This window comes from Bartonella sp. SD1336NMGDW, assembly GCF_042193565.1.
In the GTDB taxonomy this organism is placed as follows: domain Bacteria; phylum Pseudomonadota; class Alphaproteobacteria; order Rhizobiales; family Rhizobiaceae; genus Bartonella; species Bartonella grahamii.
In genome coordinates this window covers 1-57,671 of the sequence record NZ_JBHILW010000010.1, presented here as the reverse complement: position 1 = coordinate 57,671, position 57,671 = coordinate 1, and the positions used below count along the sequence as shown (strand labels likewise).

The 57,671-nt window shown below is 36.3% G+C and carries 46 protein-coding genes and 2 tRNA genes (1 of these 48 running past the window's edge); 9 read left to right on the top strand and 39 right to left on the bottom strand.

Features of this window, described 5'->3' with window-relative positions:
• Positions 1–182: the 5' end (the start) of an enoyl-CoA hydratase/isomerase family protein gene (locus ACFIKH_RS06770; RefSeq protein WP_375651952.1), read on the bottom strand. It extends 865 nt beyond the left edge of the window; 182 of the gene's 1,047 nt are visible here — the first part of the coding sequence; it begins with the start codon at positions 180–182; the stop codon falls past the left edge of the window.
• Positions 183–203: 21 nt separating this feature from the next.
• Complete coding sequence (gene pcsA, locus ACFIKH_RS06765; protein WP_375651951.1) at positions 204–1,022, bottom strand: phosphatidylcholine synthase; 819 nt, start codon at positions 1,020–1,022, stop codon at positions 204–206.
• A 183-nt stretch (positions 1,023–1,205) separates the two neighbouring features.
• Here pcsA and ACFIKH_RS06760 point away from each other — a divergent pair, with 183 nt between their 5' ends.
• The 4 genes from ACFIKH_RS06760 (at position 1,206) to sodC (ending at position 4,412) form a co-directional block, all read left to right on the top strand.
• A complete protein-coding gene (locus tag ACFIKH_RS06760) occupies positions 1,206–2,432 on the top strand; it encodes a UbiH/UbiF family hydroxylase (protein ID WP_375671267.1) in 1,227 nt (408 codons plus the stop codon).
• Positions 2,433–2,823: 391 nt separating this feature from the next.
• Positions 2,824–3,168, top strand: coding sequence for a hypothetical protein (locus ACFIKH_RS06755; protein WP_375625856.1), 345 nt, complete (start codon positions 2,824–2,826; stop codon positions 3,166–3,168).
• On the top strand, positions 3,146–3,502 hold the full coding sequence (locus ACFIKH_RS06750) for a hypothetical protein (protein WP_375671265.1): 357 nt from the start codon (positions 3,146–3,148) through the stop codon (positions 3,500–3,502). The genes ACFIKH_RS06755 and ACFIKH_RS06750 overlap by 23 nt, the downstream gene beginning before the upstream one ends.
• Before the next feature lie 382 nt (positions 3,503–3,884).
• On the top strand, positions 3,885–4,412 hold the full coding sequence (gene sodC, locus ACFIKH_RS06745) for a superoxide dismutase [Cu-Zn] SodC (RefSeq protein ID WP_375671263.1): 528 nt from the start codon (positions 3,885–3,887) through the stop codon (positions 4,410–4,412).
• Between the two features lie 643 nt (positions 4,413–5,055).
• Here the strand turns inward: sodC and ACFIKH_RS06740 are convergent.
• From ACFIKH_RS06740 to ACFIKH_RS06700, 9 genes are all read right to left on the bottom strand, one after another.
• Positions 5,056–5,991 (bottom strand): COG2958 family protein, encoded by a 936-nt coding sequence (locus ACFIKH_RS06740; RefSeq protein WP_375651950.1) that lies wholly within the window; start codon positions 5,989–5,991, stop codon positions 5,056–5,058.
• A gap of 359 nt (positions 5,992–6,350) precedes the next feature.
• The gene (locus tag ACFIKH_RS06735) at positions 6,351–9,101 is read right to left on the bottom strand and encodes a DEAD/DEAH box helicase (RefSeq protein ID WP_375671261.1); all 2,751 of its coding nucleotides are present in this window, start codon (positions 9,099–9,101) and stop codon (positions 6,351–6,353) included.
• A gap of 22 nt (positions 9,102–9,123) precedes the next feature.
• The gene (locus ACFIKH_RS06730; protein WP_375671259.1) at positions 9,124–10,764 is read right to left on the bottom strand and encodes a site-specific DNA-methyltransferase; all 1,641 of its coding nucleotides are present in this window, start codon (positions 10,762–10,764) and stop codon (positions 9,124–9,126) included.
• An 83-nt stretch (positions 10,765–10,847) separates the two neighbouring features.
• On the bottom strand, positions 10,848–11,249 hold the full coding sequence (locus ACFIKH_RS06725) for an SUF system Fe-S cluster assembly protein (RefSeq protein WP_273787976.1): 402 nt from the start codon (positions 11,247–11,249) through the stop codon (positions 10,848–10,850).
• Positions 11,242–12,486, bottom strand: coding sequence for a cysteine desulfurase (locus ACFIKH_RS06720; RefSeq protein WP_375625868.1), 1,245 nt, complete (start codon positions 12,484–12,486; stop codon positions 11,242–11,244). The genes ACFIKH_RS06725 and ACFIKH_RS06720 overlap by 8 nt, the downstream gene beginning before the upstream one ends.
• A 10-nt stretch (positions 12,487–12,496) precedes the next feature.
• On the bottom strand, positions 12,497–13,759 hold the full coding sequence (gene sufD / locus ACFIKH_RS06715) for a Fe-S cluster assembly protein SufD (RefSeq protein ID WP_375625870.1): 1,263 nt from the start codon (positions 13,757–13,759) through the stop codon (positions 12,497–12,499).
• Positions 13,760–13,770: 11 nt separating this feature from the next.
• The gene (gene sufC, locus ACFIKH_RS06710; protein WP_375627291.1) at positions 13,771–14,526 is read right to left on the bottom strand and encodes a Fe-S cluster assembly ATPase SufC; all 756 of its coding nucleotides are present in this window, start codon (positions 14,524–14,526) and stop codon (positions 13,771–13,773) included.
• Positions 14,527–14,684: 158 nt separating this feature from the next.
• Positions 14,685–16,196, bottom strand: a complete 1,512-nt coding sequence (gene sufB, locus ACFIKH_RS06705) for a Fe-S cluster assembly protein SufB (RefSeq protein WP_375625872.1) — start codon at positions 16,194–16,196, stop codon at positions 14,685–14,687.
• A gap of 170 nt (positions 16,197–16,366) precedes the next feature.
• Positions 16,367–17,512 carry a cysteine desulfurase family protein gene (locus tag ACFIKH_RS06700; protein ID WP_375648274.1) on the bottom strand — a complete coding sequence of 382 codons (1,146 nt, stop codon included), beginning with the start codon at positions 17,510–17,512 and terminating at the stop codon, positions 16,367–16,369.
• 161 nt (positions 17,513–17,673) lie between these two features.
• Between ACFIKH_RS06700 and ACFIKH_RS06695 the strand changes: the two genes are divergently transcribed.
• The 3 genes from ACFIKH_RS06695 to ACFIKH_RS06685 all read left to right on the top strand — a co-directional run bounded on the left by ACFIKH_RS06695 (position 17,674) and on the right by ACFIKH_RS06685 (position 20,594).
• A complete protein-coding gene (locus tag ACFIKH_RS06695) occupies positions 17,674–18,354 on the top strand; it encodes an alpha/beta hydrolase (protein WP_375625875.1) in 681 nt (226 codons plus the stop codon).
• A gap of 314 nt (positions 18,355–18,668) precedes the next feature.
• Positions 18,669–19,922, top strand: coding sequence for a tyrosine--tRNA ligase (gene tyrS / locus ACFIKH_RS06690; RefSeq protein WP_375627293.1), 1,254 nt, complete (start codon positions 18,669–18,671; stop codon positions 19,920–19,922).
• Between the two features lie 186 nt (positions 19,923–20,108).
• Complete coding sequence (locus ACFIKH_RS06685) at positions 20,109–20,594, top strand: peroxiredoxin (RefSeq protein WP_375625879.1); 486 nt, start codon at positions 20,109–20,111, stop codon at positions 20,592–20,594.
• A gap of 335 nt (positions 20,595–20,929) precedes the next feature.
• On the opposite strand, the gene prfB is transcribed toward ACFIKH_RS06685, so the two are convergent.
• The 3 genes from prfB to ACFIKH_RS06670 form a co-directional block, all read right to left on the bottom strand.
• A protein-coding gene (prfB, locus tag ACFIKH_RS06680; protein WP_375627294.1) for a peptide chain release factor 2 occupies positions 20,930–22,058 on the bottom strand; the annotation gives its coding sequence in 2 pieces (ribosomal slippage) (positions 20,930–21,988 and positions 21,990–22,058; 1,128 coding nt in all).
• Between the two features lie 167 nt (positions 22,059–22,225).
• Positions 22,226–24,691 (bottom strand): penicillin-binding protein 1A, encoded by a 2,466-nt coding sequence (locus ACFIKH_RS06675; RefSeq protein ID WP_375627295.1) that lies wholly within the window; start codon positions 24,689–24,691, stop codon positions 22,226–22,228.
• Positions 24,692–24,859: 168 nt separating this feature from the next.
• A complete protein-coding gene (locus tag ACFIKH_RS06670) occupies positions 24,860–26,089 on the bottom strand; it encodes an N-acetylmuramoyl-L-alanine amidase (RefSeq protein WP_375627296.1) in 1,230 nt (409 codons plus the stop codon).
• A gap of 588 nt (positions 26,090–26,677) precedes the next feature.
• Between ACFIKH_RS06670 and ACFIKH_RS06665 the strand changes: the two genes are divergently transcribed.
• A complete protein-coding gene (locus ACFIKH_RS06665; RefSeq protein ID WP_375648273.1) occupies positions 26,678–29,299 on the top strand; it encodes an Rne/Rng family ribonuclease in 2,622 nt (873 codons plus the stop codon).
• Between the two features lie 89 nt (positions 29,300–29,388).
• Here ACFIKH_RS06665 and ACFIKH_RS06660 read toward each other — a convergent pair whose 3' ends face one another.
• From ACFIKH_RS06660 to ACFIKH_RS06550, 23 genes are all read right to left on the bottom strand, one after another.
• The gene (locus tag ACFIKH_RS06660) at positions 29,389–30,000 is read right to left on the bottom strand and encodes an invasion associated locus B family protein (protein ID WP_375627298.1); all 612 of its coding nucleotides are present in this window, start codon (positions 29,998–30,000) and stop codon (positions 29,389–29,391) included.
• A 1,660-nt stretch (positions 30,001–31,660) separates the two neighbouring features.
• Positions 31,661–35,161: a transcription-repair coupling factor gene (gene mfd / locus ACFIKH_RS06655; RefSeq protein ID WP_375671256.1), complete on the bottom strand. Its 3,501-nt coding sequence runs from the start codon at positions 35,159–35,161 to the stop codon at positions 31,661–31,663.
• 5 nt (positions 35,162–35,166) lie between these two features.
• Positions 35,167–35,454 carry a succinate dehydrogenase assembly factor 2 gene (locus tag ACFIKH_RS06650; protein ID WP_375627300.1) on the bottom strand — a complete coding sequence of 96 codons (288 nt, stop codon included), beginning with the start codon at positions 35,452–35,454 and terminating at the stop codon, positions 35,167–35,169.
• 66 nt (positions 35,455–35,520) lie between these two features.
• Entirely contained in the window at positions 35,521–36,201 is a 681-nt protein-coding gene (locus ACFIKH_RS06645; RefSeq protein ID WP_375627301.1) for an ABC transporter ATP-binding protein, read from the bottom strand.
• A complete protein-coding gene (locus ACFIKH_RS06640; protein ID WP_375671254.1) occupies positions 36,201–37,469 on the bottom strand; it encodes a lipoprotein-releasing ABC transporter permease subunit in 1,269 nt (422 codons plus the stop codon). The genes ACFIKH_RS06645 and ACFIKH_RS06640 overlap by 1 nt, the downstream gene beginning before the upstream one ends.
• 11 nt (positions 37,470–37,480) lie before the next feature.
• Positions 37,481–38,806 (bottom strand): proline--tRNA ligase, encoded by a 1,326-nt coding sequence (gene proS, locus ACFIKH_RS06635; protein ID WP_375648396.1) that lies wholly within the window; start codon positions 38,804–38,806, stop codon positions 37,481–37,483.
• Positions 38,807–39,009: 203 nt separating this feature from the next.
• Positions 39,010–40,686 carry a ribonuclease J gene (locus ACFIKH_RS06630; protein WP_375627303.1) on the bottom strand — a complete coding sequence of 559 codons (1,677 nt, stop codon included), beginning with the start codon at positions 40,684–40,686 and terminating at the stop codon, positions 39,010–39,012.
• 46 nt (positions 40,687–40,732) lie between these two features.
• A complete protein-coding gene (locus ACFIKH_RS06625) occupies positions 40,733–41,542 on the bottom strand; it encodes a biotin--[acetyl-CoA-carboxylase] ligase (protein WP_375648395.1) in 810 nt (269 codons plus the stop codon).
• Positions 41,542–42,996: an NADH-quinone oxidoreductase subunit NuoN gene (gene nuoN, locus ACFIKH_RS06620; RefSeq protein WP_375627305.1), complete on the bottom strand. Its 1,455-nt coding sequence runs from the start codon at positions 42,994–42,996 to the stop codon at positions 41,542–41,544. The genes ACFIKH_RS06625 and nuoN overlap by 1 nt, the downstream gene beginning before the upstream one ends.
• Before the next feature lie 17 nt (positions 42,997–43,013).
• The gene (locus ACFIKH_RS06615; protein WP_375625906.1) at positions 43,014–44,483 is read right to left on the bottom strand and encodes an NADH-quinone oxidoreductase subunit M; all 1,470 of its coding nucleotides are present in this window, start codon (positions 44,481–44,483) and stop codon (positions 43,014–43,016) included.
• Positions 44,483–46,447 (bottom strand): NADH-quinone oxidoreductase subunit L, encoded by a 1,965-nt coding sequence (nuoL, locus tag ACFIKH_RS06610; RefSeq protein WP_375653700.1) that lies wholly within the window; start codon positions 46,445–46,447, stop codon positions 44,483–44,485. Before nuoL ends, ACFIKH_RS06615 begins: the two co-directional genes overlap by 1 nt.
• A gap of 6 nt (positions 46,448–46,453) precedes the next feature.
• A complete protein-coding gene (nuoK, locus tag ACFIKH_RS06605; protein ID WP_015856359.1) occupies positions 46,454–46,762 on the bottom strand; it encodes an NADH-quinone oxidoreductase subunit NuoK in 309 nt (102 codons plus the stop codon).
• Positions 46,763–46,776: 14 nt separating this feature from the next.
• Complete coding sequence (locus ACFIKH_RS06600; RefSeq protein WP_273723185.1) at positions 46,777–47,397, bottom strand: NADH-quinone oxidoreductase subunit J; 621 nt, start codon at positions 47,395–47,397, stop codon at positions 46,777–46,779.
• A gap of 93 nt (positions 47,398–47,490) precedes the next feature.
• Positions 47,491–47,982 carry an NADH-quinone oxidoreductase subunit NuoI gene (gene nuoI, locus ACFIKH_RS06595; protein WP_273723184.1) on the bottom strand — a complete coding sequence of 164 codons (492 nt, stop codon included), beginning with the start codon at positions 47,980–47,982 and terminating at the stop codon, positions 47,491–47,493.
• Positions 47,983–47,996: 14 nt separating this feature from the next.
• Positions 47,997–49,043, bottom strand: a complete 1,047-nt coding sequence (gene nuoH / locus ACFIKH_RS06590) for an NADH-quinone oxidoreductase subunit NuoH (RefSeq protein WP_375625919.1) — start codon at positions 49,041–49,043, stop codon at positions 47,997–47,999.
• A 21-nt stretch (positions 49,044–49,064) separates the two neighbouring features.
• On the bottom strand, positions 49,065–51,134 hold the full coding sequence (gene nuoG / locus ACFIKH_RS06585) for an NADH-quinone oxidoreductase subunit NuoG (RefSeq protein WP_375651944.1): 2,070 nt from the start codon (positions 51,132–51,134) through the stop codon (positions 49,065–49,067).
• A 63-nt stretch (positions 51,135–51,197) separates the two neighbouring features.
• Complete coding sequence (gene nuoF / locus ACFIKH_RS06580) at positions 51,198–52,505, bottom strand: NADH-quinone oxidoreductase subunit NuoF (RefSeq protein ID WP_375627308.1); 1,308 nt, start codon at positions 52,503–52,505, stop codon at positions 51,198–51,200.
• A gap of 186 nt (positions 52,506–52,691) precedes the next feature.
• A complete protein-coding gene (gene nuoE / locus ACFIKH_RS06575; RefSeq protein WP_375671251.1) occupies positions 52,692–53,324 on the bottom strand; it encodes an NADH-quinone oxidoreductase subunit NuoE in 633 nt (210 codons plus the stop codon).
• Complete coding sequence (locus ACFIKH_RS06570) at positions 53,324–54,514, bottom strand: NADH-quinone oxidoreductase subunit D (RefSeq protein ID WP_375671249.1); 1,191 nt, start codon at positions 54,512–54,514, stop codon at positions 53,324–53,326. Before ACFIKH_RS06570 ends, nuoE begins: the two co-directional genes overlap by 1 nt.
• Before the next feature lie 121 nt (positions 54,515–54,635).
• Entirely contained in the window at positions 54,636–55,247 is a 612-nt protein-coding gene (locus tag ACFIKH_RS06565) for an NADH-quinone oxidoreductase subunit C (protein ID WP_375627309.1), read from the bottom strand.
• Between the two features lie 14 nt (positions 55,248–55,261).
• The gene (locus ACFIKH_RS06560) at positions 55,262–55,843 is read right to left on the bottom strand and encodes a NuoB/complex I 20 kDa subunit family protein (protein WP_375648392.1); all 582 of its coding nucleotides are present in this window, start codon (positions 55,841–55,843) and stop codon (positions 55,262–55,264) included.
• Positions 55,834–56,199 carry an NADH-quinone oxidoreductase subunit A gene (locus tag ACFIKH_RS06555; RefSeq protein ID WP_005773599.1) on the bottom strand — a complete coding sequence of 122 codons (366 nt, stop codon included), beginning with the start codon at positions 56,197–56,199 and terminating at the stop codon, positions 55,834–55,836. The genes ACFIKH_RS06560 and ACFIKH_RS06555 overlap by 10 nt, the downstream gene beginning before the upstream one ends.
• A 297-nt stretch (positions 56,200–56,496) precedes the next feature.
• A tRNA-Asp gene (locus tag ACFIKH_RS06550) sits at positions 56,497–56,573 on the bottom strand.
• Between the two features lie 172 nt (positions 56,574–56,745).
• Here ACFIKH_RS06550 and ACFIKH_RS06545 point away from each other — a divergent pair.
• Positions 56,746–56,821: transfer RNA gene (locus tag ACFIKH_RS06545), tRNA-Val, on the top strand.
• Between the two features lie 89 nt (positions 56,822–56,910).
• Here ACFIKH_RS06545 and ACFIKH_RS06540 read toward each other — a convergent pair.
• Together ACFIKH_RS06540 and ACFIKH_RS06535 are read right to left on the bottom strand one after the other, a co-directional pair.
• Positions 56,911–57,285 carry a helix-turn-helix domain-containing protein gene (locus ACFIKH_RS06540; protein WP_375648391.1) on the bottom strand — a complete coding sequence of 125 codons (375 nt, stop codon included), beginning with the start codon at positions 57,283–57,285 and terminating at the stop codon, positions 56,911–56,913.
• A 65-nt stretch (positions 57,286–57,350) separates the two neighbouring features.
• Positions 57,351–57,671 (bottom strand): DNA adenine methylase (locus ACFIKH_RS06535; protein WP_375671247.1); only part of this gene is annotated, 321 nt, incomplete at its 5' end.

Here is a 57,671-nt window from a genome sequence, read left to right as displayed (position 1 = left end):
CCTTCAATTAAGACACAAGAGATATTATCATCTGTTTCCCATGTCCTGAGAGCTTTTTTTAAAGCTGAAACCATTCGTTGATTAAGAGCGTTTAATGCTGAAGGGCGTGTGAGCTTTATAATACCAGCACGCCCATCTTTCGTAAAAGAAATATCATCATCTGCTCCAAAATCAATTTTCATCTTATACCCTTCTTAAAACAACTATTTTATTGTCTTTTTTATATTTTTTGCCCCAAGTTGAGGAAATATTTGCATGATTGCGCCGATACAATATATGTAAATTCCTGTTACCGAAATTCCTATTTTAACCCAATAGGGAGCCTCTAGTTGATAAAAGAATGCAGAAACACCAAAAAAACACCATAAGAGAAAAATTGGAAAATTAATCCTACGTAAACGAAGAACTCTTACTGGATGAATAAAATAAATTGGCAAAAAAGATATAATCGCCGATAAAACAATAATGATAAAAGTAATCCACTCTTCGGGTCTGACGACAAAAAGCGTAAAAATCATCATATTCCAAACAACAGGAAATCCTTTAAAAAAGTTTTCTTTGGTTTTCATACTAGTATCTGCATAATAAATAGCAGATGAAATAACAATAATTGCACTCAATGAAAATGATAACCCTACCCCCATGAAACCACTTTGATAGAGTGCAAAGGCAGGAATTAAAACATAAGTCACGTAATCAATAATATTATCTAACAGCTCTCCAGACCATGTTGGAAGAACGTATTTAACATCAAGTTTACGTGCAATTGGTCCATCTATACCATCAACGAGAAGTGCAAGCCCAAGCCAACAGAACATAGCTGTCCATTCTTTTTGAGAGGCTGATATAAGAGAAAGAAACGCTAAGAATGATCCCGAAGCTGTTAGTAAATGAACGGAAAAGGCCTTTGCTTGTGGCATTGTTACTTTTTTATGGCGTAATAATTTAGCATTTGTTTTGATTTTCTTTGTTAGTTTACGTTTCAAGGTTTTCTTATCCTCGTTTTTAAAGTCTTCAACCATCTATCAATACGCCATTTTTTTACCGATGATATAACTCAGCATCTAAAAAAATCATAAAAAGGTTACTTTTTTATATCGAATTATTTATTACATACTATAATAGAAGAGCTTCATACAATAAAAAGAGAGTGATCATTTGGAAATGTTAAAATATTTTCTCAATGGAGAAAGGTTCAAACCGTTGTGATCTTTGAAAAGAAAGAGCATAAAGATATTGCTGTTATTGGTGCAGGTCCTGTCGGAATGTTAGCCGCACTGAATCTTGCACATGAGGGGCTTTCTGTTTTTCTTGTTGGTCCCCCTGCTCATACAGATGAGTTGCGGACAACTGCTCTTATGATGCCTGCAATACGCATGCTTCAAAAACTCAATATTTGGAATAATCTTCGACAACATGCTGCTGCTTTATCATCCATGAGAATTATAGATATAACTTCTAGAATTGTGCATGCTCCTACGGTGCATTTTTCTTCTGCTGAAATTGGTGAAAAAGCTTTTGGCTATAATATACCTAATGTAAAATTGAACAGTGCTTTAGTCGAGGCGGTTACACGTACGCCTAATATTACAAGATTTGTTTCTGCAGCCAAATCTTTTCATCATACAAAAGACCATGTATGTATTACTCTTGTTGATCGTAGAGTCATTCAAGCACCACTTGTTGTTGCAGCTGATGGACGTCACTCTCTTACACGTGCCGCAGCAGGGATAAGTGTCAAACATTGGAATTATCCACAAAAAGCACTTGTTCTCAATTTTTCTCATGAGTTTTCTCATCAAAATACATCAACCGAATTTCATACAGAACATGGTCCATTTACACAGGTTCCTCTACCAGGGCGAAGATCTAGTCTTGTATGGGTCGTTCGTCCTTCTCGTGCTGAGGAATTATTGAATATAGAACCAAAAGCAATTGCAAAAATGATCGAAAACAAAATGCAATCAATGCTTGGAAAGCTAAGCTTAGAAACATCAATTCAAGCATGGCCGCTTTCAGGACTTCTTTCTCATCATTTTGCTGCTAATCGAACAATTTTAATGGGTGAAGCCGCTCATGTTTTCCCCCCTATTGGGGCACAGGGATTGAATTTAGGATTCCGTGATGTCCAAACTTTGATTGATATTTTACCTAACAAAATATCCAATTCTAACTCTGAAATGATTGTTGCCCATTATAACAAATGCCGCAAACCAGATATATTAATCCGAAGTGGAGCTGTTCATACACTTAACTCTGCTCTACTTTCTCACATGTTGCCTGTTCATATCATACGAAGCGTTGGGCTTGGTTTGTTACATAGTTTCTCACCATTACGTAATTTATTTATGCGCGAAGGAATGTATCCCGGTTACGGATTCAAGGAAATTATGCAAATATTTCCAACAAAATCATCTAAACAGCTCTACTGAGCAATAATAAGTGATATAATCGCTCTATGGTTTAATATTGCATTTTGAATAATATCTATTACTGATGTAAAAAATATTATATATATTTAGCATACTGATATGAAATAGAGAAAATTAATTATAGACTACAGCTGAAATTGTAAAGATATCTTGCTAAATCATATCTGTTAAATTTTGCAATATAAAGCAAATAAAAGATAATACCGTTTTGAAATAGTTATTTTATAACATTAATTTTAACAAGAAAATAAATAATAAAAAACATTTTTATTTAATCAATAGATTTTCAAAAATTTTTATTGTTAAGTATAATATTAAAAATAAAATCATCTTGGGAACTTGTTAGTAACACAGAGGTTAATAAAGTGTTGTTTCAACAAATGGTGACCAGATGAAAATAAATAATTTTTTGAAATTAAGTATTTTTTTTATAATGATTTTATGTTTCTCGTTGACAGTCACTACTTCAATCAGTGAAGTTTTTCATCTTCCTTATTGTCAAACCTTTACCTATACCTCTACTCAAAATGTCACTAAAATAGGTCAGAACTCATTTACTGCTTCACAAGTTAAAAATTGTCTTATGCAAAACGGTTTTGAGAATATTAAACGATTACGTCTAGATGACAAAGGCATCTGGCGTGCTTTAGTAAAATTTAAAAAGTCCCATTTTTTCGTATCCGTTGACTATTCAGGAACAGTTAGCATTCAAAATGAAAGAAAAAAATATGATTGATTTTAAAACTTACAGCAACGTTTCTTTTCATAGCTGTAAGAAAAGAAAATTAAAAAAGTACTGCCATTCTATGAAAGAATTTGCTTTCATTGGCGGTTTAAATGGTAGCGTATCTGGAGCTATCGCAACAACTCTTGCAGCTTATGGTTATATTGCTCTTCCAGGATTTGGTCCAGTTATCGCAATGGGTATAGGAGTAGCACTTTCTGCTGGAATGATAATAGGAGCACTGATAGGATCAGGAATGGGAGGGAGTGTTGGTATATGCTGTATTTTATGGGAAATTTATATGAATCATAATAATTCTTTCTCTTATAAATTTCATAATGAATAGAAATTTTTATCATTTTTTCTATGAAAAACAATTAAATCATCAACAAATTATATGTTCTGTTTTTTGATAAAATAGTTATCTATTATAAATGAAATAATATCTAACTTATTAAAATTGCTTTATTACACCTCAAAAAGTAGATTTTTTAAAGCATCTCTTGAAGAAATGTAAGCGAGATATAATTATCAATCTATGAAAGCTACATTTTTTATAGATCAAAAAATGAGAGTTATGTTCAGAGCACATATATATAATTTAAGTTATTTGCTCTTTCTAAGAACTAATATTTCTATGTAAATTATTTTACTTAAATTTCAATTTAAGAAACTTATAAATATTTTTATAGATAAAATTTATTTAAAGATAAGTATAAAGGTATTTTATGAAAAAAATATTATTATCATTATTGGTTTTTATGGCATTTTTAATTCATAAAAATTCTGCATTAGCATTATCAACACAAGTAAATATTTATAAACTAGAAGATAATAATTCAAAAAAGGCTATTGGTAGCATTAAAATTGAAGAAACCACATACGGTTTGATTTTCATCCCTAATTTATCTACTTTATCAGAAGGGATGCATGGTTTTCATGTGCATGTAAATCCTTCATGTGATACAAAAGATGGCATCATTGGTGGAAGCGCAGGTGGACATTATGATCCAGAACATACCGGAAAACATTTAGGACCTTATAATGTCAATAGTCATCTTGGTGATTTACCAGCACTTTATGTTGATAAGCAAGGATATGCCACGATGAGCGTTCTTGCTCCACGATTAAAAAAAATCTCTGAAATTAAAGGGCGCTCTTTAGTCATTCATTTAGGGGCAGATAATCAATCAGATAAACCATTACCGCTTGGCGGAGGTGGTGCGCGTTTGGCGTGCGGTATTATTGATAAATAAAGAGAGTATTATGGCAAACTGTGACAGTACACACTCCCTTTACCATAAGATGTGAGAGAAATTTATTTTTTTAAATCTATTGCAAGAAATTGAGTAAACTGTGTGGGTGTTTTATAAAATCAATGTTTTTTTGAATGTTCACTTCGGATAACAAAAAACTTAATAATAATCAAAGCGAACAGCAATGAAAATTAAAAAAATAGTATTATAAATTCTCCATAAAGAAGACTTCAATATGAGGAAATAATATTTTCAATGCTTGATGTAAAAAAAAAATTTGAATTTCACTCTCTACAATAGAAAATTTGTAATAAATTATAATCATTAAAACTAGTATCTAATGGAATCACGCCCCACGCACAAAATAGAACGGGTCTAAAACAGAATTTTAACTCTTCCCCTACTCAACCCTACTCATGAGATGCACGCAAACAATTTTGATTGATACAATATCAATATAAGATCGTTTGAAAGGATTGAATGCTAGGATATTCTCTCCCTCATTTAAGTTTAAAAAAGACTAATTATCATTATAAATCAATATGTTATATCAATATAATAAGTCAAATAAAATAGTTAGAGTAATTTTTTATCACTCTGAAAAAAGGGCTTTTAAACAATAGAGTCTTTTTAAAACATCCCCTCATGGATACATATGATCCCAATCTAGTGGACGCATCTCACCAGTTTGATAAAATTGACGAATGAGTTTAATATAATCAAGAAAATCTTTGTTTTCCTCCACTAATCTATTAGCAGTATCCCAGTCAATATCACTACGTTCTTTGGCTGGAATTAAGATCTCACTCTCGGAAGAGTTTTCCTTATTGAGTCTTATAAATCCAATTCCATGCAAACTTGAAAGCATTCGAAGCTCTTTTAATGTATCAACCCCTTCAATTTCACTAGCAACTAAATAACTCAAATTAGCCCATGAAGAATTACTAACTGTTTGAAAAAATGCTTTTCGTAAATTTGAACGATTGATGAGAATTTTTACTTCAAAAGACCAAAGCTTCGTTTTTTTATCAAAATATTGCAAAACACAATCTTTGATTTCACGATTCCATTCACTGCTTAAATCTTGCATTCCTACGAGATCTGGATAAAGCCATTTATTTCCGCCTGCACCATGTTTATTACGAGAACATTTCTCATTAATGCGCTTGCTGTAAACTGCAAGCTCTGACCATAAAAATTTAGATAATAACGGATAAAGATCATGCTCTTTAATAGAATCTTCTGTTCTACTCTTTGCATTGTCCTCTACTGCATCAATTTCAGCACTATCTGTTTGTTTAGTAAAATAATATTGCCGTGGTCGTCCTTCAGTGGTTTTAATTTCTGAATAACGCTTTTGTAACTGAGGGCGTCTTGCTCCTATTTCAGCAACAATTTGCTGAATAAGGGCTGCATCACTCTTAAGAGGAGTAATTATTGCCGTTGAATGCTTTTGTTTTTGACGGCATTTATCTGGGTAATTTTCAAATACCCATTGAGCAATTTCTCGAGCTGTAAATTTTGTTGTCGGGTTTTTCTTTAAAAAATTAAAAACAGTGTTTATTAAATTCAAAGTCATATGAAAAATTCTCCCCTCTCACCCTCTGGATATTTCATTATATTCAGGCTTTTTAAATGAAAGAACAATAAACTATTTAAGTTTTTTAAAAAAAGCATATTTATAAAATTACCCAATAAAATTAAAATATTTTTTTGAATTTGTGACTACAAACTCAAAGATCTTTTCACATAAAAAAAGTAAGATTGTATTTTAATGTTGTTAGAAAAAAATATTAATTTTCTGATTTAAGAAATCCCTAATATTTTTAAGTTAATGATGCGATAGTGCAAAAAATTAAAAATAATTATTCAAACATTTGATTGGACCTCATATCGGTCAATTAAAAAACTTATGTGTTTTATTTTTGAAACGAAAAGTTATGAGCTCTCAAGTATAGATTCTGCAATGGTAAACTCTGCACATAAACCTTCAAAACTACTATTTGCTTTAATAGCATCGTGGGGAATAAGAACATAATACCATTTTTTACCGCCATAAGTAGCTGCGTAGCGCGTTGCATGACAACACCATTGAACTGCAGCTTCTCTTTTTTTTAAAATAATAGGATTTTGCATTTCAGAGGCTTTTTTAGGCTCACAAAGATACTTGGCATCCTCCGTTTCTACAACAAAGTCCGGTTCATAAGTTGATCCTTTATCATATTCTATTCTGAAAAACCCCCGAGCAGGTTTCATCCATTTCAATACTTGTGCATCATCCTCTAATATCTGAGCAAATCGTAACTCCCCTTCTACTGAATCAAACTTTTGTAAAGGATAACAGCATTTTCTAAAGCCGCTGAATACAAGTTTCTTAATATCGCTTTTAATGGCAGGAATATTACGAAAATCAAGAGGAGACGTCCCTTGCGGTAATACATAATGGATAGGCGATAAAGTTGTAAAACCCCGTGTCACTTTAACCTCATAATCTTTTTGCGTTTCCCACTGATGTTCTCTTAATTGCGCAACAATAAAACTAATAAGCTTATGCTGATAGTGAATTAATACGTTCTCAACGGCTGCATCATTGGGTAAATAAGATCGGAAATGTTCTACTATCTGACTAGCTAATTTTCGTAATAAGAGCGTATGGTTATCATAATCGACAAGGTCATTATCAATCAAACCACGAATGATGTAATTTTCGAGATAAGGCTCTTTGACATATTCATTCTTAGAAGTGAGAAAAATGCTTTTATGGGTACGCAATTCTCGAATTAAAAGTTCTTTACTAACAGGTTGCAAATTTAAGTTTTCTAAATTTTCCAAATCAAAATCAGAAAAACCATAAGTAACCTCACGCGAAGGAATGAGTACAATATTGGGAATATCTATCATCAATTCTGCTAATTTTTTTGTCAAAATTGTAACCACTTTTGATACAAGAGACTTTTGTGATGAAGGCTTAATATTCATAACTTTATTAGCAATTTTTTCTTGTATCGGTGCAGAATAAAGCATTTGAGAACTTGGCAATTTATCATTCTCTTTGATAAGATCCCACGCGATCGCTGCAATATCTCGCTCTTCAGGCGTTAATGTAGGGGAATCTGAATTACGTAATATGATACCTTGTAAATCAGATGCTCCATTTATATCGGAATTACGTGTTACCATCGTTTGCATCAATAAAGCTTCTACTTGACATGGAACCGTCACAGTATCTGACTTTTCAGAGGGTACATCCCCCTCTCTTCCAATCTCAATATGCTTTTTTATAATTGAGTTTGGATCGTTTGCACGATCAATAATATCTTGAAAACGATCATGCGCAATAATTGTTAAACGATCAATAGCTTCCACGCCTGTTCTATACCCATAAGGCAAACGCAATCCACGCCCAATTGTTTGCTCTGTTAAAATTTCTGAAGCCGATGCACGCAACGGTACAATAGTATAGAGATTCGTAACATCCCACCCCTCCTTTAATTTATTAACGTGAATAACAATTTCTGTTGGGTCATGAGAATCTTCAATTGCAATAAGCTTTTGAATATTTTGATCTTCTTCTATATTCGACTGTTTTGTATGAATCTCTATAACTTTTCTCTTATAAGCCCCTGCGAAAAATTCATCTGATTCCAATAAATTCCGTAGTTTTTGTGCATGATTTGTATCTTGAGCGACAACTAAAATAAAAGGCTTAACGAACTTTTTGTTATAATCTTTTGCATAGACAATTAAATCTGCTTTCACATTTTCATGGGCATGAATTGCATCTTGTAATTTGATATGTTCTAATTGCTCAGATGTATAATTTTGAAGTTGAAAATCTTTACGTGTAGCAACAGCAGGTTCTTTTACAAAACCATCCCTCATCGCCTCTGCAAGTGAATAACTATAGACAACATTTTTAAAATCTACGGGTTTTGCACCTATTGTTTTTGGTGTCGCTGTAAGCTCTATTCCTAAAACAGGTTTTAACTCATTAATTGCCGCTGCACCAGCAGAAGCACGATAACGATGTGCTTCATCCATTAATAAAACTAAATCAGGAAGATTTGCGAGATAATCAAAATAACTTTCGCCAATCGTCTCTTGTAAGCGTTTAATCCTCGGAATACTAGATTTTAGTGCGCCTTTTTTATTATCTGTTGTATTAATTTTAGAAATATTAAAAATATTGATAAAGGCCGTATCTCTATTCTCAAACAAACGCTTTTGTCCTTCAAAATGGTGTTCATCAGCGCGAATACCTTTACCACTTTCATAATCTTCACCTGTAATAATAACGGGTCTATTGGCAATAAATTCACTCATTCCACTGAAAACATACTTCGGACTTTGGGGACTAAAATCCTGTTTTAACTTTTCATAAATAGTCAAATTTGGCGCTAAAACAAAAAAATGGCGACTGCGACCTGTTAAATAAAGATAGCTAATAAAAGCCCCCATAAGTCGCGTTTTCCCAACACCTGTTGCTAAGGCAAAACAAAAAGAGGGAAAGTTTCGTTCAAAATCTTGCACAGAAGGATAAAGATTTTTTATCACTTCTAACTCTGCAACTAAATCAGCATTTTTAGAAAGTTCTATATTTTCTAAGATTTTTACCAAAATATTTAAAGATTCACGTTGAGGATCACGTAACGATAAGCGAGCAGAAATCCTTTTTTCAACAGTGTTCATGAAAAACTCCGCTTTTTATATATTATTCAAATAAATCTAACTCTGCTTGCGCAATATCTTTATTTTTGTTGTTTTCTTTTACTACAATCACTGGTTCAAGATTGGCTACATTTAAACTGTAATCGTCCCTTCCCCATTCGCATTTTTCTAATATTGCACGGGGGATTTTAGTGAGTGTCAGATTTTCAAAGGATGCTGATTTTGTATCAAAGGCTGTGCCACAAATCAGCAACGTGCGATGAGAGCCTACCTCTTCACTCATTATACGGAGTTGTTCATGGGTCATAGCGCTTGTTGTGACATAAATATAATCTGTTTCGGTTGAATACCCTTGCATCCAATAATGATTTTCATCAGGTGCGTAGGTAAATCCCATATGTTTGCACATTGCTTCTGAAAGCATCGCAGCATTATATTCGCGACTAATAATCCATTGTCCCCATGGATCTTTTTGTAACAGAGAAGGTGCAAGGCGATAATAGCGAAATCCACCGCCACCTTGCCAATTGACACTTTTGGAAATTCCCCCTTGATCAGTTCCATCAATGACTTGTTTTAAACGAGAGATAATGTGGGTATGACAATGTTCACCAAGCTCAACCATAATCCACTTTCTTCCCATTTTATGGGCAACAGCACCGGTTGTGCCAGAACCAGCAAAAGAATCCAGTACAAGATCACCGGGATTAGTGGCAAGTTGAATAATGCGTTCCATTAAACGCTCAGGTTTGGGAGTTGTAAAGACACTATCAGAATTAAAAACTTTGACTTCTCTTTTGGCATCTTGGTTGTGTCCCACTTCTGTGTAGGGCCAAATCGTCATCGAAACCATACCATTTTTTACTTCTGATAAAAAACGCTTCAAAGAAGGAACATTGCTTCCTGTTGGACCAAACCAAATACGATTATCGTTCAATAATTCAAAGAATTTTTTTTCATTTATAGCCCAACTTCTACCATTAGGAGGCATCACCTTGCGTCCAGAAGGTGTGATGATTTCGTAAATATCCTTAGGTGTTACTCTTTTTACGGATAAATCTCCAGATTTCCAAGGACCGCGAGGATCATTATCAGGGTTTTTATAGCGCGCATCCATATCGCTTGAACGAGGAAGCAATTGAGGGCGCCAAACAGTTTTATCTTTAGCATAAACCATTACAAAATCATGGTTGTCTGAAAGCCACTTTGCATCATTTTGTGGAGCATATTTTTTTTGCCAAATGATATTGTTTATAAAATTTTTTCGACCAAAAATTTCATCCATTAACACTTTAAGATAAGCTTGTTCGTCATCATCAATTGATATCCAGATACTTCCATCATCTGCCAGTAAATGATGTAACAATTCTAGCCTGTCTCTCATAAGGCTTAGCCATAGGGAATGCTCTAAACCATCTTCATAATGTTCAAAGGCATTGCCTGTATTATAAGGCGGATCGATATAGATACATTTTACCTTCCCCATATATTCTTGTTCAAGTGCTTTGAGTGCGAGCAAATTGTCACCAAAAATAAGTTTATTATCAAAAATGTCCTGAGATGATATTTGATGCGAAGCGTGATAAGATTTTTCAAGATCTTCTAATAAGATACGAGGCTCTAGTTTTGGGCGTTTTTCTTTTCCAATCCAGTTAAGTTCTAATTTTTGTTTATTATAACTCATGCGATCGTCTTTAAATTCAAATGCTTGTGAAAAGTAAACAGCTTATTCATGAATGGCTAAATTAGAGTCTCTTAACAATACTTTTAGTACCATCCGACAGCAATTTGAGCTTCTTCTGACATACAATCAGGTGTCCATGGTGGATCAAAAGTCATAGTGACTTCAACATACGAAACCCCTTCAACTGCACTGACTGCATTTTCTACCCACCCCGGCATTTCACCAGCAACAGGGCATCCCGGTGCTGTAAGAGTCATTTCAATTTTTACTGAACGATCATCTTCAATATCAATACGATAAATCAGTCCAAGCTCATAAATATCAGCAGGAATCTCTGGGTCATAAACTGTTTTGAGAGCAGCAATAATATCATTCGTCATACGATCAATTTCATCTGCTGGAATTGCTGATATATAAGATTTTTTATTTTCGCTTACAGTTTCAACAGATTCTGTAGAATGACGCTCTTCAATTGATTCAGCCATTAAAAAATGTCCTTGTTTCTTTCAATGCTTCTACTAATTGATCTACATCTTCTTGAGTGTTATACATGGCTAATGATGCCCGACAAATAGATGTTAGACCAAAGCGCTGTAATAAAGGCTGTGCACAATGGGTTCCCGCGCGTATTGCAACTCCTTTTCTATCAATAAACATAGCGATATCATGGGCGTGAATCCCTTCAATTGTAAATGATATAATAGCTCCTTTATTGGGAGAATGACCATAAATACGCAATGACTCAACCATTTTAAGTTTTTCCTGCGCATAAGCTAAAAGGGATCTCTCATGGGCATGAATCGTGCTACGACCTTTCTCTTGTATATAATCAATAGCCGCAGTTAATCCAATAGCTTCAACGATAGGAGGAGTGCCTGCTTCAAAACGGTAAGGAGGAGCATTATAGAAAACCTTATCGGTTGTTACCTCCTCGATCATTTCCCCTCCCCCTTGAAAAGGACGCATTTCTTCTAATCTATCTTTCTTACCATACAGAACACCAATACCGGTGGGACCATAAAGCTTATGACCTGTAAAGACATACCAATCACAATCGAGATCTTGCACATCAACGGTTAAATGTACTGCTCCTTGAGAACCATCAACAAGAACCGGAATAGAATCTTGATGAGCTAGTTTAATAATCTCTTTAACAGGAGGCACAGTTCCTAATATATTGGACATATGCGTTATAGCAACAAGCCGCGTTTTTTCGCTTAAAGCCTTTTGGAAATCTTCAATGTGCAGAACACCATTTTCATCGACAGGAACAAAAATAAGTTTAACACCTTTTTGTTCACGGAGAAAATGCCAAGGAATAATATTTGAATGATGTTCCATGATCGTTAGAACAATCTCATCACCTTCTTTGAGTTTGGGCATCGCCCAACCATAAGCAACAGTATTAATAGCTTCTGTTGCATTTTTCGTAAAAACAATTTCTTCAGCTTTTTGAGCATTTAGAAAAACACGAACGGTTTCACGAGAATTTTCATAGGATTGTGTTGCTATATTGGCTAAAAAATACATTCCCCTATGCACATTAGCATAACTATAGTGATAATAATTATTCATTGCATTGAGTACTGACATTGGTTTTTGGGCAGAAGCACTACTATCAAGATATGCTAATCGCTTTCCATAAACTTGATGGTGCAAAATAGGAAAATCACGCCGAATTTCTTCGACATTATAAGTAAATGTTTGTACGTTATTTTCCATTTTTTCTACCTTAAACATTTTTTTCAAGCCATTTACTAATGATATTCTCCAAAACGATTTGAATCTTATCCTGCTTGATGTCATCAATGAGCTCAGAGATAAATCCTTTAATCAAAAGTGCACGAGCCGTTTTAAATGGGATACCACGCGCCATAAGATAAAAAAGATAATCATGATTAATATTAGCAACTGTTGCACCATGACCGCATGCAACATCATCCGCAAAAATCTCAAGTTCAGGCTTTGCATTAAATTCTGCATCATCTGAAAGAATAAGGCTATTACAAGCCATGCGTGCATCTGTTTTTTGCGCTTTTTGAGAAACACGTATTATTCCTTGGAAAACACCAACAGCCTTATCTGTAACCACATTGCGTATAATTTCGGTTGACGTTGACTTTTCTTCCACATGACGAACAGTCATTGTAAGATCACTATGTGTTTGTCCTGATAATAAATTTATGACACGTAATTGAAAATTAGATTCTTCTCCCTGTAATTCAATATCGATTTCTTGGCGATTTAATTGGCTCCCTATATTAATGACATAAAGTGATAACTTCGCTCTTTGAGCAAGAACAGCACAAAATCGACCAAATTGTGTAGAATTAAAATCACGATTGCGAATGAGAATCCACGTAACATCACTATCAGCAGCAATATTTAATGAAAATATTGAACTGACAAAGGTATCTTTATCATTGCCAACCTGATGTTCAATAAATATAACTTGACTATTTTTATCAACTTTTATATCCGAAAAAATATGAGATTGTCCCCCCATTTGTATATTTTGTAATTCAATGGGAATATTTAACTTTGTATTTTCAGGGATGTGAAAAAGCCAACCATCTGTAACAAAAGCTGTATTCAACTGTCCAATAAAATCCTCATCAGAAATGTTTTGATTTACCTGTACAGAATTATCTTTTAATGCGTCTGAAAGGCGTTTTACTGTAATGTTATCTACCTTTGACTCTATTGATGTTTTTCCATTGTTTATAGAAAAAACAGCACTTTCTGAAAGCAAAGCATCAATCAATTGATTGTTTTGAACTTTTGAAAAATTGCTAATAGACTTCAGTAAGGTACGCAGATTGGTATAATGCCAGCTTTCGATTTTACGGGAAGGAAGCTGTGTCGTTTGAAACTGCTCAATAGCTTTCTTGCGAATTTCCCGTATAGCTTTATCACCAGGTAAGTCGTTTACATACTGATTGAAATTACTGAGTATATTTTCTTCAATTGCTAACAAGTTTTGCTGTGTATTCATATTCAATAACCTCAAACTGCTTCCCTGATAAGATCAGCATACCCATTTTGCTCTAAATAAATCGCTAAGGATTTATCTCCGCTTTTGATAATTTGTCCTTTATAAAGAACATGTACAGTATCAGGAATGATATAATTAAGCAGCCGTTGATAATGGGTAATCACCAAAAATGAACGTTTTGAATCCCGAAGTTTATTAACACCATCTGCAACAATTTTTAGTGCATCAATGTCTAAACCAGAATCCGTTTCATCTAAAATGCAAAGTTTAGGTTCAAGAAGTGCCATTTGTAAAATTTCAGCGCGTTTTTTTTCTCCACCTGAAAAACCCACATTTAATGGACGCTTTAGCATATCCATATCTATTTCAAGTTTGGCTGAAACTTCCTTAACACATTTTATAAATTCAGGAATTTTAAGCTCTCTGTCACCGCGTGCTTTGCGTTGAGAATTCATCGCAACTTTTAAAAATTCCATTGTTGCTACCCCTGGTATTTCCATTGGATATTGAAATGCAAGAAAAACACCATATGCAGCACGTTCTGCTGGATCCATTTCTAAAAGTGATTGTCCATTATAGAGAATATCTCCTTCTGTTATTTCATAATCATCACGACCAGCAAGCAAATAAGACAAAGTTGATTTTCCGGCTCCATTTTGTCCCATGATAGCGGCAACTTCTCCATCTTGAACTGTCAAGTTTAAACCACGAATAACTTCTGTATCGGTTCCAGCAATACGGGCGTGCAAATTTTTTATCTCTAACATAATTTAATCCTGTTTTGGCTGTTTTTCAGATACCAATGCATATTATTTTGCCTTAGCATCCATCTACTTTTGTAATTACCATAGAGGTCATTTTTAGCATGATTTGCTACTGTTACAGCCTTTTTACATCAAGTCTTCTATTTATCTAATTCAATAAATTATCCAACACTACCTTCAAGGCTGATACCAATAAGCTTTTGTGCTTCGACAGCAAATTCCATGGGAAGTTTTTGAATGACCTCTTTTACAAAACCATTTACAATTAATGCGATAGCTTCTTCTTCGGGAATTCCTCTCTGCATAACATAAAAAAGTTGGTCATCAGAAATTTTTGATGTTGTGGCTTCATGTTCAAACTGAGCTGTTGCATTTTTTGCTTCAATATAAGGAACTGTATGCGCACCACAATCATTCCCGATTAACAAACTATCACATTGCGTAAAATTACGCGCATTTTGTGCTTTTCGATGTGCTGTAACTTGTCCTCGATAAGTGTTATTTGAAAAACCTGCGGAAATGCCTTTGGAAATAATACGACTGGATGTATTTTTTCCCAAATGAATCATTTTTGTACCGGAATCAATTTGTTGATGACCATTTGCAACAGCAATAGAATAAAATTCTCCACGCGCATTATCACCACGGAGTAAGCAGGATGGATATTTCCAAGTAATCGCAGAACCAGTCTCAACTTGTGTCCATGAAATTTTAGAGTTATCACCTCGACAATCTCCACGCTTCGTCACAAAATTATAAATACCGCCCTTTCCATCTTTATCGCCAGGATACCAGTTTTGTACTGTAGAATATTTAATCTCTGCATTTTTAAGGGCAATAAGCTCAACAACAGCAGCATGAAGTTGGTTTTCATCACGTTGGGGTGCTGTACATCCTTCAAGATAAGAAACATAGGAATCTTCAGCGGCGATAATCAATGTTCGTTCAAATTGGCCAGTGTTGCGTTCATTAATCCTAAAATAAGTTGAAAGCTCCATAGGACAACGAACCCCTTTGGGAATATAAACAAATGAACCATCTGTAAAGACAGCTGCATTTAAGGCTGCATAATAATTATCACTTATAGGTACAACTGTTCCTAAATATTCCTTAATAAGCTCAGAATGTTCAATAATCGCCTCTGAAATAGAACAAAAAATCACACCAGCACGTGCCAGCTCTTTTTTGAATGTTGTTACAACAGAAACAGAATCAAAGACTGCATCAACAGCCACCTGCCCCGATACAGACATACTGTCATCAAAAGTAGAGGGATCAGACTGTTTTCTTACTCCTGCCAAAATCTCTTGTTCTTTAAGGGGAATGCCAAGTTTTTCGTACATTGCTAATAACTCAGGATCCACTTCATCCAAAGATTTTGGTCCTGTATGATTTTTTGGAGCAGCATAATAATAAAGCTCCTGAAAATCAATTTTAGGATATTCAAGACGCGCCCAATGAGGCTCTTGCATTGTCAGCCAACGGCGGTAAGCTTTTAAGCGCCATGTTAGCATCCATTCAGGCTCATGTTTTTTAGCAGAAATAAATTTGATAATATCTTCATTTAAGCCTTTTGGAGCTTTATCTGTTTCAATATTGGTTTCAAAACCATATTTATATTGGTCAACATCTATTTCACGTACTTGGCGTATTGTTTCTTGTACTGCCGGCATAAATTTTCTCCATTTTTTGGCGTCAAAAACCGGTAACTAAAAGTCTTGTTTTTTCCAAGATTAAAGTAAGCAAGTTATTTCCTAGGCTATAGGTAAAGTGCAAAAATTTCAATCAAACTTATCTTATTTTTTAAATAATTCTAATTTTTATAACTTTCTGATGATAAATTTTACCCTTTTTTCTTGCTTATAATTTGAGAAAAAAACGATAGAAAATCATCAATATCCTCAGAAGTTGTGTCCCGCCCTAGCGAAATGCGAATGGCACCATTTGGAACATGATACCCCATTGCCTCCAACACTTTGCTCTGTTTTACTTTTCCCGAAGAACAAGCAGAGCCAGATGATATAGAAAACCCTTCTAAATCAAAAGCTATTTGCATCGTTTCAGCTCTTATATTTTTCACGGTAAAGTAAGTTGTATTTGGCAAACGTTGAACTCTTTTGCCAAAAAATTCAACATTTTTACTTATTTTTTGTAGTCCATCTTCTAATTTATTGCGTAAATATATTAACTGTTTTATTTCCTCCTGTGTGAAACAATCAGCCATTGCTGCCCCAAAAGCAGCAATAAGAGGCAATGCTTCTGTTCCTCCACGGAGACCTTTTTCTTGTCCTCCTCCAATAATAAGAGGGTGTGGCATAAGAAGATTGCCACATGAAACAAAAGCACCGATTCCTTTAGGACCGCCAATTTTATGTGCAGACAGTATAAAAAAATCTCCTCCTAACTGATTAATATCCACGAAATTCTTATCGACATATTGTGTCAAATCAACAATAAGAGTGCCTCCTAAATCCCGAACAATAGCGGCGATTTCTGTTAACGGTTGAATAACACCCGTTTCACTATTTGCAGCTTGAATAGCAACAAGAGGTAAACCTTTTGTTTTATCGTGAACCGTTAAGAGTGCTATTAATTTATCTTGTTGTATGAGCCCATCTTGATTAACAGCAATGACGCTTATCAATTCTTTAGAAAAACGCCCTCCCTCTGCCACAGAGGGATGTTCAGTTGCTCCAAGGTAAAGACGAGAAAATTGAACTTTTGCATTCCCCATATTGTAAAAGGGCGTTAGCAAAGTCATTGCTGCTTCACTCGCACCAGAGGTAAATACCACGTGATCTGGATCTGTTTTAAGATTTTCAGCGATTTGCCGACGAGCCTTTTGCAACAAGGTTTTAGCCGCACGCCCTTCCTTATGAACAGATGATGGATTACCAAATATCTCTAAAGATTCCAGTAACGCCATCCGTGCCACTTTTTTGAGCGGTGTTGTTGCGTTATGATCAAAATATCGGCGTTTTATAACCATTTTACATCGCAATCATTAATCTTATGAATTGATTAAAAAAATAGCGCAATTTTCTTGAAAAGTGCACTAAAAAAAGAATATCTAATGATTATTTAAGAGATTCTATGGTAAAAGTCGACCAAGGTCAATGAGAGCCTTTTATTGCATTTAAGGAGCATTTTATGCCAGAAATTATTTTTAACGGTCCCGCGGGTCGGCTCGAAGGGCGTTATCAACCTTCACAACAAAAAAATGCACCCATTGCGATCATTTTGCATCCTCATCCCCAATTTGGTGGAACTATGAATCATAAAATTGTCTATGACCTCTTTTATATGTTCCAACAACGTGGCTTTACAACTTTACGTTTTAACTTTCGTGGTATTGGTCGTAGTCAGGGTGAATTTGATTATGGAATAGGAGAACTTTCAGATGCTGCTGCTGCTCTCGATTGGGTGCAAACACAACATCCAGACTCTAAAAATTGTTGGGTAGCAGGATATTCATTTGGAGCATGGATTGGTATGCAGCTTTTAATGCGCCGACCGGAAATTGAGGGATTTATCTCTGTTGCCCCTCAGCCTAATGTTTATGACTTTTCATTTCTTGCACCTTGTCCCTCCTCTGGACTTATCATTCATGGCGGTATCGATAAAGTTGCCCCCCCAAAAGATGTTCAAATACTTGTCGATAAATTGAAAACACAAAAAGGAATCATCATCACACAAGAAATATTGGAAGAGGCTAATCACTTTTTCAGTGGATGTCATGAAGAACTTATTGAACGATGTGCCCACTATTTGGATAACCATATCACCAATGAATTTCTCGCTCCTCCTCCTGAAATACTTTCACTAACTTAGGAAAACACGATAGATTTATAAAAATCAGCAAAAGTCGTCTCCGATCATAAGAAAGTAATTTTTTTAGTCCGTACTTAAAACTTTTCTAAATTTTATTTCAGGATAGAAATGAGAATAACAAAATGCCTTTTTTCTCTCACTGAGAGGTCTCTCTTTTTAGCGTAAAAAGGAAATAATACCTGTATTGTTATCTTTATATTATCAATATGTCTCTTTTTCTTGTGATGTGTGCATCAGTTATGATAGATAACGCTCCGTTATATAATCACTTATTATATGAAATGAATGCACTCTTAAATTAGGAAATTGAATCTGTGTTTGCCTTTAAATCTGATTTTTTACACATTATGAGCGAACGTGGTTTTATCCACCAAATTTCAGATGAAAAAGGCTTAGATGATCTTTTTTCAAAAGAAACCGTAAGCGCTTATACTGGATTTGATCCAACAGCATCGAGTTTACATGCTGGAAGTCTTCTTCAGATTATGATGCTTTATTGGTTACAAAAAACTGGTCATCGCCCCATTGCTTTAATGGGCGGAGGAACCGGATTGATCGGTGATCCTTCCTTCAAAGATGAAGCGCGACGTCTTCTGACACAAGATGATATTGCTGCAAATATTGATGGTATTAAAAAGGTATTTGCTAACTATTTGACATTCGGTGACCGAGAAACTGATGCTTGTATTGTGAATAATGCTGAATGGTTATGCAATTTAAACTACTTAGAATTTTTGCGTGATGTAGGAAAACATTTTTCTGTCAACCGTATGTTATCATTTGATTCTGTCAGACTGAGACTTGAGCGTGAGCACTCTTTGTCATTCTTAGAGTTTAATTATATGATTCTGCAAGCTTATGACTTTGTTGAACTTTATAAACGTTATGGGTTGCGTATGCAAATGGGGGGCTCTGATCAATGGGGTAACATTATTAACGGAATCGAATTAGGGCATCGTTTAGGAACACCACAATTATATGCGTTAACATCACCATTACTGACAACCTCTTCCGGTGCCAAAATGGGTAAATCATTGAATGGAGCTGTATGGCTGAATGCGGATATGCTTTCACCTTATCAATTTTGGCAATATTGGCGCAATACAGAAGATGCTGATGTAATACGATTTCTAAAGCTCTATACCCCATTGCCAATGGATGAGATTCTTAAACTTTCTGTATTACAAGGGACAGAAATTAACGAAGCAAAAAAAATTCTTGCAACAGAAGTTACAGCAATGTTGCATGGACGTGCTCTCGCCAATGCTGCAGCAGAAACTGCTCGCAAAACGTTTGAAGAAAAAACTTTGGGAGAAAATCTTCCAACTGTTGAAATTAATGCCTCAGAATTAAAAAAAGGTGTTGGATTGCTCACCCTTTTAGTACAAGCAGGACTCGCTAAATCTAATAGTGAGGCACGCCGACACGTTCAAGGTGGAGGTGTCCGTGTAAATGATCAAATTATTGAGGATGAAACACATCTTATTATTGAAGGGGATGTCAGTGCAGAAGGAATCATTAAGCTTTCTTTCGGTAAGAAAAAACATGTTGTGATAAAACCAGTATAATCTTTTGTTGTTTTGTTTATGTTGTTCACGCCGATCTTGTTCTTTCAATCCAATCGTTGTGATAGAGCGAGTTTTGTTAAGAAAATAAAGGTCTCTTCAAAATAATAATATTCTAGAGAGTTGAATAGTTCTTTTCTTCTGTGTACTTTGATATCTTATACTTATTACACAAGAAAGATGAAAACAATGACAAGATCAATGAAAGGTGCTCTTGCTCCTGATTTTAATTTGCCTCGCGATGGAGGAGAGACAGTATGTCTTTCTGACTTTAAAGGAAAACCTGTTGTTTTATATTTTTATCCAAAAGATGACACCAGCGGTTGCACAAACGAAGCACTTGATTTCACAAAATTAAAGATGAAATTTGATGAAATCGGTGTTGCTGTTATTGGAATCTCTCCAGATAATGTAAAAAAACATGATAAATTTAAAGTAAAATATGAACTTGATGTCATCTTGGTTTCTGATGAAGAAAAAACAACCCTCGAAGCTTATGGTGTTTGGGTTGAGAAAAGCATGTATGGACGCAAATATATGGGCGTTGAACGGAGCACTTTTTTAATTGATGCAAATGGAATAATAGCAGAAGAATGGCGCAAAGTAAGCGTATCTGGGCATGCTGAAAATGTTTTAGCTACTGCAACACTTTTACATCATAACGGTAACTTATAAATTGAGTGTTTGATTTACCTTAAAAAGCAAAAGTCATCCCCCGAATTGATTTTAGTTTTTCAACGGATTCAATTTTTACAATATATTGATTTATAAGGATAATGAATTGTTTTATATTTATATTAGTCCTCCGAATATCGCAAATTTTTCTTATTTCAGCTTTCTATCACTTGCAATATCATAAGCAGGATTGGTGTGTGAGAAAAAATTGAAGAAAGGAACAAGAAAATCCCTCTTTGAACCTTTAAAGTATCAAGAATATCGTAATATCACAACATCAATAAAACAAACAACTTAAGAAAAAAATCTACATAGCTTGAAGGAAGGATATATAATTAACGAATATCCTCAATTTCTTTGTCTTGTCCATAAATGCGCCGTGCGAGTGCTGCCTCTATAAATGCATCTAAATTACCATTCAGTACGGATTGTGGATCCGTATTTTCAATCCCTGTACGCAAATCTTTGACAAGCTGATAGGGTTGAAGAACATAAGATCTAATTTGATGTCCCCATCCGATTTCTGTTTTAGAAGATTCAGCAGCATTGGTTTCTTCTTCTCTTTTTTTAAGCTCTTCTTCATAAAGCCGTGCACGCAACATCGACCAAGCCGTAGCGCGATTTTTATGTTGAGAACGCTCTGTTTGACATTGAACAACAATACCCGTTTTTATATGTGTGATGCGAACAGCGGAATCTGTCGTGTTAACATGTTGTCCTCCTGCTCCTGATGCACGATATGTATCAATACGCACATCTGCCTCTGAAACATCAACTTCAATATTGTCATCAATAACTGGATAAACCCAAATACTTGCAAAAGAGGTATGGCGCTTTGCATTCGAATCAAATGGAGAAATCCGAACCAAGCGATGAACGCCTGATTCTGTTTTTAACATTCCATAAGCATTATGCCCTTTTACAAGAATAGTTGCTGACTTTATTCCTGCTTCTTCTCCATCATGAATTTCTAAAATTTCAACCTTCATGTCATGCTGCTCAGCCCAGCGCATATACATACGTAAGAGCATAGAAGCCCAATCTTGGCTTTCTGTTCCCCCTGCTCCAGCATGAACTTCTAAATAGGTATCATTCGGATCCGCCTCTCCTGAAAGAAGTACATCAATTTGCCTTTTATCTATCTCATTTTTAAGATTACGTATTGAATTTTCTGCGTCAGCGATAATTTCAACATCACTTTCTTCTTCGCCCATCGCGATAAGCTCAATGCATTCTTCAAGTGTTTTTGTAAATGATAAAAGACCATTGATTGAATCATCAAGACGTTGACGCTCACGCATCATATCCTGTGCTTGTTGTGCATCATCCCATAATGACGGATCTTCCGCTTTTTGATTAAGATATTCGAGACGCTTTAGTGATTGATCCCAGTCAAAGATGCCCCCTTAGCAATTGAATTGCTTTCTGGATTTCATCAACTAATGTTTCTATTTCTGCTCGCATAATTTAACACCGTATTTTTTAACACTCTTTCTGGTTATGTCTCTAGAATTTTATACAAATCTGATAGCTGCTGTGAGGAAATAGCACGGACTTATCATTCTATTTACAGGACCGACACTGTAAAAAAATAAAAACTATAGACTCATGGCGAAAGGAGATTTTGTTGATTAATACAGCCCACCTGTCCCACTTTCAAGGGCTTTATTGACTTGTGGAGAAGTAGTTACTGCAGGAACACCTTCTTGAAAAGAATTTGTACTCCCAATAACTTGATATATATCAGCAGGACCAGTCCCTGGTTTAAATGCTTCTATAATAACATCTTGATCTCCTCTTTCGGCAAGCATTCCTGTTTTCCGATTAATTGGCATTAAAATCATGCCCTTTGGCATCTTAAAGGGAACATCTGGCTTTCCTTTAAGAGCATCTGCCATAAAATCACCAAAAATAGGTGCAGCTAATGAACTTCCTGTTCCATTATATCCTAACGGAGCTGGTTGATCATAACCGACAAAAATACCAACGACAATGTCAGGAGTAAATCCCATAAACCAGACATCCTTAGAGTCATTGGTTGTTCCTGTTTTAGCCGCAATATGTCGATTAAGATAACGTAAACGTGCTGCAGTACCACGCTGAACAACCCCTTCCATCATCGAGGTAATTTGATAAGCCGTCATAGGGTCAAGAACTTGATCTCTTTCATCAATCAATGTGGGTTCACGTTGATTATTCCATGAAGGCGTATTACAATTTTCACAAATACGATCATCATGACGATAAATTGTCTTTCCATAACGATCTTGAATTCTGTCTATCAGAGAAGGCTTAATAGAGCGTCCCCCATTGGCAATAACTGAATAAGCTGTAACCATTCGTAATACTGTTGTTTCACCAGCCCCTAAAGCCATGGGAAGATAAGGCTGCAATTTGTCCACTATGCCAAAGCGTTCTGCATATTCAGCGACAAGAGGCATTCCCATATCATTGGCAAGCCGTATTGTCATAAGATTACGAGAACGCTCAATACCATAACGCAACGTTGAAGGTCCTGCAAAGGTACCACCATAATTTTTGGGTTGCCAAACTTCACCATTATATTGACGAACTTCAATGGGGCCATCTAAAACAACAGATGCTGGTGTATACCCGTTATCAAGGGCTGCTGCATAAACAAAAGGCTTAAAAGCAGACCCCGGTTGGCGATAAGCTTGGGTTGCACGATTGAATTCAGATGCAGCAAAAGAAAATCCTCCCACCATAGCAAGAACGCGCCCTGTATGAGGTTCCATAGCAACAATCGCACCTTCAACCTTTGGAATTTGTTGTAAACGATAAGTGTTGTTTGCATTGGATAGTTTTTCAACAAAAATCACATCTCCAACTTGCAGAACATGAGATAAGTTCTGAACAGTTTTTCGATAACCGTTTTCTTTTACAACATGGAGGGCCCATTTTGAATCAGATTCAGATAAAACAGCAATTTCCCGTTTTTTTGATAATATACCCGAAGCTTCACGCTGTGGCTGTAAACCAATCTCTACTTTATTGGGATTAGTAGAAAGAACAACAGCTAAACGCCATTCAGGAACATCACTGAGCCCCGTGATATTTGCAAGTTCTATCCCCCAATCACCTTTTTCATCGATATGCGCATAAGCTCCACGCCATCCTTGCAAATGATCAAATTTAATTAATCCAGCGTGCAAAGCACGTCGCGCAATAAGTTGTAAATGCGGATCAAGCGTTGTACGAATGGAAAGCCCACCTTCATAAAGTGTCTTAGCCCCATAGCGATGTATTAAACGACGTCGCACTTCTTCAGTAAAATAATCAGCCGCAAAAACATAGCTATCACTCCCACGTATTGTCGCTCCTAAAGGTTTAGCTTTCGCTTTTTCACCTTGTTCACGCGTTACATATCCATTTGCAATCATCCGATCTATAACCCAATTGCGCCGATCAATAGCACGTTGTGTATTCTTAAATGGATCATAATTTGCTGGCCCTTTTGGAAGAGCAGCCAAATAAGCACATTGTTCTAGCGTCAGATCATTGACGGATTTATTGAAATAGGTCAAAGAAGCAGCTGCTATACCATAAGTACCACGACCCAGATAAATTTCATTGAGATAAAGTTCGAGAATATGATCCTTTGAATAAGTTTTCTCAATACGCATTGCTAAAATAGCTTCCTTAAATTTACGCTCTAACGTTGTTTCTGAACTTAAAAGAAAGTTTTTAGCGACTTGTTGCGTTATAGTTGATGCACCCTCTGGACGTCTTCCAGAACCAATATTACGAATATTATTGATCAAAGCTCGAGAAAGTCCTTCGGGATCTAAACCAAAATGATGATAAAAGTTTTTGTCTTCAGCCGAAATAAAAGCATTTATAACAAGCTTTGGTATTGATTGAATCGGTAAATAGAGGCGATGTTTTGTTGCAAACTCTGCCATAAGACGGCCATCAGAAGCATGAACGCGGGTCATTACCGGCGGTTCATAAAGTGAAAGAACTTCATAATCAGGGAGTGCATTTGCTTGACCACTGGTCACAACACCCCACGTTATTGCTCCACAAAGTCCAATAGCAACAAAAAAACGAAGAAGATATCTTAAAAAAATCATCATAAAAACGGCTATCGCTTTCTTAAGAATTAATCAAAGAAAAAATACGTTACCTCAAACACACCAAGCGGATATCACCACAAGATTGAGATCAAGAGAAATTGTTTTCTATCTTTTATTTATACTAGGGTATACTAGAACCCCATATTGATACTCTATTTTCTCACAAATTTAAAGAGGCTGTATCATTTTCTGCCTATAATGAGCAAATTGACGAATAGAATGAGCAATAGAGGCTGCCATTTGTTTTCTCCAATGAGGATCATTTAATAACTTTTCGTCCTCTTTATTGGATAAATAACCTATCTCTATCAAGACGGAGGGTATATCTGAAGCTCTTAAAACTTGAAAATTAGCATACCGATGTGGATTATTAATCAAGTTAATATGATTCTTTGATAAACTTGAAATAACACTATTTGCAAAATTAACCGAAAATGTATGTGTTTCACGTCGTGTAAGATCCATCAATATATCTGTAACTTCAAGCGTTTCATCTGCAGGTAAACCATCCAGCAAATCAACTTTATTTTCATTTTCAGCTAAAGATTTTGCAATGGCATCAGAGGCTTTGTCTGATATGGTGTACACTGTGGCACCGCGAAGAGAATGTAGATCAATCGTATCTGCGTGAATAGATATAAAAAGATCAGCATCGAACTCTTGCGCTTTTTTAACTCTTTCACTTAGTCTTAAAAAAATATTGGAATCTCGTGTTAAAGCAACAGTAATATGAGAATCCTTTTGTAATTCGTCTCGCAATGCACGCGCAAAGTCTAAAGTCACATCTTTTTCTAAAATTCCAGTAACACCCCGTGCACCGCCATCAATACCACCATGACCAGGATCAAGAACAACACGGAAATTATATGCTGGCATTAACTGCGTTTTTGTATCAAAATTGGTTTTTTGCTGTTTTTTTAATATTTCATCAAATTTTTCTAGTGTAGTTTTACGAATATCAATCAGCAACTGCCATAAACCATTATTTAATTTTTTTACGACACTTTTTTCAATTACAAAGGCCGTTTTACTTGTCAAAATAATGCGTGAAGTCTGCATGTCAGAAAAAGCATAACGCACATCTGAAAGCATAACGGATAATGTATTCTGTTTCTTTAAAGGCGTATTTTGCATCGAAAAGTCAATTGTAGGTAAATTGATCACCAACCGTGCTGGCCTGTCCAAAATCTGTAAACGAACATTTGGTTTTGAATTGAAAACCGCAATAATACGCGTATGAACACTATCACCAATGGTTCGAAAATTAATAAGTTTCAGAGGATCTGCGGCTTGAACACTGGTTTGGAATAGCAAAAATAATAATAAAAAGTATGTGACAAGCACAATAACATTCCCATAAGCTATTTTCAGCTTTTTGGTAAAGAAAACTCTTATCATAAGCAAAATACTCTACATTACATTTGAATAACTTATCTTGGTTATATAAAAACGATACACCAATTTATTCTCTATTTTTCAATAAAAGCTAAATAAACACCCAAAAACGAAATTAAGGTCATTAAAGACATTATCATTATACATGATTTACATTGTTACTTGCCAAACGCATGATATCAACATAAAAGAATATTTATGCTTCCTAGCTGATAATAGTCATCTAAATTATCTGTAACTCATATTAAGTTGTCTTTAGAGGTTTTTTGCCTATTATGCATTGAGACTTTGTTTATGGATGAAAAAATTCTATGTTATAACATTAGGATTGCATTACTTAAGATTCGTTGGTTCGGATATCCGAACTGTTTTAAAGATTATTTTACCGGAGACTTTTAAGAAATATGAGTCATAAAAAACAGATGGAGATAATGATGAGAAATGGTGTAAATGCAGTCATGCCTTTGCACGTGGTGTTCCGTCCTGTTTTTCTGGTATCTCCCTTTTATGGCAGACAGCCTTTTATATTTACGAATAGTTATAGCGTTCGTTTGAATAAAATTGTGCATGTCGCCTTCAGGATATTAGCTTATGTCAAACAAAATGCTTATAGATGCCTCCCATCCGGAGGAAACACGTGTTGTTGTTGTTCACGGCAACAAAATTGAAGAACTTGATTTTGAATCAGAACATAGAAAACAGCTCAAGGGGAATATTTATCTCGCACGTATTACGCGTGTAGAACCGTCTCTCCAAGCAGCTTTTGTTGAATATGGTGGAAACCGACATGGTTTTTTAACATTTTCTGAAATTCATCCTGATTATTATCAAATTCCTATTGCTGATCGCCTTGCTCTTCTTGAAGAAGAGGAAAAAGCAGCTGTAGGAGAAAATTCTGTAGATTCCTTTACGGAAGAAGCAACTAAAAATAAAAAACGCTCCAGAAGAACAAAAAAAAATGGAAAAAACAATGTCATAGCAGCCGATATTGAAAATGATATCACATCTGAATCAACAATAATTGATAATACAGAAGAAGCATTAAATACCGATATCTCTTATGATGAGATCGAAATGGTTGGTGCTGAGGACATCCGTGAAGAGCTCCCAATTTATCAAAGAAAACAAGGGCGCCAGTATAAAATTCAAGAAGTCATTAAACGACGTCAAATTTTGTTGGTACAAGTCATCAAAGAAGAGCGTGGTAATAAAGGTGCTGCCCTTACAACATATCTGTCTTTAGCAGGTCGTTATTCTGTTCTAATGCCCAACACAGCACGTGGTGGTGGTATTTCACGAAAAATTACGAACGTACAAGACCGTAAGCGTCTTAAAGAAATCGTAAAAGAATTAGCCGTTCCAAAAGGTATGGGCGTTATCTTACGAACAGCTGGTGCCAATAGAACAAAAGCTGAAATTAAACGTGATTATGAATATCTTATGCGGTTATGGGATACTATTCGCACTTTGACACTCGAGTCAACGGCGCCATGCCTTGTCCATGAAGAAAGTAATCTCATCAAGCGTTCTATACGAGATCTTTACAATAAGAACATTAGTGAAATTCTTGTCTCTGGAGAGCAAGGATATCGTGAAGCGAAAGACTTTATGCGTATGCTCATGCCAAGTCATGCAAAAGTTGTGCAACCTTACCGTGATCCTACACCCATTTTTGCAAGAAATAATATTGAAATTCAACTTGATAAAATGTTGCAACCACAGGTTTCTTTAAAATCTGGTGGTTATCTTGTTATTAATCAAACAGAAGCACTCGTTGCTATTGACGTGAATTCTGGCCGCTCTACGAAAGAATTCTCTGTCGAAAAGACAGCTTTACAAACTAACCTTGAAGCTGCTGAAGAAGTAGCGCGTCAATTACGCTTGCGTGACCTTGCTGGTTTAATTGTGATTGATTTTATTGATATGCTTGAAGAACGCAATGTAAAGCTGATCGAAAAAAAATTAAAAGATTGTTTAAAAAATGATCGTGCTCGTATTCAAGTAGGTCATATTTCACACTTCGGCCTTTTAGAAATGAGTCGTCAACGTATTCGCATATCGGTTTTAGAAAGTACAACACAGCCCTGCCCGCATTGCGCAGGAACAGGAAATATACGTTCTGAATCATCAATTGCATTACATGTCATGCGCTCAATTGAAGAATATCTTCTTCATAATTCGCAATATAATATTATCGTACGCACACCTGTAGCAACAGCGCTTTATGTATTAAATCATAAACGCAACATTCTTGTTAATTTAGAAACTCGCTTTAAGCTTAATATTAGTATTGAAGCAGATGATAGTATTGGAACGCAACATCTTGTTATTTCTAAAGGCTCAATAGCAGAGAGAATTTCTCGATCTTCATTGGAAGATGTTAATAAGCAAGAAATTGGAGATTCTGTTTTCATAGAAAGTGAATCTATTGAAAATCCTTCTCCCATTGAAACAAACCAAAAGCGTCGGCGCAAAAATCGTCACGATGAAATTACTGATCATTCTCTTTCCAACGTTCATAAAAAAGAAGATACCTTGAGTGATGATTCTTATCGTCGAGGACGTCGTCGAGGACGTCGTGGTGGTCGACGCAATCAAGATAATAATTTTCATCAGATTCGCATTCCTTACGCAGAACCAGTGGGAGATTTTGCTAAGCAGGCTTTAGCAGAAATTAAAGCAGCACACCGCAAACATCGTGTTTCACCTGCTAAATCTTTTGAACTTGAAGAAACAAAAAATAATACGCAAGCTCTAGATATACAACAACAGGGTGAATCTAAAAAAATTGATACAAGTATTAAACCTAAAAAACGTTCTTCAAAAGTAGTAGAAAATCAACTTTCTTTAGAGAATGATCAAAATGTCGTAGAACAAAAATCTCTTGAAGAAAAACCTAAAACTAGTTCAGTACGTAAAGCTAAAACAAAAAAAGCAGACAAATCTATTCATAAAGTAGAAGATAAAACTCTTGAAAATAGTAAAAAGTCAACACGTGGAACACGTAAAAAATCATCTTCTAAAGAGACAACGCAAATACAAAAAATATTAGAGAAAGAAACTATAATCGAGATGGAGGAAGTTGTCCAAACTTCTCCTTCCAAAATTGAAGAAACAATTAATCAACCCGTTGTTGTTTCATCAACGCCTAACAATTCTTCCAAAACTGAACGTATTGGTTGGTGGAAACGTAGAATTCTTTCGAAAAATTAAAGATTTAAAAAAAACCGCCACAGAAAACTGTAGCGGTTTAAATAAAAAATTATAGAAAACGTTTCAACCAATTCTATGGTGTGGGTTTATCAATTTTGCTTTGCTTTTTCTTGCTCAGCCCGCATACGATCTTCAATTTCTTTTTGCTTTGATTGAATGGCTTGCTGCATCTTTATTTGTTCTTGTTGGAAATCTTTTTCCTCCATACCAGGACCGGTATAGGCTGCTGTAAACCCATTAAGAGAAAATTCAATAGGATTAGCTGAACCACGGAAATTAACTGTGGTTACAACCATTTTTGTACCACTTTTCATAGCTGCTATAAGCTTATCATCTAAGACATCATTGGCAATACAACTTGGTCCATTACAAATAATATAAGGAATTTTTTTAGAGAAGTCGTCACCAATTTTAATGTGAACACCTTCTGGCAAAAAACGACCTGTAGGTACTTGAATACCTATACGTTTTTCATTTTGCTTCCCTTTTATTTCAACAAGATTAAAAGCCGTCAAAGGTTGTCCCGTATTCGATAATACAGTATTCATTGTATTACAAATATCAACATCATGCTGCTTACTGCAAACTTTGTACCAACCTTGTGATAAAGTTTGCGCATTTGCAGAAATACCAGCTATAAGAAAAAGGGCAGCGGCTCCAACTAATACTGAAACAGCAGAATAAACATTTTTATGCGACATGATTAAGTTAATCCTTTCAACGCGCTCTTAAGTAACTTCAAAAAAATATTAAATATAATTCCAACTTAAATTTATTAAATTATAATGAAATAACACTTAATTTTACTATTTTTACTTCAATATAAAAAAAAAAGTCAAATTTAGAGAAAAAATACGACGAGCTATTCTAATTTTTATACACCCATATAATTCCCCTCTTTATCATATTGGTGTTTGATGCAATCTATCCATAAAACACCTCTGTGCATTTAAGCTAAGATTACACAAACGAATCAATATTGCAATATTAATTAGAATAAACTCCTATGCTACTCTAAAAATCTTACTAATTAAACTTTTTACATTTGTTACTCTTCATGTTAAGTTCGTGGAGCCTTAGCAACAGCTGTTGTAATGCATGAAGCTCCGAAATATCAGATAAATTTTACTTTTTTCCTTATGTGATTCGTATGATACGAAAAAATAAAATCATTTACTGTATTATTGAAACATTTCATAAATTAAAACCACTGATTGTCTAAAATTTCTGCATAATTGTAAGAGAACTTTTTCCTAATGGACAATTTTCTGCCCTTGTTTACAAAACAATGGCGATACATTTTTGTAATAAAAGTTTTATATTTTACAGCTCCTAACCAAAAAGTTTAATTTAAAAATACGCTACTAAAGAAGTGCTTTTTTCTTAATTAAAAAACATATTTTCTTAGAGAGAAAATTTATAACTGTTGAAAATATTTTATTTATAATAAACTTCCTTAAAATATAACAACATATTAATTTATAATAATAATTTATCTTTTACATCATCAAATGTTTGTTTTTCATAGCTATTAAGAGCCTTCTGTTAGCAATTCTTTTATATTGCTAGAAACTGGGGCTTATCGAATTAATTGCGTCTTTTACTCAATAAAAATCTTTATCTTTCCAATCAAAATCTTTGCGTAAAATAGCACCTATATCACTCTGCAATATATCCACTAAAACTTTGCAACTAATAATAAATATGAGGATAATTTTCCATTTATTAAATAATTCAGCTTTTCTTCGTATTCTCCTACTTCGTACTCTCTCGCTATATCTACCCTAGAGATAAATTTTTATTTTTTCAAATAGATCCTGTAATTTCGAACCAAGATTATAATATTTATTCTTCAGATTTTTCAGTTCTTTTAAAAACTTATTTCGTTCCTGCAAACGCTTATAGTATTCTGCTTTAGAAAATTTTTTCCCAAAATATCTAAATGATAAATACTTATCTTCAATAAATTATATGCTATCTTTAGTATTCTTTCTTTTGTTTTTTAATGTTGGTATTGTTCCTTAGAAGATAAATCAGCGTGAGCGTTTTTATGCCATACATTACAGGGAGTAAAAACTATCGTTAGTAACTTTTGTAATGAAGAAAGCATGTTATCTTGGCTTAAGTTTTTGCTTTTTAGAGAAGATACTTATATGCACGTTCTATTTATTGCGGTTACACCGTCTAAGCTATTTTCTTCATTATATCAATATGTCTTATGATGAAGAACGCAAAATGAATATGTAAGAAGTTCTTTTATTATAAACTTAAATTTTATTCTTATAAAAAATTAATAACTATTTGTTTTTATATAATAATTTTATAAAAACGAGTAACAATTCTGAAACAACAAAGAAGTTTTTAACCAGAATGTTGTTCTGCCATTTCGACAAGCTGTGTCATAATATTCGCTGCTCCAACAAGCCTTTCATCCGCTGTGGACCAATCACGAATAAGAGCGATACTTTGATCTGGTCGAATTTTTGCCATCGAACCTTGTTTTCCAACCCACTGAACAAGAGCAACACTATTTGCAAAATAATTATTGCGAAACTGTATAACAATCCCCTTTGGTCCAGTATCCAATTTTTCTACATGCGCTTTTCGACACAATGTTTTGATATAAAAGACTTTAAGAAGGTGTTGAACTTCAAGCGGTAAAGGACCAAAGCGATCAATTAACTCCGCAGCAAATTCATCAATTTGTTCTAAATCATCAAGTTCTGTTAAACGACGATAAAGCCCCATACGTAATGGCAAGTCAGGCACGAAACTTTCTGGTATCATCACTGTTGTACCAAGTGAAATTTGAGGAGACCATTGCTTATCTTCATTTAGCTCTCCATCTTTTAATTCAGCAACAGCTTCTTCAAGCATTTTTTGATAGAGTTCAAATCCAACTTCTTTAATATGCCCCGATTGCTCTTCACCTAAAAAATTGCCTGAACCACGGATATCCATGTCATGGCTTGCCAATTGAAAACCAGCCCCCAAGGTGTCAAGAGATTGTAAAACTTTAAGACGACGATCAGCAGCAGCTGTTAAAACTTTACCAGCAGGAAATGTAAAGAGTGCATAAGCACGTTGTTTTGAGCGCCCTACCCTCCCTCGTAACTGATAGAGTGCAGAAAGACCAAACATCTCAGCGCGATGCACAATTAGGGTATTGGCTGTTGGAATATCAAGACCAGATTCAATAATGGTTGTCGATAGCAAAACATCATATTGCCCATCATAAAATGCATTCATGATATCATCAAGTTGTCCAGCCGGCATTTGTCCATGAGCCACAACGAATTTCAGTTCTGGCACATGTGTTTTGAGATATTCTTCTACAAAAGTCAGATCAGAAATACGAGGACAAATATAGAAACTTTGTCCGCCACGATAATATTCTCGAAGCAGGGTCTCTCGTATAACAAGTGCATCAAAGGGTGAAATAAAAGTACGAACGGCCATTCTATCAATGGGGGGCGTTGTTATCAATGAAAGTTCACGTACACCGGATAATGCTAACCCTAAAGTGCGTGGTATGGGAGTTGCTGAAAGTGTGAGAACATGAATATCACTTTTAAGCTCTTTTAAACGCTCTTTGTGTTTGACACCAAAATGCTGCTCCTCATCAATGATGAGAAGGCCTAATCGTAAAAAATTAACTGCACCACTTAACAATGCATGGGTTCCAATGACAATATCGATTGTACCATCTGAAACACCTTTTTTTACTTGTGCAAGTTCTTTTGCTTTTACAAGCCTTGAAGCATGTCCAATTTTAACCGGTAATCCTTGAAACCGCGAAATAAATGTCTTGTAATGTTGACGTGAAAGCAAAGTTGTCGGTACAACAACAGCAACCTGATATCCATTTAATGCTGCGACAAAAGCACTTCGAATGGCTACTTCGGTTTTTCCAAAACCAACATCACCGCATATCAAGCGATCCATAGGCTTTCCTGAGGCTAAATCGTCTAAAACAGCATCAATTGCATTCATTTGATCTTCCGTTTCTTCATAGGGAAAGCAAGCAACAAACTCATCAAATGGTCCAACTGGTGGAAGTAAAGCAGGCGCAGCACGAGTTATACGTTCTGCAGCTATACGAATTAATTGCCCTGCCATTTCCAATAAATGTTTTTTAAGCCGAGCTTTACGTGCTTGCCAAGCAACACCCCCTAATTTATCTAAAGTTACCTCTGTTCCTTCTGAGCCATAACGTGAGAGAAGCTCAATATTTTCAACAGGTAAAAAGAGTAAATCACCTCCAGCATATCTAATTTCAAGGCAATCTCGTAAAATTCCAGTGGTTTTGATGGTTTTAAGACCAACAAATTGGCCAATACCGTGATCGATATGCACAATAATATCACCAGAATTTAAAGCAGAAATTTCAGAAATAAAATTTGTATTATTTTTACGCCGCTTTGGCGATCTTATAAAACGATCGCCAAGGATATCTTGCTCTGCTATAACAGCCAAATCTTCAGCCTCAAAACCATGTTCTATCATGATAACAGCTGCTAATATGCGATCTCGTGGTGTTGCTTTGACAGTTTGCAAGGATTTTGCAACATCTATTTTTTTCAATCCATGCTCATCGAGAACTTGTAACAAACGATTGAGAGATCCTTCACTCCAACACGCTAAAAGCACTTTTTTACCAGCAGTGCGTAAAGATGCGATATGATCAATAACACTTGAAAAAACATTTTTTTCCTGCGCATTACGCTCTTTTACAAAATCATATCCCTGTTTAACATTGGTGTGAATAACAGTTTTTTCCGAACTTTGTGGAATATTAAAAGGCGAAAAATCAATACGCTGTGAAGATTGTTGCACACTTTCCAAAACACGCTCTGGCGTTAAATAAAAAAGACTAGGATCTATTGGATGATAAGAAGTAGAATTTTTTTCATCATTTTCGCGCTCTTTGCGCGCGTTATAATAGTCCTCAATAAGACGATAGCGTTCAATGAAGGCTTCTTCTATGAGATGCTCAAAAACTATCGGTAAGTTGCCACAATGGTCAAAAAAACTATCAAGGTTTTCATAAAAAAATGGAAGCCAATGTTCCATACCGGCAAAACGCCGACCTTGAGCAATTGCTTCATAAAGCATGTTATTTTTTTGTGATACACCAAATGTACGGGTATAATTGCTCTTAAAACGGCTTATGCGTTCTGGTGTGAGAACAACCTCACTCATTGCCTGTAATAAAAGTTCAGTTTTTTGGCCTGTTGTCTTTTGACTTTCTGGATCAAATATGCGGATACTTTCTAGGGTATCTCCAAAAAAATCAAGACGTAAAGGTTCAACATCCATGGGAGAAAAGATATCAAGTATTCCTCCTCTTACAGCAAACTCACCAACATCACGGACAACCGTAACGCGTTCAAAACCATTGGTTTCTAAAAACTGAATAAGATTTCCCATGTTATTGCGCTGGCCAACACGTGCGTGAATAAGCTGAGCTTCTATCATTTCACGAGGAGGTAACTTTTGCATAATCGCATTTGCTGTTGTTAATATAATTGCAGGATGCGGATCTTTACGTAAATTTGCTATGTGTGCCAATGCTGATAATCGACGTGCCATAACAGAAATTCCTGGTGACACACGATCATAAGGCAAACAATCCCATGCAGGAAATTGAAGTATGGGTAAATTGGGCTCAATAAAATTTAAAACTTGTTGTAAATGAACAATTTTTGTTCCGTCGCGGACAACATAGATGAGCGGTTTACCTTGTGCAATTTCTGAACTTAATTTCGCAAGCGCAAAGGCTTCAAATCCATCAGGAACTCCATCAAAAATCATACGAACAGAATTATTTTTTGGAATAACAATTTTTTTAAATATAGGCATCGGGATTAATAACTTAAGCAAGTACGATAATTGGCAATATCACGAAAAAGTGGACTATCAACTTCAGAGGGTGGCGAAACTTCTCCAGTAATCCATGTGAGTAAATCACGATCATCAAAAGACATAATATATTCAAGTTCAGAGAGCGTTTTATCATTCATTTCAGTAATATGAGTATCGACATAATGTCCAAAAATGAGATCCATTTCACGAATACCGCGATGCCATGCACGAAAAATCAATCGACGACGACGCACATCTAATTGATTTTTGTCAACGACAAAAACTGTCATAAAAAATCTCCTTGAATAAAGTAATATAAACTATTCAATTAGTCGTATAAAATTTGTACCTTGCTTTTAAGGAAGTTCTATAATCTTTTGTTCTTTAAGTGTAATTCGACGATGCATTTGCTTAGCCAAAGCGTAATTATGTGTTGCAATAAGAGCAGAAAGACCCGACTGGCGAACAAGGATAGATAAAGCTTGAAAAACATAAGCTGAAGTTACGGGATCAAGATTTCCTGTAGGTTCATCAGCCAAAAGAACCGAAGGGCCATTTGCTACTGCACGTGCAATAGCAACACGTTGTTGTTCTCCTCCCGATAACTCTGAGGGACGATGGTTAGCACGATGAGAAACACGCAGATACGTCAATAATTTGCGCGCACGATCTTCTGCTATGGATTTTTTTAATCCTGCTATCATTTGCGGTATCATAACATTTTCTAACGCCGTAAACTCTGGAAGTAAATGATGAAATTGATAAACAAAACCAATATCATTTCGTCTTATAGCTGTTCGCTCACTATCAGAGCGCTTTGCACAAGAAATACCCCGTAACATCACATCACCAGCTGTTGGTTTTTCTAATAATCCAGCAATATGAAGAAGTGTTGATTTTCCAGCACCAGATGGTGCAACAAGTGCAACAAGCTCTCCACGATTAAGAATAAAATTCGCTTTATCTAAAACAATAAGCGGCTTATGACTCTCGAAAAAGTGTCTTTCAATCTCTACAAGCTCTAAAATAGCTGTCATTATTCATACCTCAAAGCTTGTACGGGATCTAGCTTAGCAGCACGCCATGCCGGAATGAGAGCAGCAAGAAACGACAAAAATAAAGCCATCATAGCAACCAAGATGGTCTGTTTCCACTCAATTTGTGCAGGCAATTTTGTTAAAAAATAAAGTTGAGGATTAAAAACGTCGACATTAAATAACCAAGATATAAAGTCTTGGATATGATTAATATTAGCGGTCGCGATAACACCTAAAACTAAACCCAATATAGTTCCAATAAAACCAATCATCATTCCTGTAATGATAAATATACGCAAAATCGCACTCTGCTGAGCCCCCATCGTGCGTAAAATCGCAATATCATGACTTTTATCTTTTACAAGCATAATCAGCCCTGAAATAATATTTAAAGCAGCAACAAGAACGATCAGAGAAAGAATGAAAAACATAACATTTCGTTCAATCTGTAAGGCTGAAAAAAAAGCCTGATTGCGTGTACGCCAATCAATTAAATAGACCTGTTGATCAACTGTTTTTTCTACAATAGGTTTTATTTGATCAACAGCATCAGGATCATTTAGAAATAATTCTAAAGACTGAACCTTATCTCCCAAATTAAAAAATATTTGTGCTTCATGGAGAGGCATAAAGATAAATATTGAATCATATTCAGACATACCAACTTCAAAAATAGCAACGACTTTATAAGCTTTCACACGTGGGGTAACGCCAAAAGGAGTCTCATCACCATCTGGAGTAATAATACGAATATCTCTTCCAACTGTCAGCCCCAATTTTTCTGCTAAGCCACTTCCAATTGCAACACCTTCTTCTTCATCAAACCGAGAAATCGATCCTAATTTAATGTTTTGAGAGACTGTTTTAAGCTTTTCTAGATCTTGTTTGCGCATACCACGAACTAATGCGCCAGAGCCACCTTGAACTTCACCTTGAACAAGCGCTTGACCTTCAATAACAGGCAAAGCAAACTTCACACCCTTTGTAGATTCTAAAGAAGAAATAAGAGTCTTATAATCAGAAAAACCAGAATCAACTGTTTGAACAATAAGATGCCCATTCATACCAAGAATACGATTGAGAAGCTCTGTACGAAAGCCATTCATCACCGCCATAACAACAACCAGAGCAAATACGCCCAACATAATCCCAATAAGAGAAATAATTGAAATAACAGATGCAACAACATGTTTTTTATTGGGAATCATGTAACGAAAAGCGATCATCCACTCATAAGATGAAAACCATTTGTCTTTCAGCCTCTTCATAACATTTCCTATTAATTTATAGAAAGTTGGCTGAGTACATCTTCAACCTTTAGAGATTTTTTTACACCTGTTTTTCGATCTTTAATTTCAACTTCATTTTGTGCAATGCTGTTAGGACCAACAATGATTTGCGTTGGCAAACCAATCAAATCCATTGTTGCAAATTTTGATCCAGGACGCTCATTTCTATCATCTAATAATGGATCAAAACCAGCCTCCTTTAATCCCTGATAGAGAAACTCACATGCCTTCGTGCATTTTTCATCATCGGATTTCATATTGATAATTCCAAAATCAAACGGTGCCATCGACTTTGGCCAAATAATACCATTTTCATCATGAGAAGCCTCTATAGCGGCCGCAACAAGACGCGAAGGTCCAATACCATAAGATCCCATAGAGACTACATGCTCTTTTCCATCTTGTCCCATAACTTTTGCTCCCATTGGAGCAGAATATTTCGTGCCAAAGTGGAAAATATGCCCGACTTCAATACCACGCGCTGAAAGACGATTATGATCAGAAACTTTAGCCCACTCCTCTTCATTATGCATTTCTTCCGTCGCTGCATAAAAAGATGTCCATTGTTTAACAATATCATCCAAAACAGCTTTATCACTAAAATCGATTGAACTATCAGGAACAGTCAGTTCAAGAAATTGTTTATCACAGAAGATAGCGCTCTCTCCCGTTTCAGCCAAAATGATAAATTCATGACTGAGTTCCCCCCCTATTGGACCCGTATCTGCACGCATAGGAATTGCTTTTAAACCAAGACGAGAAAAAGTGCGTAAATAAGCAACAAACATACGATTATAAGATGTTTTAGAACCTTCATAATCAAGATCAAAAGAATAAGCATCTTTCATTAAAAATTCTCGTGCCCGCATCACACCAAAACGTGGGCGAATTTCATCACGAAATTTCCATTGAATATGATATAAATTAAGTGGAAGATCTTTATAAGAACGAACATATGAGCGAAAAATATCTGTTACCATCTCTTCATTGGTTGGACCATAAAGTAAATCACGCTTTTGACGATCTTTAATGCGAAGCATTTCCAAACCATAATCATCATAACGACCGCTTTCACGCCAAAGATCAGCAGATTGAATTGTAGGCATCAATATTTCTATTGCACCCGCACGTTCTTGCTCTTCACGAATAATTGTACAAACTTTATCAAGCACTTTTTTTCCCAAAGGAAGCCAAGAATAAATCCCTGATGTTTGTTGTCGAATCATTCCAGCGCGCAACATGAAGCGATGAGAAACAATTTCTGCTTCTTTAGGATTCTCTTTTAAAAGTGGAAGGAAATATTGAGAAAGACGCATTGAAATAATTAACTCCTAATCAGACCTATCATATCGGAACAATTTATCACACCCTCTATTCATCTATAGCCGCATTCTTAATACTTGCAAATATAACGATCTTACTATTTAAAAATTTACCAGGCTTTATTCTTTATTTTTCTTATTTAGCAATAAAATAAAAATGCTCTTCTCTTTTTAAATAACGTAATATGAAAGTTCTTTTACTTTGACCGATGTAAAAAAACTGTACAGATAGGTTTTTTTTGCCAAATTTCATGAACAGCCGCTCTCACTGCACGTCGTGTTGCCTCTCGAATAAGTTCATTATTTTTCTGTTTCATGCGTGGGATATTATAAACTGTATTTTCTATAATATCTAAAAGAATATCTTTTAAACTTTCCCCCTTTCCATTACTTTCAGGTAACCCGAATGTTGTTAGACCTATATCCCCTAATAATTCATGCTTACTATTTATATGGAGAGAAATAGTAACATGACCAGCATAACTTAGTTTGCGACGTTCACGAATCCCTAGTTCATTTTCATCTCCAATTAGGCAACCATCCTTATAGATGCGGCCAACAGGAACTTGATCAACAACTTCTACAGGCTCCGGTGCAAAACGTAACATATGTCCATTTCTGATATCTGTAACAATTTTAATACCCGCTTGACGCGCTAAAGTTGCCTGAGCCTTAAGATGCATTGCTTCCCCATGTACAGGAACAAGTATCTGTGGCTTTACCCAATCATACATCTGTAAAAGTTCTGAACGACGGGGATGACCGGAAACATGAACAAGTGCATCTTCATTCGTGATAATTTCAATACCCAAATCAATGAAACGATTTTGTACCTCAATAATCGCTTTTTCGTTTCCTGGAATACTTCGTGATGAATAAATAACGGTATCACCAGCAGAAAGTGTAATATTTCTCATTCCATCACGTGACAGTTTAGCCAAAGCAGCACATGGCTCACCTTGGCTCCCTGTGACAATTAAAACAAGATCTTTTCGCGAAATGTAACCATAATCATCTTCCGTTACAAATGGTGCTAAACCATTCATATAACCAAGCTCTTGTGCAACCATAATACTTCGCTTAAGGGAACGCCCAATGACAAGCACCTTACGTCCAGCAGCTTCAGCTGCAAGAGCAATAGAACGTATCCGACCAATATTAGAAGAAAAAGTTGCTATTGCAACGCGCCCTTCAGCTTTGGAAATAATCTCAGAAAGACTGGCTTGAACCTGCTGCTCTGATGGAGATATACCATCCCGACACGCATTTGTAGAATCACAAAGTAATGCTAAAACACCTTTTTTTCCTAACGCACGAAATCTTTTTTCATCCGTCACAGCCCCAAGTGAAGGAGTATGATCAATTTTCCAATCACCAGTATGAATCACAGTCCCCAAAGAGGTTGTAATTGCTAAAGATACAGATTCTGGTATTGAATGGTTAACAGCTATAGCCTCTACAGTAAAGGAACCTACCTGAAAACAATCACCAGCTTGAAAAATATTGAGTAAATTTTTTTGAGATTCAAAATCTAATTGTTTTTTAGTTTCCAATAATCCTGCTGTAAAAGGCGTACAGTAAATTGGAACTTGTAGCTTTGGCCATAAATCAAGAACGGCCCCATAATGATCTTCATGTGCATGTGTTAAAACAAGACCCCGTATATTATGTTTTTCACTTTCTAGAAAACGAATATCAGGAAAAACAAGGTCGACTCCTGGTAATTCAGAACCAGCAAAACTAATTCCCATATCAACCAGCAGCCATTCACGAAGATGTTGGGGACCAAATCCGTAAGCAGCTAAATTCATCCCTATTTCACCTACCCCCCCCAGAGGTAAAAAAACAAACTCATTCTTATTAGCTGCAACCATAAACATCTCCCAAAATCATTAAGGTATCTGATGGTAAAATAATTTTTTAATAACAACCTGCATTAATAGAAGCAGCCGAACCAAAATGAATATCTCCAGCTGTTATAATGGCTGTCTGACCATTTTTTTGCTTTATGATGCAGTTAAAATCACTATCAAGACCATCAAAAACACCCTCAATGACTTTTTCATCATTCACCACTTTGACATGTTTCCCAAGGTGAGCAGAATATAAAAGCCATTTTTTTCGGATTATTTCACATCCTTTTGGTTGTTTCCAAAGAAGGTAATTTCTAGAAAAACACTCCGTCAAAACCGTAAATAATTGTTCTGCTTCAATATGCAAACCGATATTCTTTAAGCTTGAAGTGGGATAAGGTGCATCTTCATAATTATATTTCACATTTATTCCAATACCAATAACCAATGCATATTGTTGTGATGACAACTTTAAAATCTCAAGCAAAACTCCAGAGCTCTTAGCTCCTTGTAACAAAATATCATTTGGCCATTTTAAACTCACAATATTGTTTGTCTGATTTTCATCTTTTATCAATTGTTTTATTGCCTCTACCACACTTATTCCAGCAACAAAACCAAGTTGAGCTGCAGTTTGATGAACAATATCATCAATTAATAAAAGACTAGAATAAAGGTTCCCTTTGGGACTAGACCAACTCCTCCCTCTTCTTGCTCTTCCCTGTGATTGTTCTTGTGCAACAATCCAAAGATTACCTTGATGACCAGTTTGCGCTTTTCGTTGCGCAGTGAGATTTGTTGAGTCAACACTATCGTACGCTTCAATAGTGTATCCTTGTTCTTGAGCAAAATCTGATAAAATATAAACCATATTCATTAAAACAATGCAGCTGCTGCTTTTTCTGCTAATTCAGCAAACCAAACTCCAAAAAGTGTATAAAATAAAATAAACAATGCAGAAAGACCAAGACAAAATTGAAGCTCATTCGATAAAACAACAAAATGCGCTTTTGCGTCATCAAACCACATAATTTTAATGACTCGTAAATAGTAAAAAGCTCCAACGACAGACGCTATCATCCCAACGACTGCAAGTGGCGTCAGACCAGCATGGACAGCAGCAGAAAATGTATACCACTTCCCAAAAAAACCAGCCATAGGTGGTACACTGGCTAACGAGAAAAGCTGTATTGTCATAACAATAGCCATAAACGGATTTGTCTTTGCTAACCCTGAAAGATCATAAATATTTTCAACATTGCCATTCTGAGAGCGCATTCCAAGAATAAAAGCAAATGAGCCAATCGTCATTCCAAGATAAATCGTCATATAAAGAATAACACTTTTTATTCCTAGCATATCTCCAGCAGATAAACCAACAAGTGCATAGCCCATATGACTGATCGACGAATAAGCCATTAAGCGCTTAATGTTATTTTGACCAATTGCAGCAAATGCACCAAGTATCATTGATGCAATCGCCATGAAGACCAAAATTTGTTGCCATGCAGGCATCACATTATCAACACGCCCTAGGGGAATAAAGGTCATCACAATAATACGGATGATTAAAGCCATTGCAGCAACTTTAGGGGCACCAGCAAAAAATGCCGTAATCGGTGTTGGCGCTCCTTCATAAACATCAGGTGTCCACATATGAAATGGAACAGCAGAAATTTTGAAAGCCAAACCAGCTAAAATAAAAACAATTCCAAAAATGACCCCCAATTGTAAATTTTTACCTTTTAAAGCAAGAGCAATTTCGTGAAAACCAATTTGACCGGTAAAACCATAAAGTAAAGAAATACCATAAAGCAGCAATCCTGAAGATAATGCTCCTAAAACAAAGTATTTTATACCAGCTTCAGAAGATTTTACATTATTACGATTAATCGCTGCTAAAACATATAAAGCTAAAGATTGCAGTTCTAACCCCATATAAAGCGACAGCATATTACCAGCTGAAATCATAAACATCATTCCAAGGGTTGCTAAAAGAACAAGCACTGGAAATTCAAATATATTAAACTTTTGTGCATTGGCAAAACCAACAGACATGATAAGAGAAAAGAGTGCACCAATAAGCATTAAAATTTTCATATAACGACTAAAGGAATCGATAACGAGCGCATTGGTTTGAAATGAACCATTTTTCGGAAAAACTATAAGAATAATAATAGTTGCCACAAGAAGTGCCATGGCTAAACCTGTCACTGTTAAAGAAGCACGTGTATTGGAATAAACACCAAACATAAGCAACACGACAGCTCCTAATGCGATTAAAAGCTCCGGAAGAATTAAGACTAATTGCGCTATTATTTCAGTTTGCATGTGCATTCTTCCCTTATCTAGTGCAGTTTATTGATGAGGGTTTCTACGGAAAACGCCGTTGCTTTAAGAATAGGCGTTGGATAGATACCAAAGAATATTGTAAGAACAACCATTGGATAAAGGATGAATTTTTCTCTTAAAGAAAGATCTATTAATACTTTTAAATTCTCTTTATCCAAGGAACCAAAAACCACACGCCTATAAAGATAAAGGGCATAGGCTGCCGATAAGATAACACCTGTTGTTGCTAAAACAACAACCAATTTATTTACTTGAAAAACACCTATTAAGGTTAAAAATTCACCCAAAAATCCTGAGCTTCCAGGCAAACCAACATTTGCCATAGTAAAAATTAAGAAAACAACAGCATATTTAGGCATATTATTCACTAAACCACCAAACGCTGAAATTTCACGTGTATGCAAGCGATCATAGATAACCCCAACACAAAGAAACAACGCTGCTGAAACAATTCCATGGGATAGCATCTGATAAATAGCCCCTTGTATCCCTTGTTCATTCGCAGAAAAAATGCCCATTGTCACATACCCCATATGAGCTATTGAAGAATAAGCAATAAGCTTTTTGATGTCATTTTGAACAAGTGCAACCAACGACGTATAAATAATAGCGATAAGTGATAATGTGAAAATCAAAGGTGCAAAATCTGCTGAAGCGATAGGAAACATAGGCAAAGAAAAACGAAGAAAACCATACCCACCTAATTTGAGTAAGACACCAGCTAAAATAACGGAACCCGCTGTCGGTGCTTCCACGTGAGCATCAGGAAGCCATGTATGAACCGGCCACATTGGCATTTTAACTGCGAAAGAAGCAAAAAATGCAAGCCATAACCATATTTGCATATGAGCAGGAAACTGGTAATTGAGTAAAGTTGGTATATCAAGTGTCCCAGCCTCCCAATACATAGCCATAAGAGCAACCAGCATAAGCACTGAACCAAGTAAAGTATATAAGAAAAACTTTATACTTGCATAAACACGACGTGCTCCACCCCATACACCTATGATGATAAACATTGGAATAAGGCTACCTTCAAAAAAAACATAGAATAGCATTGCATCAAGAGCACAAAAAACGCCAATAATCGCAACTTCTAGAAGAAGAAATGCAATCATATAAGCCTTTAATCTCTCTTTAACATTTTCCCAACTTGCTAAAATACAAAAAGGCAAAAGAAAAGCCGAGAGAACAACAAAAAGAATAGAAATACCATCAACCCCCATATGATAGCTAATGCCCCCCCCTAACCAACTGGACTTTTCAACCATTTGAAAATTTGGGTTGCTAGAATCAAATCCTATCCAAATAATTAAAGAAATAATAAAAACAAATAGAGTCGTAAAAAATGCGACATTACGTATATTATGGCGTGCTACTTCACTATCATCTTTGATAAACAAAATCAGAAGCACACCAATAAGTGGCAAAAATGTAACCGTAGAAAGAATAGGCCAATCGGTCATTAGTTTACGCCCCCGATCATCATCCATGTAATGAGTAATGCAACGCCGATAAGCATTGCAAATGCATAGTGGTAAAGATAGCCTGTTTGCAATCGAACAATTCTATTTGTAATATCAACAACACGCGCTGCGATACCATTAGGACCTAAACCATCAATAATTTTACCGTCTCCCACTTTCCAAAGAAAAGAACCAATTCTAAAGGTAGGACGAACAAATAAAAAGTTATATAATTGATCGAAATACCATTTTTGGTAAAGAAAATTATATGCTCTTGGCATAATACGAACCATTTTCTTAGGAAGAGATGGAATAGAAACATAAAATAAATAAGCTAAAATAAACCCAAGAACCATCGCTATAAATGGCAACCATTTTACCCAATTAAAAACATGGTGGGAATCATGAAGAATGTGATTGTGGCTGCTTGTAAATAATGCTCCCTTCCAAAAAGCATTATACAAGTCACCAAAAAAGTAAGGTTGGAAAACGACACCAGAAAATATTGCTCCAATAGATAAAAGAAAGAGTGGAATCAACATAACTGGAGGCGATTCATGAACATGATGCATAACATCAACTGTTGCCCGTGGTTTACCATGGAATGTCATAAAGATAAGCCGCCATGAATAGAAACTTGTTAAAAAGGCAGCAAAAACAAGAAGATAAAAAGCATATCCTGAAGCAATATTATGGGATGCAAAAGCAGACTCTATAATCGCATCTTTCGAGAAAAAACCTGCAGTCCCGAAAAGTGTTCCTGGAATCCCAACACCGGTCAATGCAATGGTCCCGACCATCATCATCCAATAGGTGACCTTTATATGTTTGCGTAACCCACCCATTTTTCGCATATCTTGTTCATCAGATACAGCATGAATCACAGAACCTGCACCAAGAAACAATAAGGCTTTAAAAAAAGCATGCGTAAAAAGATGAAAGACAGCAGCGCCATAAGCTCCAACACCTAATGCCACAAACATATAACCAAGTTGAGAGCATGTAGAATAAGCAATAACACGCTTAATATCATTCTGCACCAACCCCACAGTTGCTGCAAAAAACGCTGTTGTTGCACCAACAATAATAATCACGGTCAAAGCAGTCGAAGAAAGTTCAAAAATTGGCGACATACGCGCAACCATAAAAACACCAGCCGTTACCATTGTAGCGGCATGAATAAGCGCTGATACAGGGGTTGGCCCTTCCATTGCATCAGGCAGCCAAGTATGTAAAAGAAATTGTGCTGATTTTCCCATCGCACCAATAAATAATAAAAGACATGTAATGGTAATTGCCGTCTGCCCATCAAATTGCCAACCTAAAAATGTCATATTTTGTATAAAGCTATTGTTTGCAGCTTTTGCAAAAATAGAGGCAAAATCAACCGATTGGAATAAAACAAAAATACTAAAGATTCCTAAGAGAAAACCAAAGTCTCCAACACGATTGACCACAAAAGCTTTCATTGCAGCCTTATTAGCAGAATCGCGCTGAAACCAAAAACCAATGAGTAAATAAGAAGCAAGTCCTACACCTTCCCATCCAAAAAACATCTGAATCAAATTATTGGAGGTCACCAACATAAGCATCATAAATGTAAACAAAGAAAGATAAGAAAAAAAACGAGACCTTGAAGGATCATGGTGCATATAACCAATTGAATAAATATGCACCAATGCCGAAACACTGTTCACAACAATAAGCATGACAGCTGTTAATGCATCAACATGTAAAGCCCAGTTAAAGCTTAAGTCAGCAACAGTCATCCAATGTAATACCAATACGTCAATCTTTGGAATATGACCAAGTGCAATACTGAAAAATGCTATCCACGATAATATGGCAACAACAACCATAAAGCTACATGTTATCAATTCACTCGCACGATCTCCTATCGTTTTTCCACCCAGTGCAGCAATTAAAAAACCCAAAAGCGGAAGAAAGACAATCGTATAATACATCACTGGTTAGCCTTTCATTACATTAACATCTTCAACCGCAATGGAACCACGATTACGGAAAAAAACGACCAGAATTGCTAAACCAATGGCAGCTTCAGCAGCTGCTACGGTTAAGACAAATAAAGCGAATATCTGACCAACGAGATCATGAAGAAATGCTGAAAACGCAACAAAATTGAGATTAACTGAAAGCAATATAAGCTCAATGGACATCAAGATAATAATCACGTTTTTTCTGTTGAGAAAAATTCCAGCAATACCAATTGTAAACATCAAAGCAGAAACAGTGAGATAATGTGTAATATCAATATACATCTACATAGCCCCCCTTACATACCTTTACCTGATTCAACTTGTTTGATTTCAATGGCACTTTCTACCGTTCTAGAAACTTGCTCCGCAATAGATTGCCGCTTTACTCCTAATTTATGACGAAGTGTTAAAACAATAGCCCCAATCATTGCAACCAATAAAATCATTCCAGCAATTTGAAAATAGAAAACATAATCCGTATAGAGAATATCTCCTAATGCTTGTGTATTTGTTCGCTGCGCTAAATCTGGCATTGGTTGCGTAACATGTGTTCTCAAAACTGGAGAAAAATAGCTACTCACAAAAACAACAATCAATTCTACAGCGATAATAACACCAATAAGAGCTCCAATAGGAGCATACCGAAGAGTTCCACTCTTTAACTCAGCAAAATCAACGTCAAGCATCATAACGACAAACAAAAATAAAACAGCGACAGCTCCTACATACACAACAAGCAGAATAAGCCCTAAAAATTCTGCTCCTGCAAGCAAAAATAAAGCTGCTGCATTAAAAAATGCGAGAATTAAAAACAAAACAGAATGCACTGGATTGCGTGCTGTAATAACAATAACTGCACTTGTTAGCATAATAAAAGCAAACAAATAGAAAAATGCCGCCGCTAGATCTGTTAGCATAGGCTTCTCCTTAATTATTCAAACAATTGGTATAAACTTCATACCAGATTACAATTTATCGGAAAATATCCGACACCTCATTTAACGATACACTTAGCGATAAGGCGCATCCATCAATATATTGCGAGCAATTTCTCGCTCCCAGCGATCTCCATTTAATAAAAGCTTTTCTTTATCATAATAAAGTTCTTCACGTGTTTCCGTCGCAAACTCAAAATTTGGACCTTCGACAATAGCTTCAACCGGACAAGCCTCTTGACAAAAACCGCAGTAGATACATTTAACCATATCGATATCATAACGAACAGTTCTACGCGTACCATCATTGCGCCGTGGTCCAGCTTCAATTGTAATCGCTTGAGCAGGACAAATTGCTTCACATAATTTACAAGCAATACACCTTTCTTCACCATTTGGATAGCGACGCAATGCATGCTCACCGCGAAAACGCTGAGATACAAAGCCTTTTTCATAAGGATAATTAATCGTGGGCTTTGGTGAAAAAAATTGACGCATGGCTAAGAAAAAAGCACTCACAAATTCCAATAGAAGAAGTGACTTTGCCGCCTGAATAAAACCTGACATCGTAAAATCTCCTCTTAAACGAAATCCGTAAACTTTAAAAAAGCAGCAGTTATCACAACCATTGCTAGTGAGAGAGGAAGAAAAACCTTCCAACCAAGCCGCATGAGCTGATCATAGCGATAACGTGGAACAAATGCTTTAACCATAGCAAACCAAAAAAATACAAAACAGACTTTTAAAATAAACCAAATGATACCAGGAACCCAATTAAGCCACCAAACATCTAAAGGTGGCAGCCAACCGCCTAAAAATAGAATAGTTGTTAATGCGCACATTAAAACAATCGCAACATATTCACCAAGAAAGAAAAGCATGTAAGGCGTTGAAGAATATTCTACCATATGACCAGCTACAAGTTCAGATTCTGCTTCCACCAAATCGAATGGAGGACGGTTTGTCTCTGCAAGCGCAGAAATAAAAAATATAATAAACATTGGAAAAAGGACCAACCAATTCCAATCGAGAAAGCTGTTAAAAGGAAGACCAAGAGTTGTACCAATTCCAGAACTTTGTTTATGAACAATTGTTGTGAGATCCAACGAACCACTTATTAAAATGACAGTCACAAGCACAAAACCAATGGAAACTTCATAAGAAACCATTTGTGCCGCCGAACGAAGGGCTCCTAAGAAAGGATATTTTGAATTCGATGCCCATCCCCCCATAATGACACCATAAACCTCAAGAGATGAAATGGCTAAGATATAAAGCAAGCCAACATTAATCTTCGCAACCTCCCAGCCCTCATTGACAGGAATAACAGCCCAAGTTGATAAAGCAAGTGTCGCTGAAACAAAAGGAGCCAAAAGAAAAACACCCTTATTTGCACCTGCAGGGATAATAGGCTCCTTAACAACAAATTTAATTAAATCTGCAAAAGACTGTAACAAACCCCATGGACCAACAACATTTGGTCCACGACGCAATTGCACCGCTGCCCAAATCTTTCTATCTGCGTAAAGAAGATAAGCAACTAAGATCAAAAGAACGACCAAAAGAAGAAGTGTTTTTCCAACTATAATGAGTAATGGCAACAGCCAAGTCATAAAGAAATCATACATCATTATTCCTTTTCCTTTGCCTTACTTTATAGTTTGCGTAGCACGGTTTTTTGCAAGAGATGAACATTCAGCCATAACAGCAGAAGCACGTGCTATCGGATTTGTTAAATAAAAGTCTTTAACCATAGAAGTAAAGGTGTGACTCTCTAGAGAAACCATTTTTGAACCAAGCGCCTTAAGACCACTTATATCAGAAGGTACTATATCATCAACAGCACAAAGGTGTGGATAATCATTAAACAAGCATTGTCTTAATTGAGAAAGAGAATCAAAAGGGAGCCTTTGTCCTAAAATATCCGATAAAGCACGCAAAATAGCCCAATCTTCTTTTGCTTCACCTGGAGCAAAACCAGCCCGATTTGTCATTTGGACACGTCCTTCTGTATTCACATAAAGCCCTGATTTTTCAGTGTAAGCAGATGCAGGCAAAATAACATCAGCAGCATGTGCACCATTATCACCATGGCTACCAATATAAACTGTAAAAGCTTTTGTATTGGCTAATTCTACTTCATCAGCACCAAGTAAAAATAAAACTTCACAGGTTTTAAGAATATTTGCAACCCCAAGCTTAGAAGTAAAGCCTATGTCCAATCCTCCAACAATCGATGCTGCATTATGAAGAATCCCAAACCCATTCCATTCTTCACTAAGAGCACCAATATTGTCAGCTAATTTAGCAAGACTTTTTAAAACAGATAAACCTTCATTTCCTGAAACAGCTCCCTCTCCGATAAGAATAAGGGGCCTCTTCGCTTCTTTTAAGACATTTAAAAAAACATCCTCTCCACGAATAAGTGTCGTTAATGTATCACTCCCAGATCCAAGATAAGAATAAGGATAACGTAAATCGACTTTCTCTCCAATTAATGCAATAGGAAAATTTCCCATCCGTTGGCGCTTTAAAATACGCGCATTTAAAACAGCCGCTTCATGACGTGGATTAGATCCCACAATAAGCAGTGCATCAGCCTGTTCAATACCTGCAATTGTAGGATTAAAAATATAACTCGAACGCCCAAACTCAGGCGATAAAGCCCCCCCTCTTTGGCGACAATCAAAAAGCGTTGAGCCCAAAGAACTCAATAATGCTTTAAGGGCATACATTTCCTCAACAGACGCAAGATCTCCAGCAATCGCTCCAATTTTTTCTGGCAAGGTTTTAGAAACCACCATTTTAATTTTTGCAAAAGCTTCTGTCCAACTGACAGGCTGAAGCTTTCCATCTTTGCGTACATATGGCCTATCAAGCCGCTGAGTGCGCAATCCATCCCAAATAAAACGCGTTTTATCAGAGATCCATTCCTCATTTACATCTTCATTCGTACGCGGCATAATCCGCATAACCTCACGGCCACGGCTATCAATACGGATCGCACTACCAAGCGCATCCATCACATCAATTGATTCCGTTTTTACCAATTCCCACGGACGAGCATGAAACGCATAAGGTTTTGAAGTTAAAGCTCCCACCGGACAAAGATCAATAACGTTTCCCTGTAATTCAGATGTCATAGCTTTTTCAAGATATGTCGTAATTTCAGCATCTTCGCCGCGACCGATCAAACCAAGCTCAGAAATACCTGCGACTTCTGTTGTAAATCGAACACAGCGTGTGCAATGGATACACCGTGTCATAACTGTCTTCACAAGTGGCCCAATATATTTATCTTCTACAGCACGCTTATTTTCACTATAACGAGAACAATCACGCCCATAAAGCATTGCTTGATCTTGAAGATCGCATTCTCCCCCTTGATCACACACAGGACAATCCAAAGGATGATTAATGAGAAGAAATTCCATAACACCTTCACGTGCTTTTTTTACCATCGCCGTATTGGTAAAAATCTCAGGTGCTTCACCGTTAGGCCCCAATCGTAAATCACGAACCCCCATAGCACAAGAAGCCTGAGGTTTCGGAGGACCACCCTTAACCTCAACCAAACACATACGACAATTTCCAGCAATTGACAAAGATTCATGAAAACAAAAACGTGGAATTTCTGCCCCAGCCGCCTCAGCAGCCTGAAGCAACGTGTAGTAATCAGGAACTTCAATCTCTTTGCCATCAACTTTGATATTTATCATCACCCATCCAACCTGCGGATAACCCACTTAAAATTTGCATTCGGCTGCTCTTTAAAAAATCTTCTATCCTACAGCTTCTAAAGCAATATTTTTGCTTTGGACTACATTTCGCGTGTATTCATCAATTCTACGCTCGATTTCCGGACGAAAATTACGTATCAACCCCTGTACAGGCCATGCGGCAGCATCACCAAGCGCACAAATAGTGTGTCCTTCAACCTGTTTCGACACTTCAAACAAAAGATCAATCTCGCGTTTTTGCGCTCTTCCCTCAACCATACGCCCTAAAAGACGCATCATCCACCCCGTCCCCTCACGACACGGTGTACACTGACCACAACTCTCGTGCTTGAAAAAAGCAGCTATACGCCAAATTGCCTTGATAATATCGGTTGATTTATCCATAACAATCATTCCCCCCGTGCCAAAAGAAGACCCAACATCTCGCATCCCATCAAAATCCATGATTGCATCGATCATATCCTCACCACGGACAACTGGACAAGAAGCTCCCCCTGGAATAACTGCTAAAAGATTATTCCATCCACCACGAACACCACCCGTATGTTTTTCAATTAATTCACGGAATGAAACACCAAGAGCGTCTTCAAATGTACAAGGTGCATTAACATGCCCTGAAACCATAAATAATTTCGTTCCAACATTATTTGCTCGTCCGATTGATGAAAACCACGAAGCACCCCGCCGCAAAATCGTTGGAACTACAGCAATGGACTCTACATTATTTACTGTTGTTGGACAGCCATAAATCCCCATATTGGCAGGAAATGGTGGTTTAAGCCGAGGTTGTCCCTTTTTCCCCTCAAGACTTTCAAGAAGAGCTGTTTCTTCACCACAAATATAAGCACCAGCTCCATGATGAATAACAATATCACAAGCATGCCCATATTTCGTTTTTTTGCCAAGTAAACCCGCATCATAGCATTCATCAACGGCAGCTTGAAGCGCTTCACGTTCACGAATATATTCACCACGAATATAAATAAAAGCAACATTGGCTCCCATAGCAAAAGTAGCGATTGCACATCCTTCAATCAAAGTATGGGGGTCATGACGTAAAATATCACGGTCTTTACAAGTTCCAGGTTCAGATTCATCGGCATTGACAACCAAATAATGAGGACGCCCATCATTCTGCTTTGGCATAAAAGACCACTTCATTCCGGTAGGAAAACCAGCACCACCACGACCGCGTAAACCCGATGCCTTCACCTCATCAATGATCCAATCACGACCTTTGTCAATCATCTCTTTCAGACCATTCCAATGCCCACGCAACATCGCAGCCTTTAATGATTTGTCTTTTAAACCATAAATATTGGTGAAGATACGATCTTTATCAGCTAGCATACCCCACCTTTTTTTCTATTACCCATAGCATTTTCCGCTTTTCCTCAAATGCAATTTTTAAATATCTTTTCAAAACTTCTTACTTTTCATTAAATGTTGCCATTATGGGTAGAATAATAAAATATTTTCTCAAGAAAAATACTTAATTATGTTCCCACTATTTCCTTATCCTTTTTGGGTGAAGACTTAAGAGATCTTTTTTTCCTTCTCATCATCAATAAGAGAAGTTAAACCACTAATCGGTTCCGACGACTTACGGCTACTTTGCGGACCAACCGTTATCTCAGAACCTTTCCCAGCTTCAAATGCATCAATAATTTCTTCAAGACGCTCAGCTGTAAGATCTTCATAAGTATCTTTAAAAATCATAACCATCGGAGCATTCACACAAGCACCAAGACATTCTACCTCTTCCCATGATAAGGTTCCATCCTGATTGGTAACAAAAGGTTCATGATGAATTTTTTTCTGACAAACTTTAATCAATTCACCAGATCCACGTAACATACAAGGGGTTGTACCACAAACTTGAATATGCGCTTTTGTTCCAACAGGCTTAAGCTGAAACTGAGTGTAAAAAGTTGCAACTTCCAGAACACGAATATAAGCCATAGAAAGAATCTGAGCAATATGCTCAATCGCGGCACGTGTCACCCAACCATCTTGCTCTTGAGCACGCATTAATAACGGAATTACAGCAGACTGCTCACGCCCTACAGGATATTTCTCTATAGTATTTTTTACCCATATCTGATTTTCTTTTGTAAAAGAAAACTCAGCGGGCTGATAAACTTCATCTGCAAGACGGCGTACGGACATTAGCGATCAACCTCCCCAAAAACAATATCAATCGAACCCAAAATAGCTGTAGCATCCGCCAGCATATGACCTCTGGTTAAAAAATCCATAGCTTGGAGATGCGCAAACCCAGGAGCACGCAACTTGACACGATAAGGCTTATTGGTTCCATCAGAAACAAGATAAACACCAAACTCACCCTTCGGAGCTTCCACAGCAACATATACTTCTCCAGGAGGCGTATGAAAACCTTCCGTATAAAGCTTGAAATGATGAATTAGTGCTTCCATCGAACTTTTCATTTCACTCCGTTTCGGTGGTACAACTTTGCGATCCAAGCTCGAAACCGGTCCATTTTTTTCAGTACTCAGCAAACGCTCCACACATTGGCGCATAATTTTTGCTGATTGACGCATTTCTTCCATACGAATAAGATAGCGATCATAACAATCGCTATTCTTACCTACAGGAATATCAAATTCCATTTCATCGTAACATTCATAAGGCTGACTTTTACGTAAATCCCATGGAACACCAGCTCCACGAATCATAACCCCAGAAAAACCACGTACCCAAGCTTCATCAATACCTACAACGCCAATATCCACATTACGCTGCTTAAAAATCCGATTCGGGGTCACAAGCGCATCAAGTTTTCCGAGAGAAACAAGAAATGGATCAATAAAATCACCAATATCTTCAACTAAAGATTCTGGTAAATCTTGATGCACGCCACCGGGACGAAAATAATTTGCATGAAGACGAGCGCCACAGGCACGCTCATAAAAAATCATCAATCTTTCACGCTGTTCAAATCCCCAAAGCGGTGGCGTTAAAGCACCAACATCCATTGCCTGTGTCGTTACATTAAGCAAATGATTAAGAATACGCCCAATTTCAGAAAACAAAACACGTATTAATTGCCCTCTTTTAGGAACTTTAATATCCAATAACTTTTCAATAGCAAGAACAAAAGCATGTTCCTGATTCATAGGAGCAACATAATCCAAACGATCTAGATAAGGAGCCGCTTGAAGATAAGTTTTTGTTTCCATTAATTTTTCGGTACCGCGATGCAATAACCCAATATGTGGATCCACACGCTCAACAACTTCACCATCCAACTCCAAAACCATGCGCAAAACCCCATGCGCGGCAGGATGCTGCGGACCAAAATTGATATTAAAGTTTCGAACATTGACCTCAGCCACAATCAACCCCTTGCCTTTTAAAAAACTTCATATCAAATATCAAAAAAATCTATCATACTAAAAAATATTTAATTATTTAAGAAACACAGTACTCTAATATAATGCCTTATCAAAACCAATATTATTTTTTTTCATCCGCTTTTCCATCACATGGCAAAGTATACTGGCCCCCTTCCCAAGGAGAAAGAAAATCAAAATTACGCATCTCTTGACGCAAAACAACAGGCTCATAAATTACCCTCTTTGCTTCATTATCATAACGACATTCAACAAATCCTGTCACAGGAAAGTCTTTGCGTAAAGGATATCCTTCAAACCCATAATCTGTTAAAATTCGTCTCAAATCCGGATGTCCTGAAAATAAAATCCCATACATATCATACGTTTCACGTTCATACCACTCTGCGCCAGGATAAACCGTACAAGCTGAAGCAACAGGAGTATTTTCATCCGTACGAACTTTTACACGTAAGCGTAAATTCTCACGAGGAGATAACAATTGGTAAGAAACATCAAAGCGCTTATCGCGAGAAGGATAATCCACACCACTAATGTCTGTGAGATTAATAAATTGACAGCGCGAATCATCACGAACAAACATTAAGACATCGATAATTGCATCAAGACGTGCCACAATGGTCAATTCACCAAAAGCAATAACAGTCTCTTCAAGCTTATTTTTTAACTTGTTTTCCAAATAAGCAGCAAGTTCAACCAAAGTTTCATCCATCATGACAAGAAAACTCTCTATCGCTCTATAGATCCGGTACGACGGATTTTTTTCTGTAGCAACAATATGCCGTATAATAATGCCTCTGCTGTAGGTGGGCACCCTGGAACATATATATCGACAGGCACGATACGATCACATCCACGCACTACTGAATAGGAATAATGATAATATCCCCCACCGTTTGCACATGATCCCATAGAAATCACATAACGTGGCTCTGGCATCTGATCGTACACTTTTCTTAAAGCAGGAGCCATCTTATTTGTTAGAGTACCTGCCACCACCATCACATCTGACTGACGGGGTGAAGCTCGTGGCGCATAGCCAAAACGCTCATTATCATAATGAGGCATTGAGCATTGCATCATTTCGATAGCACAACAAGCCAAACCAAAACTCATCCACATTAAAGAACCGGTGCGAGCCCAAGTAATCAAAGCATCTGCCGAGGTAACTAAAAAACCCTTATCTGATAATTCTGCATTAATATCACGAAAAAACTTATCATCAGCCCCTATCAGCTCACCAGTACTGGGATCAATAATTCCTTTTGGTTTTGGAGCAGCAATCGTTGAATTATTAGATCTTAATTCCATTCAAGGGCTCCTTTTTTCCATTCATATATAAATCCAATAGTCAAAATTGCTAAAAACACAATCATCGACCAAAAGCCAAACATACCTATTGATTCGAATGAAACAGCCCAAGGAAAAAGAAAAGCAACTTCAAGATCAAAAATAATAAATAAAATTGATACCAAATAGAAACGAATATCAAACTTCATGCGTGCATCACTAAATGAATTAAACCCACATTCATAAGCCGATAACTTTTCAGGATCAGGGGAACGATATGCTACAATGTAAGGTGTAATCAACAAAACTCCAGCAATAACAGCTGACACAATAATGAAAATCAAGACTGGTAAATAAGAGCTCAATAAATAAGCCATAACCCTCTTCCATCGTAACGAAATGCCTGAGCTTAACACAATGATTCAATATTGCGAGACCAAACAGACAAATTTAATAATCGCTCTATTAATTCTATTCATACTGCTTCAAAGGCATATAGAGCGATACTTTTCTTATCGGCATAGGTAACGCAGAGCAAAGAAAGACGCAAGCCCTATTCTTATAAACCATATAAAAAGAAAGAAAAACACATTTATCCCACAATCAAATACTCACCACCTCACTCAATAGCATATGGATATTTTAAAAAGGAAATTTCACAAGGAATCATAAAATGGCGCGAGTGACGGGGCTCGAACCCGCGACCTCCGGCGTGACAGGCCAGCACTCTAACCAACTGAGCTACACCCGCGCATTTTTTCGAACCAATTTAATTTGGTACAAGCGGTCGTGTAAGGGGTTCATGCGTTTATGTCAAGAAGGATTATGCATTTTTAAAAAAAATTATCAAATACCATCTTTATTCTTGCGTTTAGAAAATTTTTTCCTTAAAGAGTTCCCATTCAATTGCCAATCATTGCATTGGGCGATTAGCTCAGCTGGTAGAGCGCCTCGTTTACACCGAGGATGTCGGGAGTTCGAGTCTCTCATCGCCCACCATATAGCTTTATATTCCTATTAAGCTGTTGATTCTTCATATGTTTTTTTAAGTGAGGGGCGCGTAAATAAAAGTTAGGGAATAGGATTTTCTAACATTTCTCTATAAAGCATGCTTCGCACAATGTTTCTAATGTTTCTTTGAAGTCTGCTAACGCTTCTTGATGTAAGCCATCTAAAAGTCTCATAAACGCAACAACAGTTTCACGTTGCAACGGAGTAGAAGGTTTTATTATGATGCTTTTTCGACAAGAATAGGCTTCTTTTTTTAAGAGAGAAGCCATTGCTTTATCTAAACCATAAAGCTCTATGATCTTTTCTTCCAGTTCTACAGGAACAGATTTTTTGCCAATTTCTACAGCAGATAAAAATGATACAGATATGTCTAATTTCTTAGCCATATCTAAGAGGCGTTCTGAATGATCAACCCGAAGTTTCCGTAAAATTTTACCAAAAGATGTAACCATATAAAAAGTCCTATTAGAGAAGAAATATTTTCTTCTGATTCTAACAAATCTTTTTATGATTTTCTTCAATTATTGCGAATCAAGAGTTCTTTTCGGGGTGGTTTTTTAGCAAAACCAGAGGTCCAAAGGGTCTCTAATTCTAAAAAGTCAAAATCCTTAAAGATCTCTCGAACCGCATCACAATCATTGAGACTCAAGACAAATTTACCTTGTATGCTTTTGAGAACTTTTGCCATACTCACAAAATCATCTTCAACAAAATTCCCAGAGCTGTAACACTTCTTCTTTACAAGATAAGGCGGGTCTAGGTAAAATAAACTGTCGGGTGCATCAAAAAGCTCGACAACCCGATCCCATGATAAATTTAAGATCGTCGTATCAAGAAG

Bases quoted from the DNA above. Each gene is read 5' to 3' on its own strand.
- ACFIKH_RS06600 (WP_273723185.1), bottom strand. From the start codon at position 47,397: ATGCTAACAGATCTAGCGGCGGCATTTTTCTATTTGTTTGCTTTTATT.
- ACFIKH_RS06725 (WP_273787976.1), bottom strand. From the start codon at position 11,249: ATGGCTGAATCAATTGAAGAGCGTCATTCTACAGAATCTGTTGAAACT.
- ACFIKH_RS06565 (WP_375627309.1), bottom strand. From the start codon at position 55,247: ATGATGGATGAAACTTTGGTTGAACTTGCTGCTTATTTGGAAAACAAG.
- ACFIKH_RS06700 (WP_375648274.1), bottom strand. From the start codon at position 17,512: ATGGTTATAAAACGCCGATATTTTGATCATAACGCAACAACACCGCTC.
- nuoF (WP_375627308.1), bottom strand. From the start codon at position 52,505: ATGCTAGCTGATAAAGATCGTATCTTCACCAATATTTATGGTTTAAAA.
- ACFIKH_RS06720 (WP_375625868.1), bottom strand. From the start codon at position 12,486: ATGGAAAATAACGTACAAACATTTACTTATAATGTCGAAGAAATTCGG.
- mfd (WP_375671256.1), bottom strand. From the start codon at position 35,161: ATGCCTATATTTAAAAAAATTGTTATTCCAAAAAATAATTCTGTTCGT.
- ACFIKH_RS06750 (WP_375671265.1), top strand. From the start codon at position 3,146: ATGAAAGAAAAAAATATGATTGATTTTAAAACTTACAGCAACGTTTCT.
- nuoE (WP_375671251.1), bottom strand. From the start codon at position 53,324: ATGTCCGTACGCCGTCTTGCAGATGAAGTTTATCAGCCCGCTGAGTTT.
- ACFIKH_RS06615 (WP_375625906.1), bottom strand. From the start codon at position 44,483: ATGACCGATTGGCCTATTCTTTCTACGGTTACATTTTTGCCACTTATT.
- ACFIKH_RS06555 (WP_005773599.1), bottom strand. From the start codon at position 56,199: ATGGCTTATTTATTGAGCTCTTATTTACCAGTCTTGATTTTCATTATT.
- nuoK (WP_015856359.1), bottom strand. From the start codon at position 46,762: ATGTATATTGATATTACACATTATCTCACTGTTTCTGCTTTGATGTTT.
- ACFIKH_RS06625 (WP_375648395.1), bottom strand. From the start codon at position 41,542: ATGAATATGGTTTATATTTTATCAGATTTTGCTCAAGAACAAGGATAC.
- sufD (WP_375625870.1), bottom strand. From the start codon at position 13,759: ATGAATACACAGCAAAACTTGTTAGCAATTGAAGAAAATATACTCAGT.
- ACFIKH_RS06560 (WP_375648392.1), bottom strand. From the start codon at position 55,843: ATGGAATTAAGATCTAATAATTCAACGATTGCTGCTCCAAAACCAAAA.
- ACFIKH_RS06665 (WP_375648273.1), top strand. From the start codon at position 26,678: ATGTCAAACAAAATGCTTATAGATGCCTCCCATCCGGAGGAAACACGT.
- nuoN (WP_375627305.1), bottom strand. From the start codon at position 42,996: ATGCAAACTGAAATAATAGCGCAATTAGTCTTAATTCTTCCGGAGCTT.
- nuoH (WP_375625919.1), bottom strand. From the start codon at position 49,043: ATGTATGATTTCTTTATGACTTGGCTGTTGCCATTACTCATTATAGTT.
- ACFIKH_RS06645 (WP_375627301.1), bottom strand. From the start codon at position 36,201: ATGACAGCTATTTTAGAGCTTGTAGAGATTGAAAGACACTTTTTCGAG.
- nuoI (WP_273723184.1), bottom strand. From the start codon at position 47,982: ATGTCAGGTTTTATTCAGGCGGCAAAGTCACTTCTTCTATTGGAATTT.
- ACFIKH_RS06540 (WP_375648391.1), bottom strand. From the start codon at position 57,285: ATGGTTACATCTTTTGGTAAAATTTTACGGAAACTTCGGGTTGATCAT.
- ACFIKH_RS06670 (WP_375627296.1), bottom strand. From the start codon at position 26,089: ATGATAAGAGTTTTCTTTACCAAAAAGCTGAAAATAGCTTATGGGAAT.
- ACFIKH_RS06735 (WP_375671261.1), bottom strand. From the start codon at position 9,101: ATGAACACTGTTGAAAAAAGGATTTCTGCTCGCTTATCGTTACGTGAT.
- ACFIKH_RS06755 (WP_375625856.1), top strand. From the start codon at position 2,824: ATGAAAATAAATAATTTTTTGAAATTAAGTATTTTTTTTATAATGATT.
- sufC (WP_375627291.1), bottom strand. From the start codon at position 14,526: ATGTTAGAGATAAAAAATTTGCACGCCCGTATTGCTGGAACCGATACA.
- ACFIKH_RS06675 (WP_375627295.1), bottom strand. From the start codon at position 24,691: ATGATGATTTTTTTAAGATATCTTCTTCGTTTTTTTGTTGCTATTGGA.
- sodC (WP_375671263.1), top strand. From the start codon at position 3,885: ATGAAAAAAATATTATTATCATTATTGGTTTTTATGGCATTTTTAATT.
- ACFIKH_RS06685 (WP_375625879.1), top strand. From the start codon at position 20,109: ATGACAAGATCAATGAAAGGTGCTCTTGCTCCTGATTTTAATTTGCCT.
- proS (WP_375648396.1), bottom strand. From the start codon at position 38,806: ATGCGTCTTTCTCAATATTTCCTTCCACTTTTAAAAGAGAATCCTAAA.
- ACFIKH_RS06730 (WP_375671259.1), bottom strand. From the start codon at position 10,764: ATGAGTTATAATAAACAAAAATTAGAACTTAACTGGATTGGAAAAGAA.
- ACFIKH_RS06650 (WP_375627300.1), bottom strand. From the start codon at position 35,454: ATGACAGTTTTTGTCGTTGACAAAAATCAATTAGATGTGCGTCGTCGT.
- nuoG (WP_375651944.1), bottom strand. From the start codon at position 51,134: ATGATAAATATCAAAGTTGATGGCAAAGAGATTGAAGTTCCTGATTAC.
- nuoL (WP_375653700.1), bottom strand. From the start codon at position 46,447: ATGTATTATACGATTGTCTTTCTTCCGCTTTTGGGTTTTTTAATTGCT.
- ACFIKH_RS06660 (WP_375627298.1), bottom strand. From the start codon at position 30,000: ATGTCGCATAAAAATGTTTATTCTGCTGTTTCAGTATTAGTTGGAGCC.
- ACFIKH_RS06630 (WP_375627303.1), bottom strand. From the start codon at position 40,686: ATGGTTGCAGCTAATAAGAATGAGTTTGTTTTTTTACCTCTGGGGGGG.
- pcsA (WP_375651951.1), bottom strand. From the start codon at position 1,022: ATGGTTGAAGACTTTAAAAACGAGGATAAGAAAACCTTGAAACGTAAA.
- ACFIKH_RS06640 (WP_375671254.1), bottom strand. From the start codon at position 37,469: ATGAAGAGGCTGAAAGACAAATGGTTTTCATCTTATGAGTGGATGATC.
- sufB (WP_375625872.1), bottom strand. From the start codon at position 16,196: ATGCCGGCAGTACAAGAAACAATACGCCAAGTACGTGAAATAGATGTT.
- ACFIKH_RS06740 (WP_375651950.1), bottom strand. From the start codon at position 5,991: ATGACTTTGAATTTAATAAACACTGTTTTTAATTTTTTAAAGAAAAAC.
- ACFIKH_RS06695 (WP_375625875.1), top strand. From the start codon at position 17,674: ATGCCAGAAATTATTTTTAACGGTCCCGCGGGTCGGCTCGAAGGGCGT.